Origin of the sequence: Psychrobacter sp. JB193, from assembly GCF_002285555.1 — a bacterium.
GTDB classification, from domain to species: Bacteria; Pseudomonadota; Gammaproteobacteria; order Pseudomonadales; family Moraxellaceae; genus Psychrobacter; species Psychrobacter alimentarius.
The window spans coordinates 980,417-1,038,087 of record NZ_NRGY01000002.1; the positions used below are offsets into that span (position 1 = coordinate 980,417).

At 42.0% G+C, this 57,671-nt stretch carries 46 protein-coding genes and 1 tRNA gene (2 of these 47 running past the window's edge); 20 read left to right on the forward strand and 27 right to left on the reverse strand.

All coding sequences use genetic code 11. The annotated features are described in order from the left end of the window. The 5 genes from CIK80_RS12225 to CIK80_RS12245 form a co-directional block, all read right to left on the reverse strand. On the reverse strand, positions 1 to 1,804 hold the 5' portion of the coding sequence (locus CIK80_RS12225; RefSeq protein WP_095570210.1) for a DUF2345 domain-containing protein. It extends 893 nt beyond the left edge of the window; the window shows 1,804 of its 2,697 coding nt (coding positions 1-1,804); the start codon lies at positions 1,802 to 1,804; its stop codon lies off the left edge, out of view. 96 nt (positions 1,805 to 1,900) lie between these two features. Further along, positions 1,901 to 2,737 carry an OmpA family protein gene (locus CIK80_RS12230; RefSeq protein ID WP_095570211.1) on the reverse strand — a complete coding sequence of 279 codons (837 nt, stop codon included), beginning with the start codon at positions 2,735 to 2,737 and terminating at the stop codon, positions 1,901 to 1,903. A 93-nt stretch (positions 2,738 to 2,830) separates the two neighbouring features. After that, on the reverse strand, positions 2,831 to 3,811 hold the full coding sequence (gene tagF, locus CIK80_RS12235) for a type VI secretion system-associated protein TagF (RefSeq protein WP_095570212.1): 981 nt from the start codon (positions 3,809 to 3,811) through the stop codon (positions 2,831 to 2,833). Then, on the reverse strand, positions 3,808 to 7,839 hold the full coding sequence (gene tssM / locus CIK80_RS12240; RefSeq protein WP_095570213.1) for a type VI secretion system membrane subunit TssM: 4,032 nt from the start codon (positions 7,837 to 7,839) through the stop codon (positions 3,808 to 3,810). Before tssM ends, tagF begins: the two co-directional genes overlap by 4 nt. Before the next feature lie 66 nt (positions 7,840 to 7,905). Further along, a complete protein-coding gene (locus CIK80_RS12245; protein WP_095570214.1) occupies positions 7,906 to 9,564 on the reverse strand; it encodes a hypothetical protein in 1,659 nt (552 codons plus the stop codon). Between the two features lie 550 nt (positions 9,565 to 10,114). On the opposite strand from CIK80_RS12245, the gene CIK80_RS15530 reads away from it, so the two are divergent. The 4 genes from CIK80_RS15530 (at position 10,115) to icmH (ending at position 14,084) form a co-directional block, all read left to right on the forward strand. Further along, positions 10,115 to 11,020 carry a M15 family metallopeptidase gene (locus CIK80_RS15530; protein ID WP_257011769.1) on the forward strand — a complete coding sequence of 302 codons (906 nt, stop codon included), beginning with the start codon at positions 10,115 to 10,117 and terminating at the stop codon, positions 11,018 to 11,020. Between the two features lie 187 nt (positions 11,021 to 11,207). Beyond that, positions 11,208 to 11,744 (forward strand): type VI secretion lipoprotein TssJ, encoded by a 537-nt coding sequence (locus tag CIK80_RS12255; RefSeq protein ID WP_179288384.1) that lies wholly within the window; start codon positions 11,208 to 11,210, stop codon positions 11,742 to 11,744. 9 nt (positions 11,745 to 11,753) lie between these two features. Beyond that, the gene (gene tssK, locus CIK80_RS12260; protein WP_095570216.1) at positions 11,754 to 13,100 is read left to right on the forward strand and encodes a type VI secretion system baseplate subunit TssK; all 1,347 of its coding nucleotides are present in this window, start codon (positions 11,754 to 11,756) and stop codon (positions 13,098 to 13,100) included. A gap of 171 nt (positions 13,101 to 13,271) precedes the next feature. Next, positions 13,272 to 14,084 (forward strand): type IVB secretion system protein IcmH/DotU, encoded by an 813-nt coding sequence (icmH, locus tag CIK80_RS12265; RefSeq protein ID WP_095570217.1) that lies wholly within the window; start codon positions 13,272 to 13,274, stop codon positions 14,082 to 14,084. 126 nt (positions 14,085 to 14,210) lie between these two features. On the opposite strand, the gene CIK80_RS12270 is transcribed toward icmH, so the two are convergent. Both CIK80_RS12270 and CIK80_RS12275 read right to left on the reverse strand, forming a co-directional pair. After that, a tRNA-Asn gene (locus CIK80_RS12270) sits at positions 14,211 to 14,286 on the reverse strand. A gap of 258 nt (positions 14,287 to 14,544) precedes the next feature. Further along, positions 14,545 to 15,747: a pyridoxal phosphate-dependent aminotransferase gene (locus tag CIK80_RS12275; RefSeq protein ID WP_095570218.1), complete on the reverse strand. Its 1,203-nt coding sequence runs from the start codon at positions 15,745 to 15,747 to the stop codon at positions 14,545 to 14,547. Positions 15,748 to 16,211: 464 nt separating this feature from the next. Between CIK80_RS12275 and CIK80_RS12280 the strand changes: the two genes are divergently transcribed. The 7 genes from CIK80_RS12280 (at position 16,212) to CIK80_RS12310 (ending at position 23,784) form a co-directional block, all read left to right on the forward strand. Then, positions 16,212 to 16,949 carry an SDR family NAD(P)-dependent oxidoreductase gene (locus tag CIK80_RS12280; RefSeq protein ID WP_062845033.1) on the forward strand — a complete coding sequence of 246 codons (738 nt, stop codon included), beginning with the start codon at positions 16,212 to 16,214 and terminating at the stop codon, positions 16,947 to 16,949. 70 nt (positions 16,950 to 17,019) lie between these two features. Beyond that, positions 17,020 to 18,741, forward strand: coding sequence for an FAD-dependent oxidoreductase (locus tag CIK80_RS12285; RefSeq protein WP_095570219.1), 1,722 nt, complete (start codon positions 17,020 to 17,022; stop codon positions 18,739 to 18,741). A 60-nt stretch (positions 18,742 to 18,801) separates the two neighbouring features. Then, positions 18,802 to 19,842 carry a DUF1365 family protein gene (locus CIK80_RS12290; RefSeq protein WP_095570220.1) on the forward strand — a complete coding sequence of 347 codons (1,041 nt, stop codon included), beginning with the start codon at positions 18,802 to 18,804 and terminating at the stop codon, positions 19,840 to 19,842. A gap of 99 nt (positions 19,843 to 19,941) precedes the next feature. Continuing rightward, positions 19,942 to 21,336 carry a cyclopropane-fatty-acyl-phospholipid synthase family protein gene (locus tag CIK80_RS12295; protein ID WP_095570221.1) on the forward strand — a complete coding sequence of 465 codons (1,395 nt, stop codon included), beginning with the start codon at positions 19,942 to 19,944 and terminating at the stop codon, positions 21,334 to 21,336. Positions 21,337 to 21,444: 108 nt separating this feature from the next. Continuing rightward, a complete protein-coding gene (locus CIK80_RS12300) occupies positions 21,445 to 21,855 on the forward strand; it encodes a DUF2177 family protein (RefSeq protein ID WP_062845029.1) in 411 nt (136 codons plus the stop codon). A 135-nt stretch (positions 21,856 to 21,990) separates the two neighbouring features. After that, positions 21,991 to 22,545: an acyl-CoA thioesterase gene (locus tag CIK80_RS12305; protein ID WP_062845028.1), complete on the forward strand. Its 555-nt coding sequence runs from the start codon at positions 21,991 to 21,993 to the stop codon at positions 22,543 to 22,545. A 174-nt stretch (positions 22,546 to 22,719) separates the two neighbouring features. After that, a complete protein-coding gene (locus CIK80_RS12310; RefSeq protein WP_095570222.1) occupies positions 22,720 to 23,784 on the forward strand; it encodes a cation diffusion facilitator family transporter in 1,065 nt (354 codons plus the stop codon). Positions 23,785 to 23,948: 164 nt separating this feature from the next. Here CIK80_RS12310 and dps read toward each other — a convergent pair whose 3' ends face one another. Then, complete coding sequence (gene dps, locus CIK80_RS12315; protein ID WP_062845026.1) at positions 23,949 to 24,431, reverse strand: DNA starvation/stationary phase protection protein Dps; 483 nt, start codon at positions 24,429 to 24,431, stop codon at positions 23,949 to 23,951. Positions 24,432 to 24,823: 392 nt separating this feature from the next. Here dps and uvrB point away from each other — a divergent pair, with 392 nt between their 5' ends. Both uvrB and CIK80_RS12325 read left to right on the forward strand, forming a co-directional pair. After that, on the forward strand, positions 24,824 to 26,935 hold the full coding sequence (uvrB, locus tag CIK80_RS12320) for an excinuclease ABC subunit UvrB (RefSeq protein ID WP_062845025.1): 2,112 nt from the start codon (positions 24,824 to 24,826) through the stop codon (positions 26,933 to 26,935). A 337-nt stretch (positions 26,936 to 27,272) separates the two neighbouring features. After that, entirely contained in the window at positions 27,273 to 27,641 is a 369-nt protein-coding gene (locus CIK80_RS12325; RefSeq protein WP_062845024.1) for a hypothetical protein, read from the forward strand. A 122-nt stretch (positions 27,642 to 27,763) separates the two neighbouring features. Here the strand turns inward: CIK80_RS12325 and CIK80_RS12330 are convergent, their stop codons facing one another. Beyond that, the gene (locus tag CIK80_RS12330) at positions 27,764 to 28,153 is read right to left on the reverse strand and encodes a hypothetical protein (RefSeq protein WP_095570223.1); all 390 of its coding nucleotides are present in this window, start codon (positions 28,151 to 28,153) and stop codon (positions 27,764 to 27,766) included. A 246-nt stretch (positions 28,154 to 28,399) separates the two neighbouring features. After that, a complete protein-coding gene (locus CIK80_RS12335) occupies positions 28,400 to 28,915 on the reverse strand; it encodes a DUF697 domain-containing protein (RefSeq protein ID WP_062845022.1) in 516 nt (171 codons plus the stop codon). Positions 28,916 to 29,219: 304 nt separating this feature from the next. On the opposite strand from CIK80_RS12335, the gene recJ reads away from it, so the two are divergent. Then, positions 29,220 to 31,043 (forward strand): single-stranded-DNA-specific exonuclease RecJ, encoded by a 1,824-nt coding sequence (gene recJ, locus CIK80_RS12340; protein ID WP_095570224.1) that lies wholly within the window; start codon positions 29,220 to 29,222, stop codon positions 31,041 to 31,043. 29 nt (positions 31,044 to 31,072) lie between these two features. On the opposite strand, the gene CIK80_RS12345 is transcribed toward recJ, so the two are convergent. The 6 genes from CIK80_RS12345 to CIK80_RS12370 form a co-directional block, all read right to left on the reverse strand. Continuing rightward, positions 31,073 to 31,738 (reverse strand): trimeric intracellular cation channel family protein, encoded by a 666-nt coding sequence (locus CIK80_RS12345; RefSeq protein WP_095570225.1) that lies wholly within the window; start codon positions 31,736 to 31,738, stop codon positions 31,073 to 31,075. A gap of 129 nt (positions 31,739 to 31,867) precedes the next feature. Further along, positions 31,868 to 32,503, reverse strand: coding sequence for a trimeric intracellular cation channel family protein (locus tag CIK80_RS12350; RefSeq protein WP_095570226.1), 636 nt, complete (start codon positions 32,501 to 32,503; stop codon positions 31,868 to 31,870). Between the two features lie 100 nt (positions 32,504 to 32,603). Beyond that, on the reverse strand, positions 32,604 to 33,752 hold the full coding sequence (locus tag CIK80_RS12355; protein ID WP_095570227.1) for a multidrug resistance efflux transporter family protein: 1,149 nt from the start codon (positions 33,750 to 33,752) through the stop codon (positions 32,604 to 32,606). A 54-nt stretch (positions 33,753 to 33,806) separates the two neighbouring features. Continuing rightward, positions 33,807 to 34,532: a 7-carboxy-7-deazaguanine synthase QueE gene (gene queE, locus CIK80_RS12360; RefSeq protein ID WP_095570228.1), complete on the reverse strand. Its 726-nt coding sequence runs from the start codon at positions 34,530 to 34,532 to the stop codon at positions 33,807 to 33,809. Positions 34,533 to 34,858: 326 nt separating this feature from the next. Further along, positions 34,859 to 35,680, reverse strand: a complete 822-nt coding sequence (gene dapD, locus CIK80_RS12365; protein WP_095570229.1) for a 2,3,4,5-tetrahydropyridine-2,6-dicarboxylate N-succinyltransferase — start codon at positions 35,678 to 35,680, stop codon at positions 34,859 to 34,861. A 161-nt stretch (positions 35,681 to 35,841) separates the two neighbouring features. Next, complete coding sequence (locus tag CIK80_RS12370; protein WP_095570230.1) at positions 35,842 to 36,798, reverse strand: alpha/beta fold hydrolase; 957 nt, start codon at positions 36,796 to 36,798, stop codon at positions 35,842 to 35,844. A 690-nt stretch (positions 36,799 to 37,488) separates the two neighbouring features. Here CIK80_RS12370 and CIK80_RS12375 point away from each other — a divergent pair. Genes CIK80_RS12375 through CIK80_RS12385 form a run of 3 tightly spaced genes read left to right on the forward strand, consistent with a single transcriptional unit; the run spans position 37,489 to position 41,054 of the window. Next, the gene (locus tag CIK80_RS12375; protein WP_095570231.1) at positions 37,489 to 38,502 is read left to right on the forward strand and encodes a TAXI family TRAP transporter solute-binding subunit; all 1,014 of its coding nucleotides are present in this window, start codon (positions 37,489 to 37,491) and stop codon (positions 38,500 to 38,502) included. After that, a complete protein-coding gene (locus CIK80_RS12380; RefSeq protein WP_095570232.1) occupies positions 38,480 to 39,025 on the forward strand; it encodes a DUF1850 domain-containing protein in 546 nt (181 codons plus the stop codon). The genes CIK80_RS12375 and CIK80_RS12380 overlap by 23 nt, the downstream gene beginning before the upstream one ends. Further along, on the forward strand, positions 38,997 to 41,054 hold the full coding sequence (locus CIK80_RS12385) for a TRAP transporter permease (protein ID WP_218830330.1): 2,058 nt from the start codon (positions 38,997 to 38,999) through the stop codon (positions 41,052 to 41,054). The genes CIK80_RS12380 and CIK80_RS12385 overlap by 29 nt, the downstream gene beginning before the upstream one ends. 260 nt (positions 41,055 to 41,314) lie before the next feature. Here the strand turns inward: CIK80_RS12385 and lipA are convergent, their stop codons facing one another. Together lipA and CIK80_RS12395 are read right to left on the reverse strand one after the other, a co-directional pair. Continuing rightward, on the reverse strand, positions 41,315 to 42,358 hold the full coding sequence (gene lipA, locus CIK80_RS12390) for a lipoyl synthase (protein ID WP_057760861.1): 1,044 nt from the start codon (positions 42,356 to 42,358) through the stop codon (positions 41,315 to 41,317). A 248-nt stretch (positions 42,359 to 42,606) separates the two neighbouring features. Continuing rightward, on the reverse strand, positions 42,607 to 43,038 hold the full coding sequence (locus CIK80_RS12395) for a carboxymuconolactone decarboxylase family protein (protein ID WP_095570233.1): 432 nt from the start codon (positions 43,036 to 43,038) through the stop codon (positions 42,607 to 42,609). Positions 43,039 to 43,431: 393 nt separating this feature from the next. Here CIK80_RS12395 and acnB point away from each other — a divergent pair, with 393 nt between their 5' ends. Both acnB and CIK80_RS12405 read left to right on the forward strand, forming a co-directional pair. Beyond that, complete coding sequence (gene acnB, locus CIK80_RS12400; protein WP_095570234.1) at positions 43,432 to 46,035, forward strand: bifunctional aconitate hydratase 2/2-methylisocitrate dehydratase; 2,604 nt, start codon at positions 43,432 to 43,434, stop codon at positions 46,033 to 46,035. 243 nt (positions 46,036 to 46,278) lie between these two features. Beyond that, positions 46,279 to 46,722 carry a PACE efflux transporter gene (locus CIK80_RS12405; protein WP_062845010.1) on the forward strand — a complete coding sequence of 148 codons (444 nt, stop codon included), beginning with the start codon at positions 46,279 to 46,281 and terminating at the stop codon, positions 46,720 to 46,722. Between the two features lie 97 nt (positions 46,723 to 46,819). Here the strand turns inward: CIK80_RS12405 and CIK80_RS12410 are convergent, their stop codons facing one another. From CIK80_RS12410 to CIK80_RS12435, 6 genes are all read right to left on the reverse strand, one after another. Next, the gene (locus CIK80_RS12410) at positions 46,820 to 47,617 is read right to left on the reverse strand and encodes an enoyl-CoA hydratase-related protein (RefSeq protein WP_095570235.1); all 798 of its coding nucleotides are present in this window, start codon (positions 47,615 to 47,617) and stop codon (positions 46,820 to 46,822) included. Positions 47,618 to 48,011: 394 nt separating this feature from the next. After that, positions 48,012 to 49,088: an HpcH/HpaI aldolase/citrate lyase family protein gene (locus CIK80_RS12415; protein WP_095570236.1), complete on the reverse strand. Its 1,077-nt coding sequence runs from the start codon at positions 49,086 to 49,088 to the stop codon at positions 48,012 to 48,014. A gap of 99 nt (positions 49,089 to 49,187) precedes the next feature. Then, the gene (locus CIK80_RS12420; protein ID WP_095570237.1) at positions 49,188 to 50,369 is read right to left on the reverse strand and encodes a cysteine protease StiP domain-containing protein; all 1,182 of its coding nucleotides are present in this window, start codon (positions 50,367 to 50,369) and stop codon (positions 49,188 to 49,190) included. 61 nt (positions 50,370 to 50,430) lie between these two features. Next, the gene (locus CIK80_RS12425; RefSeq protein WP_095570238.1) at positions 50,431 to 51,261 is read right to left on the reverse strand and encodes an HAD hydrolase family protein; all 831 of its coding nucleotides are present in this window, start codon (positions 51,259 to 51,261) and stop codon (positions 50,431 to 50,433) included. 88 nt (positions 51,262 to 51,349) lie between these two features. Further along, on the reverse strand, positions 51,350 to 52,666 hold the full coding sequence (locus tag CIK80_RS12430; protein ID WP_095570239.1) for a phosphoribosyltransferase domain-containing protein: 1,317 nt from the start codon (positions 52,664 to 52,666) through the stop codon (positions 51,350 to 51,352). Between the two features lie 83 nt (positions 52,667 to 52,749). Continuing rightward, entirely contained in the window at positions 52,750 to 53,892 is a 1,143-nt protein-coding gene (locus CIK80_RS12435; RefSeq protein WP_095570240.1) for an ATP-grasp domain-containing protein, read from the reverse strand. Between the two features lie 364 nt (positions 53,893 to 54,256). Here CIK80_RS12435 and CIK80_RS12440 point away from each other — a divergent pair, with 364 nt between their 5' ends. Then, complete coding sequence (locus tag CIK80_RS12440; RefSeq protein WP_095570241.1) at positions 54,257 to 55,537, forward strand: TerD family protein; 1,281 nt, start codon at positions 54,257 to 54,259, stop codon at positions 55,535 to 55,537. Between the two features lie 93 nt (positions 55,538 to 55,630). Here the strand turns inward: CIK80_RS12440 and CIK80_RS12445 are convergent, their stop codons facing one another. The 3 genes from CIK80_RS12445 to CIK80_RS12455 form a co-directional block, all read right to left on the reverse strand. Next, the gene (locus CIK80_RS12445) at positions 55,631 to 56,239 is read right to left on the reverse strand and encodes a TerD family protein (protein ID WP_095570242.1); all 609 of its coding nucleotides are present in this window, start codon (positions 56,237 to 56,239) and stop codon (positions 55,631 to 55,633) included. 98 nt (positions 56,240 to 56,337) lie between these two features. Then, positions 56,338 to 57,090 (reverse strand): TIGR00266 family protein, encoded by a 753-nt coding sequence (locus CIK80_RS12450; protein WP_062845002.1) that lies wholly within the window; start codon positions 57,088 to 57,090, stop codon positions 56,338 to 56,340. Positions 57,091 to 57,269: 179 nt separating this feature from the next. Further along, positions 57,270 to 57,671: the 3' portion of a TerD family protein gene (locus CIK80_RS12455; protein ID WP_062845001.1), read on the reverse strand. Its footprint extends 174 nt past the window's final position; only the last 402 of its 576 coding nucleotides appear in the window; its start codon lies beyond the right edge, outside the window — the gene reads right to left on this strand; it ends in the stop codon at positions 57,270 to 57,272.

Genomic DNA, 57,671 nt, shown 5'->3' on the forward strand with positions numbered 1-57,671 from the left:
GAGTTTGTGGTTGGGTTGATAGCACTAACGCTTCGCCAGATTTGATATTGATTTGGGCGTTGGTGGTGGCATTAATACCTTGAAGTTTGGCGCCTTCTTTTGCTGGATTGATGATGCCCATTTTTAGACTGGCAGATACGCCAGCATTGTCTACTTTTAGCTGTGAGTAAGCTTGTTCTGTACGGTGATCGGTGACCCATTCGGTGAGGCCATTGTCCGTGTTGCGATAGCCGCTCTCGACTGCTTGCTCGTTGTCTGTTGCAAATAGGCTAGGGCGACTTTGTGATAATAAGCTGCCTGTGTTGATTAAGTGCTCGCTATCACCAATAGATTGCATGAGGGTTTGGTCATCGGCTCTGTGCGTAAAGTGTGTACCATAGTTGGCCCCTGCTTGTGCCTCTAATCGATTGATAGGCTGGGCAGCATGGTCAAGCAAGTAGCTTTTGGTAGGTGTCATATGGTTGCGACTGTCACTATCACTTTGAGTCTCAGTGATTCCTGTCATAGGCGGTAGTGCACGTCTACTGTAGAAGCTACTGACCCACGGGGTGTCTGCGGTAATCAGACGCAATTGAGTCAAGTGACTGCCAGACTCTAACGAAGACGCATGACGTTCATGATGGCGGGTACTATTGGTTAAGCCTGTTAAGTGAGCTAGACTGTTGCGAGCCAAATGAACAATGTGGGTGGCACGGTAATGTTGATTGAGCGCACTGTGATCGACCAGTGTAAAGGTGTCTGCCACGTTCAAATCTGTGGCATGAGACAATGCATGATAAACGCTGTATTGACTTTGCAGGCTGCTTGCCACAATGGACGCTTCATCAATGGTTTCCGTATCTAATACGGGGGCAAAAGCAGCAGGCGTGTCTAAAGTAAGCGTATGGGTATTTAAATGGCTTTCTTCATCAGTATGATTACTTATCGCAACGTCAGCGTACTGCGTTGGGTGAGCAACACTACTGCTATTAAAACGCTGCATCGTCACTGATCTGGGTTGGGTAATGACTTGCTTACTCACTGCTAAAACGGGCGCATGAACGCGGTCATGTAATACTTGCTGGTAACGTAGAGGACCAATATTTAAGCTGATGTCATCGCTATCGCTAGGATACGCTGAAGTGATAATAAGCTTTGGGGGCTGATGTTCTTCACTCTGCTTGTGCCGCAGGTAAGCCGTTAATCCTTGACGTGAGAGTCTCTCACAAATATGCGTCCAGTCGCTAATTTGCCATTGGGTCATACGTGCAGGTGTCCAATTAGTACTACTTTCGTCGCTACTACTGTCGTCGACTATGTCTATATCTAGCGCGGAAATTCGTTCGGTTATCATGGCTTGTACAGACAAGTTCGTATCTATGTGGCTACGCAGGTGCTGGTGTAGTCGATAAATGAGGGGCTGTGCAAGTAGACGATAATAACCATAGCTGCCATCATGATCCAATTGTTGTATAGCTGTCAGGTATAGATGACGGTAGCTTAAACCATTAGGCGTATCAAAGCTTAAGGTTAAAGGACTCCCGATTAAATGAGTAAATGGCGTAAAGGGTAGATGATGACGCTCATGAATATAGACTTGTAGCACATAAGTATCGATACCATGCTGCTGATATTGACATTCACTATTGGGATTTAATCGACTAATAATACTTTTTTCACAAGACCCTTGAATGAGTTTATGCAACCATGCTTGATGCTCACTGATGTCTTGTTGAGCACTTGGATAGGGCGCTTGAGTGTTGCCTTCACTAGCATAAAGCCTATCAGGATGCATGGGTAGAACGGTGTTGGTCAAGCGTAGCATAGTGAGGTCTCTATTCTTTACAATGGCATCATACTTGTTAAAAGATGGCAGGTAAGTATAAGTATTTATTTACCAGCATCCTGATACACATCATGATTATTCGTCGAGGGTAAATTCGATACGGCGGTTACGAGTGCGTCCTTCTTCGTTATCATTACTGGCGATAGGATTAGAATCTCCTTTACCAGTGGTGCTGAGGCGACTTGCATCAATATTACGACCTATTAGGTATTGTTTGACTGCTTCGGCACGTTCGTTTGATAGCGCCAAGTTAGAGGTAGAGTTACCGACATTGTCAGTATGACCAGTAATGAGAATCGGCTTGTCCTCAATACGACGCAACGCATCTGCCATATCATCTAGGATGCCCAGACCTAAGGGCGTTAGGTTTGCGCTACCAAATTCAAACTCAACAATTCGATTACCTAAGGTCTCATCTATAAGACGCTGTTCACCTTCTACCACAACCAACTGATTTTCTAATTGATAGAGGTCAGTCAAGCGTGTATGAATACGATTTTGAATCGCTTGCTTTTGTTCAAGGCTGTTTACCTTTCCATGTAAACTAATGGTAGTACCATGAATATCGACACGCCCTTGGCGAATATCGGAGATATCACTGTCAATAATGGCAGTTGCGATTTGCTGCCAGTTGGTTGGTATACTGATATTTGAACGTACTTCGATCTCATCTCTAATAGACTTGTCAGGGTACTGTGCTTTTAATTTTTCAAGTAATTGCTGCTTATCTGAACTAGTAGCGACTACCCCTTTGATAACCACGGGCACATTTTTTGCGCTGTTTGTCTCATTTGCATTATTACTTGCTGCAAAGACCATGGCGCTGATAGGAAGGGTGATAACCGTAGCCAACAGTAAATGTGTTGTGTAGTTTGCGAGCTTATTTTGGGTCATTTTAGTGAGGACTTTCATTAAAGTACCTTTTTCTTAATATAAGTAAGCAGTGATTGAATGCAGCATATGGCGCAATGAGTAATGGATAAACACTTATAGGATGAGATGAAACTACTGTGCCAAAAAGGTTTTTTTGAACAGTTGCCTTGTATCGTACAAATAGAGGCTGTTTTGTAATAATATTTTATTAAAACGAGTCAAGCCAATGTCATCATCTATATAGCTTTTCGTCCAATCACTATGGGCAATAACCACCCAATCTTGAGGGTATTGCGATTCATCTCTTAAGATCTTTTCAAGTATTTGTCCATCTGGTTTGGTAAAACTCAGTAGCAAACGGTAGCCGTTGGAAACTTGATACACGTAAGTATTTAGATACAGTTGATGCGGTTGGTAAAAGCCATTGATCAGGTCATGCCAAAAAGTTGCCATATATATGGAGCTTTCTCTATCAGAAGTGAGAGACCAACAAATGGCTTTATTAAGCCCATTAAAGCCTTTGGTAAAAGTAGGCAAAAACAACAAGCCTGTAGCGATAATTTGCTGTATCAGCTGTGATTTATCAATATTCATCAGTATGGCAATATTGTGCAACGTGGTGGTATTGATAAAATCGTAGTAATAAGTGCTGGCATTATTATCAATAGTCAGTTGCCTATGGTTCAGATAGTCCATAACCTGAGCGCTGTCAGTTTGTGACTTAGCCATACTCAAGGTTTCGTAGGTATCATTCCAAAGACTCGATGACTTAACGGGCAGATAGTTCATCCAGTTTTTTGGTTTATCAATGTGCTGCACTCCAAAACCGATCAGCGGATAGTTTCTGTTGCCGCTATCATGGCTAGGAACAAGAACACCTGTGATAATTTCATTAGATCTGGTATCTACATGACTAAAATTCAGATGAGTAATTTTTTTGTCATTTTTTTGATCGAATAGATTTTCACTAGATACTTTCTCTGAAACAGCCAAAGCTTGACTGACCCATTCGTCAATGGTGTTGATCTCAGATATATGAGAACGCGCACGTACAAAGTCCCCACGGGCAGGCAGCTTACCGAAATAGACAAGAGGTAAAAATTCAGGGGTCATGGCGTTTGCTCCTGCGGTTCAGGGTTGGCTGCGCCAGTGTTAGCAACAGGCATGTCGGCTTGTGTCTGGCTGCTATCAGTCGCATTAGCAGTCACGTTCAATTCATCTGTTGGCTGTACACGAGTGGTACTGCTTTGTTCATTACCCTGAGCGACCGATTTGACTATTGAGCTACTACTAGTAGTAGTAGGGGCGTTATTACTGATGTTGCTATCAGTGATGGGTTTTGCTGTACGCGTGACACCAAGTGCGATCACCTCATCTGGCAATTTCATACCTGTAAATGGATTGGTAGAGCGACCTTGGTTTGCAGTATTGCTACTGCCACTGATAATCCTAAAGCGTACAGAGATCGTCACACCGTCACCTGACCATGCCATCTCAAATATGTTGTCACCCAGTTCAGTTCGACGGGCGCTATTAATCAGACGTTCTACGCCAAAGCTACCTGCTTCCTCAAAGACAGTAAAATCTTTGCCGTCATAATCCTTGGCTCTGATACTGGCACCAGGTTGGCTGCTCGGGTTTGGCCATACAAACGTGGTCCACGCTTGTGTACCCATGCGATAACGTAGCTGCTGACCATCAACCACAATGGTATATTCCGTCAAACCACTGACTGGTAACGGCATAATCTGAAACGTCGTTTGATTGGAGGCACTAGCGCTACTACCCGAACCAGTGGCGCTAGCATTATTACTGCCAGTGTAGTTAACAAAGTAGCGACCAAAATCCGCGACAAACTGTGGGTTCAGGCCCAAGCCGGCACCATTCCAAATCTTACTTGAGATCTGATCGCCACGGCGGATAATAAATGGCGATAAGGTTTCATTAACGAATCGTGCCACATAACCATCTTCACCAAAAAACTGACCAATCTCTGCTGGCGTTGCTTCCAAATTGGCATTGGCAGTGAACGGGTATTTTTTCTCTAAATTATCAAGGAAAGGTTTACGTACTTGCGCTTTCCAGACCTTATTGATCTCCGCTTTAGTGGGGGTTAGTAACATATTGAACGAGCGAGTTAAGGGTTCACTTAATAAGGGGCGCACGAGTTGCTTTATATCAGAGTTGGCTTGACTCAATATTTGCTCATCTAATATCTGTAGAGATTTTGTTAGCTCTGAGCCTTCAGGGCTAAGTGTCTGCGATGCAAACAATAAAGCATCAGGACCAATGTCATTACTGCGAGCAATATTGTTAAAGCGTGTTCTAATATTTCCTAAGCTTGAAATATAATTGTCTAATAGTGACAGGTCTTGATTGTCCTCTCTTGGCGTCACTAAAGCATGTATAGAGGAGAACTCTTGAGCGATTAGGCCCGAAGTAGTAGGCACAGTAGAGGTAGAGTGACTAGAACCGCTGCTATTATTCAATGCTGCTTCAGCTTGTCTTAATTCAGCAGGACTTTGACGCAATATGGTTTGTTTGAACCAATCGATAAATGAGCGGCGAGACTGACTGCTGGGATTTGATGTCTGATTGGCCGTTTTATTGTCCCATTGAGTTTGACGATCCACTGTTTCAAATAGAGTCTTTAGGGGTGACTCTGTGGTACTAGATAACTGATTTAGTAAGACAGCATGGTCAGCAAAGCTTTTACTATCGCGAACATAAACCTGCGACAAAAAGCGTTTCCATTCGCTGATATATTCTTGTTTATAACGGTTGACCAGATACTGCCGGATTTGTTCAGGACTACCAGTCAACGTTAGATCGTCTTGGCTACTGGTCGCTAGTACCCAGTCGTCTGCTACCACTCGTGTGGTGGCGGCTTTATCAATCTCATCGCTGACAAAAGACTCCCACGCTTGTTTGGTAAACGTACCTGAAATGACGTAGCTGCCTAATAATGCTTCATTGGTAGTATTTTGAGTGATTTGAGCTACTGTGACTGACGGGAATCGAGCAGAAGAACGCATCTTAATTTCGGAATAAACACGCTCACGAGCAGGCTGACCTTTACTAACTTTGGACAAATTCTGGCGAGTTGTATCTATCAGTCCTAAGTCGTTTTGGATAAGAGGAAAACTGGGATCATCGATGTGCGCCAATGTAAAACTTAAGATGCGCTCGGCTTGGCGAATCATTTTGTCACGGGGCATATCAGCACGATTGGCTTCAAGCCAATTACGCCAAAACCTGGTCATCTGATCGCTTAAGTGACTGGTTTCCAAGTGATCATGGTTACCAAGCATGAGATAGGCTTTAAGCGCATTGTAAGCATCTTCAACGTCAGTAGGGTCAGACTGAATGTAAGCGTTATTCGTGGCAGTTTCAGAATTCTCATCAGGACTGGATTTTTCTGTGCGCACTTCTAACTGCGTGGCATTGGTGTTGACCTCTGTCAAAAACCTTTCTATGTTTTGGGTGGTAGGTGCTAAGACAATGATATTGACACCGTTATAATATTCTGTCAGCAGTTTTTGTTTAAGTTTATCGCCTTGATAGAGACCAAAGCTTAACGATAAGGGTTTGTCTGTTTCATGGCCTTCAAGCTGCTCGATACGGCTTTGTAAGATACTCAGTGATTCAAGCTGAGACTTTAGGTCGCCATTGGCATTTTTTTGTTGCTCAGCCACTTGCTGTAGGTCCGCTGTGACGCGTTCAGTCAGTTGTTTATTGTTAGTATATGACCATGTCCATAAACCAACTGCCATGCATAAAACAATCACCGCCCCTAGCGTTGCAAATGCACGATAACTGCGCTTGTTACGGTTTTTGTGCTGCTTAACCAAATGCTTATCTTTTAAGATAACTTTTGAAAACAAGTCTTGTAAAAAATAAGCCTTATCATTGGCCTCTTGCTGAGTGTTGATTGGTACTGCTGGCGGGTGTAAATCATAGTTTTGTACCATTTGCTGCGTCATCTGGCTGCTAACTTGGCCATCTTGTAAGGCACTAGTAAAATAAAATCCACGCAGGATGGGCTTAAATTGAAAAGGGTTGTCTTCAAATAAAGCATGCATAAGCGTGCGTATCATCGGACGCAAAGATTGGAACTCGATAGGAAACGTCATTAGACTTGGTGATACGGTCCGCTGATGACGTAAAGACAGCTTCGTTGTACTCAAATCCTTTAAGCCGTTGACCAATACCCCAAAATGCTCTTCAAATACATCGGTAATATTGATGTTTTCAGGGTCTTCAGGGTAGGGAATGGTTGCGCCCCATACTTGACTACGCTCTTCTTGTTCATAATCATTAAAGAAATCACGGAAGCCTGAAATCAAATCCATCTTGGTAAATACTACGTAAACAGGGGCATAAACCTCTAGTTGTTCGGTCAAGTCTTGGACTCGGCTGCGTAAGTTTTTGGCCAGATTTAATGCATAGCTTGGGTCATTCTTAGTAAGTTCAGCGATACTAACAGCGATAATAATGCCGTTAATTGGCGCTTTAGGTCGGTTTTTTTTGAGTAAATTCAAAAAAGACAGCCACTCTGAACGATCTTCTTCATAAACAGAGTATCGTCCTGCCGTATCGAGCAAAATGCCTTCGGTTGAAAAAAACCAGTCACAGTTGCGTGTACCGCCAACTCCCTTCACTGAGAGCTTATTGGTTTTTTCCATAAACGGAAATTTCAAACCAGAATGTAAGACAGCTGAGCTTTTACCAGCGGCTGGATTACCAATGACCATATACCATGGCAGCTCATATAATGCAGCCTTACCCGTCTGATCACCAATCTTTGACTTACGAATGGTTTTGATGGCGTCTTGCATTTGTTGACGTAATGCTTGTACTTCTTGAGCGTTTTCATCTTTTGCTAAGTGATGGTTATCAACTTGGCTGTCATTATTTTTTTCAACCAATACCAGATCACTGAGTTCATTTGAATCGGCTTTGCGCTTTTTCCATACATGATAAGCAAGTGCCCCTAATACCGTACAGGTAATGAGCATACTGACAATGATGAAAAATGTCTTAAGAGAGACGTAGTCATATAGCAACACTAGAGCGACGATAATGCCCAACACGACCAATACTCTTGGGTTATAAATAAGATGAAAAAACCTTGAAAACATGCGTGCTACCTAGTGTGGTCTTAAAATAATGAAGTGAGTATTTCCAACGATAGATCTCAGTAAAAATTATGAATCAGAAACATCAGCTAACCAGAGTAGAGTGCTTTTCTTATGTTGAGTAATCAAAAATGATTTTTCTAACTCTTGTTTGCTATTATTAGCTAAATCAACAAATAGTGATACACTGATAAAAGATTTCAACCAGCTGTTCAGTGGCATATAATGCCCTAAATGTTGTTCTTTTACTAGAGCTTCCTGTGCTATAAATGATTCAAGAAAATTCAAATATACTGATACATCATAGGATTGTATTAGCGGATTAATGTCTGAAATGGCAGTAATACTCATATCTTTAATAGAAACATTAGTCTTGTTTTTTGTATTAGTTTGCTTAGTGAAAGGTTTTTTAATAGCCTCTTTTTTTGCGGAGTTGATTGAGGAGAGTGACATAACATTTCTTATTAACAGATTTTTAATGGCTGTTAAGTGCCTAAGGTAGTGACGATTGTTGCTCTCTTCATTTTGATCATTGGATGTACCAAATTCGGTCAACAATACGCTGGCTTTGTCATCAATATCGATGACATTCTGTGCAGCTTTATTATAAAAGATCAGTAGCGTACCAGCCTCAGTAGGAACAGCAGTCGTATCGTGGCTGGTAGTCAGGTGGTCATCTAACCATTCATTATTAATTTGTGAGTCTGCAATCAAAACCAAACACAGCTCAGGATCATCTGACTGCGACAATGTCATTACATGTTCATTGATAAACTCAGTGATATTGCAAGTTAGCGTGCTATCTACTGCATTGCTGTCATTATCAGTGACGATAGACGTAATCGAGAAGGCTGTTCCTGGGATGAGATATTCCGTTAGCTGGTTTTTGACAGCCGTGGTCAGAAAGGTTGAATCGGCGCTGCTAGGTAGACACAAATAAATAGAGAGTTTTGGCGGTAATGAGTGAGTAGCAGGTAAGGTCTCATCAGCACTTTCTTCACTAGCACCAACCAAGTAATGTTGTTGCCATTCAGGATGAACATTGATGGCTGAATTAGACTGCTCCTTGTCTTCAGAATGGTATTGGTAAAAATGCTGAGCAAGGTTGGATAATATGTCGTCACTCAAACTAAGCAGTTCATGAACCAGTGAATATAAGCGTAAGGTTGTACTATTTGGCGATACTAGATGTTTTATATGGGTAGCTTCTTCGTATGTCTCATTATCATAGTCCTTATAGAGATGGCTATCATCCCAATCTGAGATTGAACCATACACTTCTGGTAAAAAGTCGGCTTCGGTGAGCCTCGTAATCGGTTTGATCAATAATGGTAGCCCATAGGCGTCTGTTAGCTCTTCACTCAACACGGTCAAATCTTCGTTATTGTCAATTACTTCAGACCAGCAATTTCCTTCAGGTAAGCAAACGCGACTGTAAACAAATAGCGAATGGATCTCAGGCATAGCGGTTTCGTTGTCTTCATTGGATGTGTTCACATCGCTATCTGACCGATTGTTTTCGTTTTTCTCTTGTTTTTTTTGCCACCATAGAAGCGTCAGAATAGAGCCAAGCAGCAGTAAAGGAATAATGACGAACCACAGTAGTAATCCAGCTGGAGTAAGTTGCTGCGCATTGTCTTCAAAATACAGCCATACCAATATGAGATACAACGCTAAGCAAAGCGTCAAAGCAAAGCGTCCATATGACAGTACTTTTTTTACGCTCACTTATGGAAACTCCTTATTTGTTTGGTTTTTTTATAGCTAAAGCTATATGATCAGGTTTTATAGGAAGTATTTTAGGATATTCACTTAGCTCTTGCCAACACAAAAGAAAACTTTATTCCACTATTATTAATCTTACCTCTAAAGAAAACGTTGATTTCAGATTGTCGTATTGAAAGAAATTTATGTAAATGATAGGTTTTTAAAAATATTAGGGGTAATTTTTGGGTTTTAGTTCGTTAAAGAGTGATTTTTAGGTATTTGGGTTAAAAAGTTATCGGTAAATTAGTAAAATTAAGTCAAATATTTTTAAAAGTATGATATTTATCTATATAATACTCGCTGAATAAAATAATGAACGTATGTCCTAAAATTTAATACTTATGACTGTGGCTGCTAACTCTTACTTATGATTTATGTGCTGGTATCTATCTTTATACTTGTTTCTATCATCATAGTGATCTTGCTTTTTGATAGGCAGCTATATACACGCTCATATCATAAAACCGTTCTCTTCTTGCAAGGATTACAGGTTTTTAAAACCAAGCGTCAATTGAAACGACCAACAACCAAATCGTTCCGTTCTTATATCAGACGATTAAAAAATTTTCTGTCGCGTCCGAGTATCGCACGAATTCCATTGGTATCAGTATTGTCACTACTGATAATTGTGACAACTGCTGGACTATGTTATGCCTTAATCACGAATAACTCTCTAGAGGTGTATCACGCACAAGACACGACGCATAGCACCGTCAACTCACAGATTAGCCAGTTGTTAATAGGCGAGCGTCTACGACCGCCGCCGCCGCCGCCAGAAGAATTGTTCGCTGAACTTGACGCTGAGATTGCCAGTTACCAAGCCAGCAAAACAGAAGAAGGATATTGGCCAGAAACCCAAACGAATGTACCTCAAGATAATAGGCCGCTCATATTATCTGAACCTGATTTGTCTGACCTAAATACTCAAGATCATACTAATGGCTATTCGGGTGATATGCTGGCTTCACACCTACATAGCGGTCATATCAACATCAAGAATGCTGACCGTAACTGGAAAAAGATGAATTCAGATTTTGTACAACGGTTGTTGACTGTATATAAAGTTATGAGTGATCAGTATGGATATGACATGGTGCTTTTAGAAGGCTATCGAAGTCCTGCAAGACAGGCAAGGCTGCTTAAAAAAGGCTCTCATGTAACCAAAGCGGGATCATATAAAAGTTATCATCAGTTTGGTCTTGCAGCCGACAGTGCTTTTATTAGGAATGGCAAGATTGTCATTAGTGAAAAGGATCCTTGGGCAATGCAGGGTTATAAATTATATGGTAAAGTAGCCAAATCTGCTGGACTTGTGTGGGGTGGGGACTGGCGTATGATGGATTTGGGGCATGTTGAGCTGCGTAAAAAAGGTGTGCTCGGTCGTCCAGAAATGGCAGAAATATTAACCAGTCAATAATAACAATAATATTTTAAGGCAAATATAAAAAATGAACATATGTAAGAATTTACCCATGACTTTGGTCGCCATAAGTTGTTTATTCAGCAGTGTCTTAATGGGATGTAGTACCGACCAAGCGAGTCAAGTAAATAGTAAAAAATCAGCCAAGGTGGGCGATTCTCTGATAAATAACGATGTTAAAACTATGACTGACAGTAGCGCAGGCAGGGTCGATGGCGATTTAGAGAATCTAAGGGCGCACGTCGAGCGTCAGCAGCAGCAACTTGAAATGATGAGAGATGAGCAGCAAGCATTACAAGAGCGACTAAAGCGCCAACAGTTTGCTTTGACTATCAAACCTACCGCCAATGCCAACGCTGGACGTACAAAGCAAGGGACAGCAAGTACTGCATATGTTGCGTTTTTGGAAGAGGAAAGTCAGTTTACCGAAACTGAGACGCTGGCTGCAAAGGAGATCAGTATTATTCCCAATCGTGATGTCAGTCTGACATTGACCATGCCACCTGATACACGATTTATCGCAGTGAAAGTAGGATTAAGACATACCAAAAAACGCTCTCAGTTTCTTATCCCAATAGCCAGTTTGACTACGGATACACCACTGACACTTAGTGTGGGTGCGTGCGATGTGACTATCATAGATGGTATTGATACAAAGCTGGTGCCAGCATTTACAACCAAACTTAAATATTATCAGCAGCCATTAGTCAGCTGTTTGTAGGAGACGGTCTTGAGTAAACACAGAGTACTATGGGGTGAGGGTTTGTTTTTGCGTCCTCAACATTTTCAACTTCAAGACACCTACCATAATGCACAGCGGGCATTAAGTATGACGCTAATGCATCCGTACGCTTACGGCGTATCCGAGGTTCAAATTGATAAACAACTCTTAGAGAGTAATCTATTAAGTTTTCAGAGTATCTATGCTGTGTTGCCAGATGGCACAATCTATCAAGCACCTCGTACAGACGCCTTACCAACAGCCATCACATTAAACCATCAAGATAATAGTGATGAGATTTTTGTATTTCTAAGTTTGGAGATAGTTCATAGTGGTGGTAGTAATATACAGACTGAGCACAGCGACAATCCAGCGCGCTACGTGAAAAGTACGGTCGAGGCTCAAGACTTATTTAGTCAAGCAGCTGAAGCGGTTATCGATGTCATTAAATTGTCGCCAAGTTTGCAGTTGAGTCATTCATCACAAGCTCCCAGTCAAGACACCGTATCTTTATTGGTCACAAAGCTTGTGCGTACAACTCAAGGTCTATATCAGGTAGATGACGATTATATTGTACCGAGTGTTCATATCAAAAGTAATCTTGCGCTCGTGGGTCAAGTCTATCGTTTGATGACCATGATTAATACCAAGTCAACTTCACTGTATGACCATCATCGACAGTCTAATAATGATTTACTAGAATTTCGCTCATCAGATATTGCCTCTTTTTGGCTTCTACATACGATCAATACAGCATACTCGCAGTTGAGCCATTTATATAATAACGCCAGCTTACACCCAGAACGTCTTTATGAGGCGTTATTAAATGTTGCGAGTCAATTAGCCACTTTTAGCTCATTGTACAAAGTAGGGGATTTGCCTTCTTATCATCATGATAATGCACATGAAGCATTTAGCAGTATTGTTCTAATCATTCGTGAGTTACTTAATACCGTGATCGCCAGTAATTTTATATCGATTCCATTGCGGCAGAACAAACCGTCTTACTATATAGGGGATCTGAGTAGTGATAAAGTCACACATGGGTCACAGTTGTATCTGTCTGTCAGCTCCTCATTACCAATGCATGAATTAATCGATATCGTACCGCGGCGTTTTAAGGTGGCAACGCCTAACTCTGTCGAGAAACGCGTGTTGTCAGCGTTACCAGGTTCGCCTGTCTCACATGTGACTCAGGTACCTAGTGCCATACCTGTAAGGCCAGGATTTAGCTACTTTACGATTGAGCCGGTAGGTGAGCTGTATGATGAGATGATAAAATCAGAATCTCTCTGTATCTATGTACCGAATGGCTTTGATGATCTAAAAATCGAGCTAATGGCCATCGTACAATAGGTTTTCAAAACTTTGTGACGATGGGTGTATAGAAAGTCGCTTATATAGGTGAATTGGTCTTCGCAATCTCTGCTTGTAGATACCTTTTGCTAATAGGCAGTCTTTGATCATTTTATATTCATTAGCTTTTCAAATAATTATCATTTAAAACAATTTGCATTAGGAACAGTCATGTCAGGGAATAACTCAATGGGTGCTGCACCTTCATTACTAGACTCAGGTGAAGTCGCCTCGAAAGTTTCAGCAACTGGTCTTGATAAACGTATTAGTAGCCAGTCGCTGATTGATATCATGTATGACGGCTTTTACTTGGTGTTCTTATTACGCAATCACTACTTTAGTACCAAGCCACATGAGTTTCGCCAAAAAATATATGAGTTTTTAGATAAATTTGAGAATGATGCTCGTAAAAAAGGCTTCTTGTCAGAAGACATTCATGAAGCAAAATACGTTTATTGTGCTTTGGTTGATGAGACAATTATGACGTCGCAAGAGGCTGAATTTCAGGCACTTAAAGATGCATGGGAGCTTAACCCTTTACAGCTTGATTTGTTTGGCTCACAAATTGCTGGTAATGAGTTTTTTGAGCGTTTAGATAGGTTGCGTGAGCAAGGTGAGAAACGTCTCCCTGCGCTAGAGATTTATCACTATGCTATGTTACTTGGTTTTCAAGGCAAGTATCGCCTAGAAGCACCCGAAAAAATTCGCTATCTTATCTCGCGTTTGGGTGATGAAATTGAGCACTTGCGGGGCAATAAGAACGAGTTTTCACCATTTTGGGCAATACCTGATCAAATCAAACATACGCTTACGAGTGAAACACCACTATGGGTTATTCTTGCGGTGATTGCCGTGTTGTTGAGTGCAATATTTGCCACCATGTGGCAGCTTACTAATAGCTTCTCTGACAATCAACTTTCAGCATACGATCACGTGATTCAAGAGAACAAAGAGCAGGCGCATATTTCGATTTTCTTACCCTAATTGCTACTAAAAATAGTTTCAAAGGTAAGATGCTTAAGGCATAAAAAAACCCTCAACAAAGTGATGAGGGTCTTGGCAAATGCCATAATCGAATCAAAGATGACTCAAAAATTTACTACTAGAATGTGGCTCTCCAACCTGGGCTCGAACCAGGGACACACGGATTAACAGTCCGTTGCTCTACCAACTGAGCTATTGGAGAATAGGCTATAGACATTTAATGTCTTACAACGAGCCTTAGAAGTCTCTAACGAGTTCTTGCTAAGTGGGGCGTATTCTAGCAAAGATAAAAAATACGTCAAGCGTTTTTTTGCATAATTGATTAAAATTGTCATTTTAATGACGTCATATTAGATTTTTATCCAAAAATCTTAAAACGCTTATAAAAAAGACGCCACATAGAGAGCATATGGCGTCTTTACTTATCAAAATATTCTTGAGATCAGTGACTGTCTAAGATTTATTCAGCAACGTCTAAATCGGCAACCGCTTTTTCGATACGAGATAAAGCATCCTTTAACGTTGCCTCATCGGTTGCATAAGAAATACGCATGTAGCCGCCAAGACCAAAAGCATCACCAGGTACGACTGCTACACCCACTTTCTCCAACAACCATGCTGAAAACTCAGTACATGATGATAAACCAGCAGCTTTTATCAGAGGTTTGATTTCTGGATAGACGTAGAATGCGCCGTCAGGACGTAGGCAAGTAATACCTTTGATAGCATTTAAACCATCTACCACCAAATCACAACGCTTCTCAAACGCTGCAACCATTGGCTCTAATACACTCTGATCACCACTGATAGCAGCTTCTGCAGCTACTTGGCTGATAGATGTTGGGCATGAGGTTGATTGTGATTGTACTTTTTTCATTGCACCAATCAGCTTGGCAGGGCCACCAGCATAACCAATACGCCAGCCTGTCATTGCATATGCTTTCGAAACACCATTTAATATAATGGCGCGATCTTTAAGCTCAGGGGCTGCATTCAAGATGTTGTAAAACTTATCACCCGTCCAGCGAATGTGCTCATACATATCATCTGAAGCCACATAAACGTGTGGATGTTTTTTCAGTACTTCAGCAATGGCTTTTAGCTCATCCAACGTATATATCATACCAGTCGGGTTAGATGGGCTGTTTAATACCAGCATCTTGGTTTTGTCAGTGATCGCTTCTTCTAATTGCTCAGCGGTAATTTTAAAGTCTTGTTCAGCAGGACATTTGACAATGACGGGCACGCCTTCTGCGATGATAACCATATCAGGATAGCTGACCCAGTACGGTGCTGGGATGATAACTTCATCGCCTGGATTGATGAAAGCTTGTGCAAGGTTAAAAAATGATTGCTTACCACCAACTGACACAAGAATTTCGTTAGGTTCGTAGCTGATGTCATTGTCGCGCTTGAACTTCTCAATGATGGCTTTTTTGAGCTCTGGCGTTCCATCGACAGCAGTGTATTTGGTAAAACCATCGTTGATTGCATCAATTGCTGCTTTTTTGATATGTTCTGGTGTATCAAAATCTGGTTCACCAGCGCCTAAACCAATAATATCTTTACCAGCCGCTTTTAGTTCTTTGGCTTTATTCGTAATCGCTAGAGTCGGTGATGGTTTGATGCTATTAACGCGGTCAGACAGTTGTAACTCGCTCATGAGAGATCCTTTTTATATTGGAGTAGGTAAATCTATTACTAGGGATAGCGCTTTTTAAATTATTGTGCAGGTACTACGTGTTTAGTGACCATCGACAACGATAGGCGCTTTGAGTGTAGCAGTGGAGATTGTAGCATGCTGTTATTGCACTGTCTTATATTGGCGGTAACAGAAGATGACGACTATATGAGCGCAAACATATAAGTTAGAGGAATACTATGATGATAGATAGCGTACATAAGATTTGACATGACTATACGACACGATTTCGAAACCACAACAATAAATACGTCTCCTTACGCTATCATTATTTAGATATATTAAATAAGATGAATAAAACCTTAAAAATATTTGACCAATATCTTGAATATTGCAATCAATCATAAGTAGGTGAAAAATAACTACTCAACGATTGAGAGAATGGCAAATATCTGACTAAAATTATAATTAAAAGGACGCTTACTATGACAGCATCTACTGAAAAACAGTACATTCTCATCACCGGAGCAACCTCTGGTATCGGTAATCAACTGGCTAAAGATTATTTATCAGAAAACCATCATGTTTATGCGGTTGGTCGTGATGATAATGCACTGGCTGAGCTTAAGTCATTGGGCGCCGAAACCATTGAGTTGGATTTGATGAATCAAGAAGAGGTGATTGAAGCTTTTAGTAAAATTGGCAGGGTTGATTTGGCAATTTGCGGGGCAGGTATGTGCGAATATCTGGATATGCCAAACTTTGATAGTGCTAAGTTTATGAAAGTCATGTCAGTAAACCTAGGTACGTTATCGCATGCCATTGAAGGCGTCTTACCTAAGCTGATTGAGTCAAAAGGTCGCTTGGTTGGTATTGGTTCAGCCTCAGCCTATGTACCTTTTGCCCGTGCAGAAGCCTATGGAAGCTCAAAGGCAGCTGTTCATTATTTAATGAAAACTTTACAAATCAGTCTGGCACCGCATGATGTTGCGGTTAGCCTTGTGGTGCCAGGGTTTGTTGAAACCCCAATGACCAAACAAAACGATTTCCCAATGCCATTTATTCAAACCACGAAGCAGGCGAGTCAAGCCATTCGTGATGGTATTGATAGCGGTCATGAAGTGATCGAATTTCCCAAAAAGCTGACGTTACCACTAAAAGCGCTAGGAACATTACCAGATTTGGTCTGGCAGCAAGTCAGTGAAAAGATCAATAAAAAATAACGCATGATGACTGCCAAATAGGTAGTTTAATAAGTAAAAATAAGTCAACCATACGGATAGGAACGCCTCTATGTTGTTTCATCGCTTAAAGCAAGCACGTAACTTAAAGACAGCGAAGCAAAATACTAAAACGATAAAAAGCGATGATCAGCCTCAATCTAGAAAACGTATAGCCATCATTGGCTCAGGCGTGTCGGGACTGACCTGTGCGCATTATTTGATCAGCGAACACGATGTGACTGTGTTTGAAGCCAATGACTACATCGGTGGGCATGTAAATACCATTGATGTGGCGTTACAAGATGGTAAAAAGTCAAAAACCAGTAACACAGAAAGTAGTGCAATAGACACAGGGTTTATTGTCTTTAATGAGCGTACCTATCCGAATTTTTTTCGTCTGTTGTATGATTTAAAAGTGCCCTTTCAAGCGACGGATATGAGCTTTTCAGTAAAAAATACAGCGCGTCATTTTGAGTACAATGGCCATACGCTAAATACCTTATTGTCGCAGCGTAAGAATGTATTGAATCCAAAGTTTTGGCAGTTCATCAAAGATGTTTTACAGTTCAATAAGCACATCAAACAGCTTCGTCAAGACTATGAAGCAGCGCGTGTACAAGGACAAGACGTTAGTACCTTTACCGAGCAAACGCTTGGCGGTTATCTTGCTCAAAAACGCTACGGTAAGCTGTTTTTAGATAACTATCTATTGCCGATGGTTTCTGCCATTTGGTCAACCAGTCTGGATGAAGTGCAAGATTTCCCATTAGTGTTCTTTGCACAGTTCTTTGATAATCATGGTTTGCTAGATGTGGTCAATCGTCCGCAATGGTTTACGATCAAGGGTGGCTCAAAGCAATACATCAATAAACTGATTCCACGTTTTATCAAAGCAGGCGGGAAGGTGCGAGTAAACAGCCCAGTACAGTCTGTGTTACGTGAGCATGATCAAGTAATATTGACAGTCCAGACCACGAATAACTCAAAGAACCGCAGCGAAAATCTGGTATTCGATGAAGTCATCTTCGCTTGTCATGCTGATACTGCGCTCAAAATTCTCAAAGATGCCAGCATGGATGAAACGGACGTTCTGAGTCATTTTCGTTTTACTGGCAATACGGCAGTACTTCATACTGATACCAGCGTCTTGCCTAAAAAACCGTTAGCTTGGGCAAGTTGGAATTACCTGATAGACGAGAACGACTTGAGTACAGGAGTAAGTGCCAACGCTAACAAAGATACGAGCGACAGTAAAATACCAGTCAAACCTGTGCTCACGTACCACATGAATATTTTGCAGCGTCTTACCAAAAAGCATAATTATTTGGTGACTCTCAATTATGATATCGATGACAAGCAAGTGATTAAGCGTATCGATTACAGTCACCCTGTATTTGATAAAGCAGCTATTGCTGCTCAAAACAAATGGTCAAGTATCTCTGGCAATGGCTTGCATACGCATTTTTGCGGGGCTTATTGGTTCAATGGATTTCACGAAGATGGCGTACGCAGTGGTTTACAAGTATGCCAATCACTTGGCTATGATATCGACATAAGAGAGGAAGTTGATCCGACGCACCTGCCTGATGCAGATAGTGCAAATACGCCATTTCGTTATAAAGACTTACCGATAAAAGCGGATACAAGATTGCGTAAATTAAATAAGCGAGAAGTCGCTACGGCAACGACCAATCAAGAATTGGTTGAATATATAGATCGCTTACAGAACTCAACTACTGATACCCATGCAACTAAGAAACGATGGTTATTTGGACGCCGTAAATTTAAATGATGACAAAAATGACTGATAAGAAGCACTCGTAAAAATTGTCTGTGACAAAAGAGAATGTATATGACCATACCCTTTCAGTATTCTGATGTTCCAAAAAGCCACAAAGCTTTTGAGGGTACTACTGCCTTGTCACATCAGTTGTTTGAAGGGACGACTTGGCACAGTCGACTATTGCCAAGCGCGCATAAGTTTACCTATCCTTATCGCTATTGGGGTGTGAATATTAGTGCATTGGTTAGAGGAGAGGAGTTGCCTGAGATAGGTGTGCCCGTTTTTAACCAGAGTCAAGCTTTAAGAAAACAGCAGCCATCGGGTAAACCCTCTTTGAAGCAGCCATTGCTAAAGAATTTGCTATCAAAAAAGCTGCCATTGTTCTCAGCGCGCAAAAAAGCATTGCAGCAGTTTTATCCTAACGACTACTTAAAAGGGTTCAATAGCCTAAGCAATAATAGTACTAATGATGATTTGAATCACGTACAAGCATTACATCAGCGTCTAAGCCACGCATTTACTATTCATGCTGGTAGCGCGCCAGTAGGTGATATGCTTGGACTTGTAGTTTGCCGTAATGCTGGTTTTTACTTTAGTCCCGTCAATTTTTATTTGGGTTTTGATGAGCAGCAAACGCCTACTCACTTATTGGCTGAGGTTTCTAATACACCATGGGACAAACGCCATTGTTATGGATTTTTATTGGAAGGTGAAGACACTGAGTTTTGTCATGATAAAGACTTTCACGTGTCACCATTTAACCCTATCGATCAGCTATATCGCTGGCAGGTTACGGTGAAGCAAGTTAAAAACGAGAGGGCACATTCACAATCGGATTTAGGTTTGCAGGTTCGCATTGCTATTGATATCAGTGACGAGCGCGGTGAGGTACTAAAAACGGGCATCAAAGTATTAGGTGTACCAATGACAGATGACACTGTCCGCACAAGCTTAAAAAAAAATCCGCTGATGAATATCACGTCTTTAATGCGTATTTACTGGCATGCGTTCAAACTTTATGCAATCAAAAAAGTGCCCTATATCAACTATGATGAAAAACTGGCAGATAGTAAACAAAGTAAGGCAAATGCTAAAAAACCGCACTCTTAATGAGTGATATTAAAAAAAATAACTAATGTCTGAATATTTAGAAAATATTTTAAACATAATACTCATACATAAAATACCTTAAATAAGGATCCGCATACGATGCCAGCACGACCGACCGACCGCGCACCTATCTCAGCAGTAGAAAAGTTATCTGAACGGTTGAATAAAGTAGTAAAACAAAGTGTTATCTTGCAACCCGTCAATGATGGGGTCAATCAATTAGCAAGAAAGCTTATATTTCGAGCATTAACACATATTCAGTTCGGTAGTCTGACTTTAATCGAAGCCTTTGGTAAGAAAGCCCCTACCAAAAGTAGCTTTGGTAATGTAGCAACCAGTGTAGCAAGCAGTTCGGATGTCGGCCGTCATTCACTACACGTCACGCTAACGATTCACGACAGTGCTGTCTATCGTCAATTATTATTCGGTGGTTCTATCGCACTAGCAGATAGCTATATCAACGCTGAGTGGGATACGGATGATTTGACCGGTCTGATTCGATTAGCGGCTCGTAACTTAGCAGTGCTAAATAAGCTAGAAAATCGCTTTGCTGGTGTGAGTAAGGCATTTGAAAAAGCCAAGCATCAGCTACGCAGCAACGATCAATCTGGTGCTAAATCAAACATTCTTGCACATTATGACTTAGGCAACGATATGTATCAGCGTTTTTTAGATGAAACGATGATGTATTCATCGGCTGTATATCGTACGCCTGAGGTATCACTTGCTGATGCTCAGCAGCATAAATTGGCACTTATCTGCCAACGATTACAACTGACCGCTGATGACCATGTGATAGAAATTGGCACAGGGTGGGGTGGTTTTGCCATTTATGCAGCCAAACATTACGGCTGTCAAATCACGACCACTACTATTTCTGATGCACAGTATGATGAGGCGCAGCGCCGAGTAAAAGCGGCAGGACTATCAGATAAAATCACCTTACTTAAGCAAGATTATCGTGAGTTGACAGGGCAGTACGACAAGTTGGTTAGTATTGAGATGATCGAAGCCGTTGGACATGAGTACCTGCCAACTTTTTTTGCCAAGTGCAACAGTTTGCTTAAGCCGACAGGATTGATGGTATTGCAAGCGATTACTTTTAATGACCAAAATTACCAAGAGTATCTAGAGTCAGTGGATTTTATACAGACTCATATTTTCCCAGGGGGGTGTTTACTCTCAAACCAAGAGCTCAACAATCAGTTTGCTGAGCAGACGGACATGGTCATCAAACAGCTGCACGACTACGGATTTGATTATGCATATACGCTACGCGATTGGCGCGCTGCTTTTATGGCTCAGCGTAAAGAAATCGAAGCACTGGGTTATGATGATGCCTTTATACGCTTGTGGAATTTTTATTTCTGTTATTGCGAAGGCGGGTTTTTAGAGCGCACAATTGGCGTGGTACAATTGACAGCAGTCAAGCCGAATAACATCGATACGATGCACTTTGTTGATTTGCCCGTCCTTGATAGCTCTAATAGTTAATAAGGTAGTTGTCATTATGGCCAATGATAATAACGACGGTGCATTTAAATAAGACGCTGGTTGCCTTGTGAGCAGCGATTAACATACTCTAAATAAAAGGACGTTGATATGGCTTATGTATTTATCTATCTTGCCGCTGTCGTCATATTCTTGGGCGTTGATGCAGTTTGGTTGACGACCATGAAAGGGGCTTTTTATGAGTCACGTATTGGTCATTTATTGGCTGATGAACCAAATATGATCGCCGCTGGCGTGTTTTATATGTTCTACATACTGGCACTTTGTATATTGATTTTATACCCACAAATCAAGGCAGGTGCTTCGATTGGTCATATTTTCTTACTTGGTGGATTGATTGGTCTTATGGCCTATGGGACATATGATTTCACCAATCTGGCACTGTATAAAGGTTTTACATTAGATACGGCAGTGGTTGATTTTATCTGGGGTGGTTTTTTGACAGGTTCGGTCAGTGCGATCGTTGCTTGGCTTGCCTACCGCTTTCACTGGTTAAGCTAATTGAAATTATTATAAAAATATGTGTTTATGTAGTTCAGACCTTTGGCCGATAGGTACCTATTTGCGCTAAGCTGTTTGCTACAGTACAAGTAATGTTTGAAATAAAATAAGTCTTAGACAATCGCAAGGAAAGTTATGCCGCAATATAATACCAGCTCGACTGCTAAAAAAGCGCCATTGAACCATGAACTATATATGTCAATACTTATGACACCTGATATGGCAAATTTTATTGGAAACGTACATGGTGGTGATTTGCTCAAAATGCTTGATCAAGTCGCCTATGCGTGTGCCAGCCGTTATAGTGGTAGTTACGTCGTGACATTGTCTGTTGACCAAGTCATGTTCCGTGAGCCTATCTATGTGGGTGAGCTTGTGACTTTTGCTGCCAGTGTCAATCATGTGGGCAATACCTCAATGGAGATTGGTATCCGTGTCGAAGCGGAAGATGTGCGCGCTCGTACGGTGCGCCATACGAATAGCTGCTATTTTACGATGGTTGCGATCGACGATAAAGGTAAGCCTACGACTGTACCTCCGCTTATCATTAAAGATAAGATGCAGCAGTGTCGCGCTGATGCAGCATTGGAGCGTAAAAGTTTGCGTATGGAAAGCTCGCATCGTCCAAGCTGTGACTTAGAGAATATGATAGGAGAGTTAACTTACGATAATGAGGAGCACTCAAAGTAACGCGTTAGCTCATCGTTTTTCATACAAGTTTAATCATGAGCCACCAACACTAAAAAACCACTGATACTATATGTGGGAATAGGTTATCCTCAACTTGGATTTTTCTAGGCATTACTAAAATAAAGATATTGTACAAAACCATGGTAAGCCATTGGTTACCTTATTGAGACTGCTATGAGTGTAAGATCATCAAAAAACAATTCACGCCGTTCTGCGTCCGTTCAACCAATATCGCGCGGTGTACGCGGTCCTAATAAAATTAGCAACCACTCTAGTGACAATGAAGACACGCAACATTCTAGCTCGTTGATTACTGTATTAATTGCCGTCGGGGCAAACGTTATTATTGCGATTGCAAAAACAATAGCCGCATTTATGACAGGTTCTGCTTCTATGATTGCAGAATCTGCGCATTCTTGGGCAGATGCAGGCAATGGTACATTATTGATTGTTGCCGAAAAAAAGGCAGTAAAACCTGCTGATGTGAGTCATCCCTTGGGTTATGGTAAGGAGTCATATGTCTGGTCGATGATTGCAGCTTTCGGTGTATTTATGGCAGGCTCTATCGTCTCCATTTATACGGGTATCACCGAGTGGAACGCAGCGGAGAGTGAGACTAACTATACTATCGGATTTATTGTATTGGCGGTCGCCTTTCTACTGGAAGGGTTTTCGCTTGTCCAAGCGTACCTACAAAGCAAGAAACATGGTCAAGCTATGAATATTAGCGCTATTGGTTACGTAGTTAGTACTTCAAACCCAACATTGCGTGGGGTGTTTTTTGAGGATTTGGCCGCAGTGACAGGTTTGGTCATTGCAGCAGCAGCAATGGGTATGCATGCTTATACAGGTGAGCCATTTTGGGATGCATTAGGCTCTATCATCGTCGGACTACTATTGGGTGCAGTGGCTATCTTTTTAATCAGCCGCAATAGAGATTTTTTGGTCGGGTATAAGGTGTCTAAAAAAATACATGATTATGCCTTGAATGAGTTACTTACTCATCCAGACATAGACAGTGTGTCGTATCTACATTTAGAATGGGTAGGGCCTAAAAAAATATTTATGGTGGCAGCAGTAGATATCGCTGGTAATCAAAAAGAAAAAGAGCTTGCACAAAAATTTGAAGACATAGAAAACCAGTTTCGTGCTAACCCCCTGTTTCAAGAGGCGATCTTAACGCTATCAGTGCCCAATGCAGACGTACTGGTTCTAGAAGAAGATCTGGTGACTCAATAGCTTATGGTTATTGATAGCTCAGTAGTAGCCATAAGAAGTGATGTTAAACAAGTTATATCTGTACTCTATAGTTATTATAAAAGTTCAATATAAAAAAAGGGTCGCTATAGTAAGCGACCCTTTCCTTTCTAGTTATATTGGTCATCAACCAACATTACCAAGTATTATTTCTTTGGAGCATTCGCACCAATGAACCATGCGTCTTTATCAATAATACGACTGGCTTCTGTTAATAGGTCAGCGGTATCTTCGTCACCTGCATCGCCTGCAGTGTCGATAGCTTTACGTAGAGTCTCAGCTACTTTTTTATAGCGGCTAGTGATTTCACGAACATGCTGATCCACTTCAGTGATATCAGTTGGATAATCGTCTAAGATAGAATCTTTAGCTACTCGACTGGCTAGACCGTTTGGCTGACCACCCAAAATAACAATACGCTCAGCAATCATGTCTGATACTTCACGAATACGATCTGCTGTGTCGTCTAACAATTGATGCACACCGATAAATCCAGTGCCCTGTAGGTTCCAATGACATTGCTTACCATCTAAGGTTAAATCAATAACATTGGCCAAGTTTGCATTCAATAGATCAATCATTTTTTTGGCGGTATCGTCTGAAATTCCACTTGCGAAACGTTCTCTCATAATTTTCTCCGTTCTCTTAGTTTTATTAAATTTAAATTTTCTAATTAATATTTTGTTATTAATATAGTACTTAACGACTGCTTGTTAATTCATTGTCGATAATAGCAGCTTCTACAAAAGATAAAACCCTCAAGCGTTATGCTTTGTTAGGTGGTCGTGTAATGGGTTTGTTAATCGTGAAATTCTTTGTAAATTTAGCCCATGCTATGTGCGTTTTTTACAACGGTGAAAGGTTTATTTCTCAATAAATAGTATCTTTATACACTTATATTTTGAGTGGGGAAATAAGCGTATGCTTATAAGATAAGGCTCATGACTATCCTCTACAAAGCCTTTAAAAACCGCTTCTCAGACCCCATATTGTTATAAACTTTAATAAGAAGAAAGCTATTATGAGAATGCCTGAACCTCGCTCATCGCGTCAGTTAAACCAATTGGCCACTCAGCTACAAGGCGAAGCTGAAATTAGTGGTGTCAATGCGTCAGGGACGCAAATATCAAGTCGTGCCTTTGAGATGGTGACAGATTTTGAGCCAGCAGGCGATCAGCCACAAGCGATTGAGAAGCTTGTGAATGGTATCAATTCTGGCATGGATGAGCAGTTGCTGCTTGGTGTGACTGGCTCTGGTAAAACCTATACGATGGCCAAGGTCATCTCTGAATGTCAGCGTCCAACCATTATCATGGCACACAACAAAACCCTTGCGGCGCAGTTGTATGGCGAGTTTAAATCGTTCTTTCCTAACAATGCAGTTGAGTATTTCGTCAGTTATTATGATTATTATCAACCTGAAGCGTATGTTGCGGCCAGTGATACTTTTATCGAAAAAGACAGTGCCATCAACGATCATATTGATCAGATGCGTCTGTCTGCCACGCGTGCGTTATTAGAGCGTCGCGATGCGATTATTGTCGCGTCAGTATCTTGTATTTATGGCTTGGGTGATCCGGAGAGCTATTTAAAAATGCTATTGCATGTTGTGGTTGGCGATCAGATAGATCGTACCGCGACGATTAAGCGTTTGGTTGAGATGCAATACACACGCAACGAGCTGGATTTTGGTCGTGGTACGTATCGTTTGCGTGGGGAGCTGTTAGATATTTATCCCGCCGAATCTGAGCAGCTAGCAGTGCGCGTGCATTTATTTGACAATGAAGTCGAGAAAATCACTTGGTTTGATCCTTTAACAGGCAAGACGGTACGCAGTGTACCGCGTATTACGATTTATCCCAAATCGCATTATGTGACGCCGCGCAATAAACTAGAAGCTGCTAGCCATACCATTCGTGAAGAATTAGAGCCACGATTAGAATATTTCCGCGATAACAATAAACTGATTGAAGCGCAGCGTCTCAAAGAACGTACACAATATGATCTTGAGATGATTCAGCAGCTTGGTTACTGTAACGGTATCGAAAACTACTCGCAGCACCTCTCTGGTCGTCCATCAGGAGAAGCGCCGCCCACCTTGTTTGACTATATTCCCGAAGATGCCTTATTGTTCCTTGATGAATCGCATGTCACTGTCTCACAGATTGGTGCGATGTATAAAGGGGATAGATCGCGTAAAGAGAACTTGGTCAATTATGGCTTTCGTTTGCCAAGTGCGATGAACAACCGCCCGATGAAGTTTGAAGAGTGGGAGCGTATCAAGCCCAAAACCATCTATGTGAGTGCGACACCAGCATTGTATGAGCTAGAACATAGCGAACAGGTGGTCGAGCAGGTAGTACGTCCAACCGGTTTGATTGACCCTGAGATTGAAATTCGTCCTGTTTTGACGCAAGTGGATGATGTACTGTCAGAGATTACCAAGCGCCGCGAAAAAGATGAGCGTGTATTGATTACGACACTCACCAAGCGTATGTCAGAGGATTTGACCAGTTATCTTAAAGAATACGATGTCAAAGTGGCTTATTTGCATTCGGACATTGATACGGTTGAGCGTATGCAGATTATCCACGAGCTACGTACGGGTGTGCACGATGTCTTGGTTGGTATCAACCTTTTACGTGAAGGTTTGGATATGCCTGAAGTGTCACTGGTTGCTATATTTGATGCTGATAAAGAAGGCTTTTTGCGCTCTGAGCGCTCACTTATTCAGACGATTGGTCGTGCAGCGCGTCACTTGAATGGTAAAGCCATTTTGTACGCCGATCGCATTACTCCAAGTATGCAAAAGGCGATAGACGAAACCGATCGTCGCCGTGATAAGCAGATTGCTTTCAACCTTGAGCATAACATCACGCCAAAAGGCGCACGCCGTAGTATTACGGATAAGATTGATACGGGCGAGAGCTTGGATGCTAATGATAATCAGGCCATTCCGGTTAAGAGTAATTTACCTGATGTGGATATCAGTATTTTACGTAGCCCAGATTTGCTTGCCAAAGAGATTAAACGTTTAGAGAAGCAAATGCAGCAAATGTCTCGTGACTTGAAGTTTGAGGAAGCGGCAAAAACTCGTGATAGAGTGCTTGAGCTTAAAGCGCATTTGATTTAACGGCTTAGTTTGGTTTGAGTACTATTAAGTTTTAAAAGTGAGTTGCATAGTCTGTGGCTCACTTTTTTATCAATCAAACAATGAAAGAGCTATCATTGTACTTGAGCGAGATGTATTTAAGCCAGATTTTGGTAAGTCTAAATACTGGTAATATGAATATTTTATTTTTACTAACATCAAACGCAGTTTTACATACCGCACCTTAAAATATATTCATATATCTTATATGATGTGTAGATAAGGCATGACCTAAAAAGCAGATGGATAAATGCTGGACGACGATAACAAAGTCAGGCGTGCTCACATATTCTATAAATTTAAAGTGAAGGAAAGCTCTATGTTTGATATCAAATCATTTTTTAAAAGAGAAGTAGAAAAGAAGCTCATTGATGTAGATGATTATATTTTTATGCCTGAGCGTATACAGATGGAATTGTCAGATGGTTTGTTAAATTGTGTCCTCAACAGCGATGGTCGAGTGGATATTTTTTATACCAAACATGGGATTACTGAGGTAGGTTCAGCATCACGTAAGCACCCGTTTACTGCCTTTGAAACCGAGCTATATCACGGTGTTTATGATGATGTGATTGCAGATTTAATAAAAGAAGTAGACAAAGTGATTGAGGGTTCTTCTAAATACTTCCGTCGCAATAAAGTACTGCCTTCCCCTGCATCTCTGCCGTCTAAGCCTTCTAACATTTAAGACTTTCAATATAAGCTCGTTTATTTTAAATATAAAATGTTGTCTGTATAACAGACTTGGAAATAAAAAGGAGCCCCTATATTAGGCTCCTTTTTATGGACTTATGTATTTATTCGATACGCTTATTTGGTGAAACTTGCATAACAGCTTTGTAGAGATTTTGCGACGACTTTTGCCACCAGTTGTGTGCGATATTGTGAATCTATGGCAGCGTTGCCGAGTTCAACCAGTGTGACTTGCTGCGGTGCCTGTTCGCTCACGCAGCCACAAACATTGCTTTTCACTGCTTCTTGTTGCGTATCAGTCATAGCAACGCTGGCAATACGCCAAGCGCTTTGTTTTTCAATTTGGCTACGGCATTGATTATCAATTGCTGATTTAAAAACGTTCATACCAATGTCGTTTGCTGTACCGATAGCATTGCCTGCACTGTTATTGGTGCCATCTGTCGTCGTACATCCAGCTAAAGCGAGGGTAGCAAGCAAAATGGTTGAAGCAAAGCGTTTTTTCATGGATAAATCCTCTAAAGTTTTGATTGATATGACAGCGAAAATACGTATATCTAACTATAAATAGCTGGGCTTAGCTTATAATTATTGCATATTTTTAAAATGGTTATTCAAAACTTATAAGATAAGAGATCTTACTGTCTGTAAATTTGCGTTTAACACCTGACATGACTATTGATCAGAATCTAAAAAACCAGCTAAGACAACACATCTTAGCTGGTTAAGTTTTATTCGAACAAACGCTATATTTTAGACATTTTTGCTATGTTGTTTTTGTTGAATGTCTTTGGCCAGTTTATAGCACTCATTGATATGATCGTTTGCGATTTTCTTGAAGATAGTATAACCCATTGTTGCTGCAACTAACTGTCCACCAAGAGGAACAAATTTGGTAACTTGCTTGGCTGCGATACGACCACCAAAGCCTTGAATGGTTTTCTTAACAATACCGCGAGTTGCCATCAATCCAGCAAAATCTACCGTGCGGTCTTTTAATGCACTCCAATGTACAGCTCTAGATTGCAAATCGATTGCTGATTGGCGGCCTTCAATCAAACCAAAACGCTCACTGATTTCAGGCACCAACTGCGTAAGCATACCAGCATCAACTGCAACGTCAAAAAACGGAACAGGGACGATAGCTACACCAGCAGATATCTTAGCGCGCTTCTTTACCAGCTTCTGACATTCTTTTTTTACTTGTTCAAGATCTAAGTTTGGGTCAATAGTATCTGGTAGTTTTTCAGCAAGTGGTGTGGTTTTCATGGGATATCCTTATAAATATAAAATTAAAAAATGAATAACAAGTTGTGCAGATGGCTACCATTCTATGGATTTATAAACCGTATACAATCATTGCTTTGTAGCAAAATGCAGAAAAATACAGCAACTATGCACCGTTTTTGTAAATAGTTAGATTTTTAAGTAGGATAATAATGAGTTTTTTGACATATTCACCGAAATAAGCGCTTTATCATAGCTCTTATCTTCGTATTTTGAGGTAAAAAAATGAACAAGTATGACAAAAATTGTGATTGTGAGCCTCTGCTAAAGGCAGTAGAATAGGCAAATGCTAAATTTAACCCCTCGTTATACCCATACTCGCATCGACGAGTTACCGCTCGCATTGCAACCCCTTGCTGCTCAATCATCAACGCTTGCTCGCTTATATGCAGGTCGCGGTATCACCGATCCTTCAGAACTTGATACTGGACTATCTGGATTGTTACCTGCTGAGAATTTGCACGGTGTTATAGAAGCAGTCCGTCTGTTAGATGAAGCAATTGATGAAGGTCAACGCATCTTAATCGTTGGCGACTTTGATTGTGACGGCGCAACCAGTACCGCGCTTATGATGCGCGCACTCACCAAAATGGGTGCTGTGGTTGATTTTTTAGTGCCCGATCGTTTCAAGTATGGTTATGGTCTAACGTCAGAAATTGTTGAGCTGGGTATCAAGACCTATCAGCCAGATATAATAGTGACGGTAGATAACGGTATCTCCAGCCATGAAGGTGTAGCGCGCGCACAAGAGGATGGCATCACCGTTATTATTACTGATCATCATCTGACTACTAAAGAAACACCGCCAGCCCAAGCTGTGGTCAATCCAAATCAGCTTGGTTGTGGTTTTGCTAGTAAAGCACTGGTAGGGGTGGGCGTGGCTTTTTATGTACTTGGACGTCTGGCCAAGTTACGCCGTGCAGAGGGTAAATCTACTGTGCAAGTTAGCCAATATCTAGACTTAGTGGCGCTCGGCACGATCGCCGATGTTGGCGTGCTCGATAAAAATAATCGCATCTTAGTACATCACGGTCTGGCTGCTATTCGCCAAGGTCGCTGTTGCTTAGGTATCTTAGCTCTATTAGAACAAGCAGGTCGCGACCCTAAGAAATTACAGGCACAAGACTTCGGTTTTGTCTTAGGTCCGCGTATCAATGCTGCTGGACGTATGGATAATATGCGTATCGGTATCGAATGCTTATTAACCGAAGATTGGCGTACTGCGCAGCGTTTGGCGCAAGAGCTTGAGGAGTTAAATCGTACTCGTCGTCAGGTAGAAGGGGAGATGCGAGCACAAGCAGATAGTATTGTGCAGGCATTAACTGAAACTGATAGTAATGACGCTGCTATAGAAAGTAACGAAGTCGATGATGTGATTGTGCAGCCTGAGCCTAAAACAGAAACTATCAACAATCACAAGCGAAGTATTGTTTTATATCAGGACGACTGGCATCAAGGCGTGATTGGTATCGTGGCTGGACGATTAAAAGAAAGTCATTATTTGCCTAGTATTGTCTTTGCTCCAGCGGATACGCAGCGGACGGGCGAAGATGATGCCATCAAAGGCTCAGCACGTTCTATCGCTGGTGTACATATTCGTGATGCGATTGAGCAGGTCGCTGAGCGTCATCCTGATCTTATCAGTCACTTCGGTGGACATGCAATGGCCGCAGGATTGACGCTTAAACGTCGTAACTTCGAAGCATTTGAGACAGCTTTTAATGATGTTATGGCACAGATAGATGATGAGATTTTTGCAGAACAGAAATTCAGTGATGGGCCGTTGCAGGCAACTGATTTTAGCCTATGGTTTGCTGAGCATTTGGCCGATGCCAGCATTTGGGGTCATGGTTTTGCGCCACCAATATTTGACAGCGTTTTTGAGGTATTGAGTTTTAAGATATTAAAAGATAAGCATCTTAAATTATCACTGCGATATCCTGATGTACAGTATCCGATTGAAGCTATCTATTTTAATTTTGATAGTAGCATTTGGGATTATCGTACCGAACGTGTCCATTTGTTGTTTCAATTGGACATCAATGAATGGAACGGCAAACAAAGCTTACAATTGATGGTCAAAGACTTGGCAGTAGTAAAAACGACTTAAGAGACTAATTGTCTGAGAGGTAAAGTATTTTAATATTTCCATTCAAGTGTTGGAAACTGCCAGTCATAGCGTATCGCCAGCATACGTAAAGTAAAAATCGTACTCATTGTGGCGATATCTGTGACCCAATCTATTACACCAAGATTATGCAGGGCAAAGTAGAGAATACCGCCAGTTAATGCTGCAGTGATATAAATCTCTTGCTGAAGCACGAGTGGAATCTCATTACAGATCATGTCACGAATGATGCCACCCACGATGATAGTAATCACACCCAGCAGCAAGGCGACAGGCACATTTGTTCCCATGCTGTCAGCGACCTTGATACCAATGAGTGTAAAAGCAGATAACCCGATGGTATCTGATAGTCTAAGGAATTTATTGACACGTTTGGAATTGGGATGAAAAAATATTTGCATGACCAATGAAGAAATAGTGATGACCGTCAGATAACTCATGTCTACCATCCAAAATAATGGATGACGGTTTAAAATGACATCGCGGACAGTCCCACCACCGATAGCAGTCACAATGGAGACAAGTAGACAGCCAAATACATCGAATTTCTTATGCTTGGCCAATATTGTGCCTGAAATACTACAAGCCACAATGCCTATCATGTCAAAGAGATATATCAAAGAACCGGGGTCAAAAGTGGTGATTAGCGTTGCAGGATTCAATGCGATAGCCAGCATAAACAAGTCTCATTAAATTTAGAGGATAATCAATCGATACTGGATATGCTAAACCAAAACTAAGGTGCCAATACTACTATATTTGCATCAAATCACTCACATTAAAGATTTATACTAAGCACTAAGTACCTAGGCAACGAGGCGAATAGACGGTAAATGCCAATCGAACTTCAGTGCCAACATACGTATAGCAAAGATGACAAACAGCATAATAAATTCATTGATACCAGAGTCGATACCTAAACGTTGTAAAAGTAAATACGTCACAGACCCAGCAATACTGGCAGTAATGTAGATTTCACGCTGTAGCACGAGTGGAATCTCGTTACAGATGATATCACGTAGTAATCCGCCAATAATGGCCGTCCAAACACCCATCATAATAGCAATGAGAGGAGCCATATCCTGCGTCAAAGCGATCTTAAAACCAATCACACTGAAGGCAGCCAGCCCAATCGCATCAAAAAGCTTAAGCGCGTTATCAATCTTATGATACAGATGAAAGAACATTTGTAAAATAAGAGAGGTCGCGGTAATTACAATCACATAATTGAGATCTGTCATCCAAAATAAGGGGTGACGGTCCAGCGCCATATCGCGTAGCGTACCGCCGCCAATGGCATTTACCATTGATACCAATACACAGCCAGAAATGTCTAAGCCTTTATGCTGTGCCAGCAATGTCCCTGCGATGGCGCAAGCGACCACACCAACCATATCTAATAAATATAATAAAATATCTGGAAAAATTAAAGCATTGCCCATGGTTGTAGTACCAAGTAGTGACCATAAAAATAGCTTAAGGACAGTTGCCTTAAGCCGAATTTAAACCAAAATTTTAAAAATGTTTTGTATTAGATGGCCATTAACCATCTTTGGCAAACAGGATTAGTCCAACGATAATCAATCCAATACCCAGTAAACCCATTGCTGGTGGTATAGAATTATTCAGCAACAACATCCCGCCAATCAAAGCAAATATGACTTCACTGGCTTGTGTCGCATCCACGCCAGCTACCTCACTAGACGTTTCTGCTTTTTCACGTGCATACAAGAAGATACTAGTAGCGCCAACACCTGCTAACAAAGCGACAAGCAACGTATTGAATAACTGCGAAGTGTCTGGCGTATCAGGACGAATGATAAGACCTAAGAGTAGCCAAAATGGCAAACTTCCGAGTGTCATTAGCCATACTTTGTTAAAAGCATTCTGTAGTAAGTTGGTTTCGATAGCAGGTATGCGGGCAATAAGGGTTTGCAAAAATGAAGCAGAAGCGGGCGGGCTGGTATGATTGACGTTTAAACTATCGTCTGCCGTATAATTCGTATCCATTGATAAGACAGGCGCTTCTGTAATCAAAGCGTTTGTGTCCTCATGCATGTCATTTTGTGAAGTATGACCGTCTTGGCTCGATAATAAGTCAGCACGCTGCTTACGATTGTTATAAGACACCTGCCAAACCAGCTGATTACCAATAGGGTAACTAAAGGCGGCAATCAGCGCCGGTAAGGCACCATAAAGAAGCATATCTTTCATAGATGCGGCATTCGCATCTAAAGCAGAAGCAGCATGCATGCCTTCACTAACATTGACCATGGCCACACCAACGAATACCAGTAGCGCATACGCAATGAACTTTTTATCAAAGCGCTGTCCAAATGCTACTAATACTAGCAAACTCGTTACGACAGTAAACATAAAGGTAGCGGCAACGACCCACCCTGCAACATGATCAGCTGCATAGCAAATACCTGTATAAAAGACCCCAAAGCCAATACTGCCCGTAATACACCAAAATACCCAGTGCTGACAAAAAATAGTCATGAGTTCTTTGATACGGTCAAAACCGTGCTGCATAGCAATGATGGCAGTGACAATCAGCAACATAAACACATAGCGCATACTGGCTGACCAAAACCAATGCCCACCAGCCGCGCTCATTAGCTCGTTTAAAATAAATGTCGAGCTAAAAAATGCGCCCGCTAATAAGCCCAATAAAATTAGTTTGACCATGCCGATACCTTCATCCTTGACGTACTATGTACTAAGATCGTTTATATAGATTATTTATTTGCCCTTGGCGTCTGCCCAAATGATTTTGTGTAGTTGCAACTGAAAGCGTACGGGCAGAGCGTCAACCAATATCCATTCTGCTAGTTCGCGTGCCAATACGGGTACATCAGGACCGATGTCCTCATCAACATCCTCTCCAACATTGAACATGGGCGAAAACCAAACCGTACCAACCCGTTCATTGAGTTTATGTTCAGCCAGTTTTGCTTTTGCCCACTTATAGTCTTCGCGGTTCATAATGACGAATTTAATTTGGTCATGCTGAGTCAAATAGTCGAGATTTGACCATAAGTTTTTATCAACTTCACCTGAGCTTGGCGTTTTGAGATCCATCACTTTACTGACAGCGGGTGGAACATTTTCTACTGTCAGAGCGCCGGCTGTTTCAAGCGATATCTCATAGTCTTCGCTCAGCAAACGTTTCATCAACTCAATCGCGTTTGGTTGAGCGAGAGGTTCACCGCCAGTCAAGCAGATGCGTTTACATGGATGGCTTTTTATCATCGATATAATCGTATCCAATGATTGACGTTCACCGCCAGTAAAGGCGTATTCGGTATCACAATAGACACAGCGTAATGGACAGCCAGTCAGGCGCACAAATATCGTTGGTAAGCCTGAGGTCAGCGCTTCACCTTGTAAGGAGTAAAATATTTCTGTCAAACGTAGACCCGCTTCAGGATCTGTGACAGGGATGGTGGCATTACGTAAGATTGACATAGAGAGGCACAGTATAGGAGTAAGAATTAAAAAATTAAGGATGAAAAAATGAGGTTAGAGTCATCACTTTTGTCGCTGGTATTATACGCTGATATTGAGCAGTAAACCGTTGTTTGCGAAGAGTAACATATTTTGAATAGAGAATTCACAAATGTCTTAATTGGTATTGTGATACATCAAACAGTTTGGATTAGCATGCCTTACTAAGAGAATGTTTCTCTCATATAAAACGGTATTTTTCACTGGGTTACTGACAGTATAAAGGTGCTTAGAAAGCTCTAAGCACCTTTGACAAAAATTATTATGAAATGAATCGGTTATTAAGATTAGTCTAAACGCAATAACTCATTTACAGCGGTTTTTGCACGCGTTTGTGCATCAACTTTTTTCACGATAATCGCAGCATATAAGCTGTGTGTGCCATCTTCTGATGGCAAGCTACCTGGTACGACAACAGAACCAGCTGGTACACGACCACGATGAATTTCGCCAGTTTCGCGATCATAAATACGCGTAGATTGACCGATATACACACCCATAGAGATGACAGCGCCTTCTTCTACGATCACGCCTTCAACGATTTCAGAGCGAGCACCGATAAAGCAGTTGTCTTCGATAATAGTCGGATTGGCTTGTAATGGCTCTAATACACCACCGATACCAACGCCACCTGATAAATGAACATTTTTACCGATTTGAGCACATGAACCCACAGTTGCCCAAGTGTCTACCATGGCACCTTGATCGACGTAAGCGCCAATATTGACATACGATGGCATAAGTACAGCACCAGCTGCAATATATGAGCCTTTGCGTGCAACGGCTGGTGGTACAACACGTACGCCAGCTTCTTTAAACTGAGCTTCGGTCCAATCTGCAAACTTAGTCGGTACTTTGTCATAAAACTGTACATGTTCGCCAGCGGCTTGAACATAGTTGTCATTGAGACGGAAAGACAGTAAAACGGCCTTTTTCGCCCACTGGTTTACGACCCATTCGCCATCCTTTTTTTCTGCAACGCGTAATGTACCGTCATCTAATTGCTCAAGTACTTGCTCGACCGCTTCACGAACGTCTTGTGGCATGGTGCTTGGGCTGTATTCGTTGCGATTTTCAAAAGCTTGTTCGATGGTTTGTTGTAGTGACATATAGGTTCCTAATGTTGATGAAAGAGTAGTACAAGTGACTATTATTAAGTAACTATTATAATGAAATGAAGCTTGTGACTTAGACGAAAATTTGCTTGCCATATTGTCTCTAATTTAGCGACTTTTAGCAAACGCGTTGAGCGTAAACTTGCACATCTGCTTTAGCGATTAGGAATATTGCTCTCTAACCACTCCAAAATATCCTCATAGACACTCTGATTGTCTGTTTCATGCAATGGCTCATGACGCATGTTGGCATAGAGCTGAATATCTACGGTGCTAAAATTTTGCTTGTTTAAGCGCGTGACAATTTTACGAATGCCTTTACCCATATCACCGATTGGATCTTCTTCACCACTAATAAATAGCATTGGGAAATTTTTGGCAATCGTGGTAGACCAGCGTTTGTTTAAACCTGTCTCCATGAGTGAAAACAACGTCATAAAGCCATTATTAGTAAAGTCAAAACCGCTCATTGGATCGGCTTCATAAGCGGCAACATTGGCTGGGTTCTCGCTCAACCAAGCAAATGGCGAGGAAGACGTGTGATTATCGAGTCTGAAATTCAGCACCTTATTCATGACTGTCCCCAATACTTTATTTGGTTGTCTAGGAGCAACTCGTGCCAGTAATCGATTAATAGGTAGCAACACTTTGGTCAATGGGTTGGTATCAGCTGTTCCCATCAGAATGGCACCCGAAAAATTGTGTGCATGATGTTTGAGTACGTTGCGTACAATGAACGAGCCCATAGAATGACCCATCACAAAATGCGGTACGTTAGGGTGGCGAGACTTTAGGCTATCTGCCATAACAACGACGTCTTTTAACAACGACTGTACTGGGTGTTCTTCACCAAAAAAACCTAAGTCTTCTTCTGTTTTAACGGTCTGACCATGACCAAGCTGATCGTAAGTTGCTACAGCGATACCGTTATTTGCCAAAAACTGTGCAAAACCTGTATAGCGACCACTGTGTTCTGCCATGCCATGTACAATCAACAATGTGGCCTTTATCGCCATGTCTTGATTGCTTGGTTCAAAAAAACTGTGATGTAAGTAGTGGATGTTGTCAGAGGAAAGAATGTGATCGTTACTTGTATCAGGGTGGCTAATCATATCGAGCTCCTTAAATGATGTTACTGTTTTTTAATTTTAATCAAACGGTTTTGGATTTTATTCAATCACATAGAGAGTAATCTTAAAAAAGTGTGTCAAAAATATCGGCCTATTATACGTCGCATCTTCAATGATTGTACGTAACACTGATAATCATCTGACATTTTTTATTCTTTTTTATCACTTTAGCTGCTTTTAGCTGATGTATTCAAAATCTATGCTTATGTTACCAGATTGGTGGATGTTACCAGATTGGTAGACCACAAAACTTGATAGTGTCATTGTGTTGATAAGTTGACGGACTGATGCGCACGATTGAGCGTTATGTTTTGAGCATTGTGTTTATAGTCATTAAACTTACTGAAGAGCTTTTAAATAGGGGCCTACCTCTTTTTAAACAAGGATAAAGGTTTACAATGTTTCTTAATTTTGCTTAAATAGTTTAACAAATGAAACTTTGTTTCGCTTAGCAAAACGAATATTCATAGAGTGCTGTATAGAATATTTGGATAGATTTGTTAGGTGTCTTTGTTTTAGCGACATCAATAGCAATGATTGAGAGTAGCTGAGCATAGGGCACACGGTTTATTTATCAGAAGGATTACTATACTATTACAGCTCTGTAATGCGTTAATTGCAGTAGCAATGCAATTAGATTTATTAAACTGATTATTTTCAAGGATGAATTCAATGCTCAATTCTCTAAAATCCCCATTACTTTTATCAGCAATGCTAAGTGCCATTTTAGGTCTGACAGCGTGCTCATCTCCAAGCTCAGAGAACAGTGAAAGCGCAGCGGCAGATAGTAGTGCTACGGACGAAAATAAGCTTGATACTAAGTTTCTTACCATCGCGACAGGCGGTGCATCAGGCCCTTACAACATCATCGGTACTTCATTATCAGAAGTCTATGTAAAGACTTTTGGAGTCAACTCAAAAACGCAAACCACCGGTGCCTCAGTTGAAAACGTCAATCTATTGACTCAAGGTAAAGTTGATATGGTGCTGGCGCTCAGCGACGTGGTTACAGACGCGGTCGAAGGCAAAAACAACTTTGATAAGCCAATCACCAATATTCAACAGCTGGCTGTCTTGTATCCTAACGTGGTGCAAATTGTCACCACCAAAAAATCGGGTATCAAAAATATTGAAGACCTAAAAGGCAAGCGCATTGCAGTAGGAGATCAAGGCTCTGGGACAGAAGTCAATGCGCGAACGTTATTAGAAGGGTTCGGGATTACTTATGATGATGTGACGGTTGATTATCTTGGCTTCTCTGAAGCAGCCGATGGTATGAAAGCAGGTAAAATCGAAGCAGCGTTCTTTAGTAGTGGTCTTCCAAACTCATCGTTGATGGAATTAGAGCAGGGCTTAGACTTGCAATTGGTTACTATCGATCAAAACAAACTCAAAGAAATCATTCAGTCAAAACCTTACTTTAAAACCTTTGAGATTCCTGCTGGTACTTATGGCAATGACACGGCCATTCCAACCGCCGCCATTATGAATGCCTTATTGGTTAGCTCTGATCTGTCAGAAGCAGATGGCTATAAGTTGACCAAAGCATTATTTGATAATTTGGATGGTCTAAAAACAGCGCACCAAGCCGCTAACGATATCAGTCTAGAAACGGCTAGTGAAGGTATGGTCGCTCCAATTCATCCTGGCGCTAAAAAGTACTATGACGAACAAGCAGCCAAATAAATTATTATGGTTAGTCAGTGGCGCAGCAGGCATTGCGGCACTGATATTTTTTACTCTATGGGTGGGCTTCGCTCAACAATCTGTTGTTGAAGTACGAGTCGCAGGACTAGGGGGTGATGACGACAAGGTTTGTTATTTTACCGACCCTGATTTTGAGCTGCGCTGGATACATTCTGTAGAAAAGCAATGGTGGGAAGAGCAATACCAACGCATGGACGATGAATTGCTACTGACCACCACTTATTTTGAGGCTTTCGGGGCAGGCACGCCCTCTACCGAAAAACTCGCTCCCGTACAAAAACCTGGCTATCTGGGTTATCAAATCGATGAAAAGCTGCCTAACCTCAATTGGGTAGTATCTAGACTGACCAAAGGTGAGATTAATTACGGTGGTCATCGTTTTTTGATTCATCAATGGGTGCCAGACTATTCTGAAGTGGTGATCATGCCTAAGACGTATGGTTTAATTGATAGATTTGAAAAGGACTTGTGTCATGAACTCCCAAGTGACGGATCACAATAATGATTTGCCCATACATTCCAACACCGACTCTAAGACTAATGTCGACGCTGAACTTGAGGTGCAAGCCCACAATAAAGCCATATTAGAAAAATACGATCGAGAGTCAATCACGCGTCATATCACTCAAGGACCAGTAAAGTATTTCATCGCTGGTATTTGTATACTCTATTCACTTTTTCATTTGTATATCACCTTTAACCCGATGCCCGCATTGTTACAGCGTTCTGTGCATGTAGGCGTCGGTTTTGCGCTTATCTTCTTAATTTTTCCAGCCAGTAAAAAAAGCAGCCGCAAGCGAGTGGCTTGGTATGACTGGATTTGGTTCGCTCTTTCCTTATCGGGGATGGCTTATTTGATCTATGAATATCAAGACATTGTCACCTCACGTGGGGGCATGGCGAATATGACAGATGTCATATTTTCTTTGATTACCGTTATCTGCGTATTAGAGGGAAGTCGCCGTATCACAGGTTGGATTTTACCGATATTGGCTGCTATATTTTTGGCGTATCCGTTTGTAAGTCATTTGAATTTTATGCCAGACAGACTGCTGACTCGTCCTTATGACATGGGCGATATTTTTGGTCAATTATTTCTAAAAACTGAAGGCTTATATTCTGTTGCAATTGGTGCATCGGTTACTTTTATCTTCTTATTCATTCTCTTTGGTGCTTTCTTAGCACGCTCAGGGATGGGACAGCTTTTCAATGATCTAGCATTGGCTATTGCTGGCCATAAAAAAGGTGGCCCTGCAAAAGTCGCAGTTATTTCCAGTGGTTTTATGGGAAGTATTAATGGGTCGGCGCTGTCGAACGTGGTGAGTACAGGCGCTTTTACCATCCCTTTGATGAAAAAAGTTGGTTATCACAAAGATTTTGCTGGCGCGGTTGAGGCGAGTGCGTCTGTCGGCGGGCAGATATTGCCACCAATTATGGGTGCCAGTGCATTCATTATGGCAGAGACTACAGGCCTGCCTTATAGTACGATCGCCTTGGCAGCATTATTGCCTGCGATATTGTATTATTTGGGCGTAATTGCACAGGTGCATTTTCGGGCGGGGCGTCGTGATTTAAAAGGCATTGCAAAAGAGAGCTTGCCAGCAGTAAAAGAGGTGTTAAAAGCACGCGGTCATATGTTATTGCCAATCGTGTTCTTGATTTTCTTATTAATCAGAAATGTGCCAGTGGGTTATGCGGCCGCTTATACCATTGGGTTTACTATCTTAGTGAGTATGCTACGTGCTGAGACTCGTATGAGCTTTGCAGATATTTTGGGCGCACTAGAAGATGGTGCGCGCCAGTCGCTCGCGGTAATGGCTGCTTGTGCGGTCGTTGGTATTATCATTGGGGTGGTGAGTCTGACCAGCTTTGGTACAGTGATGACGTCCTCTATCGTCACGCTTGGTGCAGGATCGCTGTTCTTCACACTTATTTTAACGATGCTAGCATCTATGGTCTTGGGGATGGGGCTACCGTCTATTCCTGCTTATATTATCACCGCGACAATGGCTGCTCCAGCCTTGGCTGGTTTTGATATTCCGATCTTATCAGCGCACATGTTTGTATTTTACTTCGGTATCTTTGCTAATATTACACCGCCTGTGTGTTTGGCGGCCTTTGCTGGTGCTGGCATCTCGGGTGGTGATCCGATGAAAACCGGGTTCTTGTCGCTCAAGCTGGCGCTGGCAGGATTTATTGTGCCCTTCATGTTTATCTATAACCCAACGATGTTGATGATAGATCCGACAGGTCTAGCGGTAACGGCCAAGGATTTCCCGCTACCACCGATTGTAGATATCATTACGGTTGTTGTGACGTCGGTCATGGGTGTCATCGCTTTAAGCTCAGCATTGGAAGGCTATTTTAAAGGAGACATGAATCCGGTGACTCGTGTTATCTTAGCCATTGGTGCTCTATTACTGATTTATCCTGAAATTACCACAGGTATTGCAGGTGGCGTGATCGTTCTTGGTATTGCTGCATGGAATATGAAGACAAGTAAAGCACCTACACCAACGGTGAGTGTTTGATTTTGAATATGCAGTACCAATTCCAAAACTGTGAGTAGCTGTGTCAAACTCGTTTAGTCTACAATACGTAGTACTTGCACTCGTTTTCCTTGCTACTCAAAATTTTGGTAATGGTATAAATTTGAAGTATTTAGACTTTAGTTACTGATATTTTAAGATAGAAACTGTTGATCAAATCATAAAAAAGGGTGAATAGCAGATATCTGCTATTCACCCTTTTTTCGTTTGTCTATAGTTTGGTATAAATCACTAAAGCATGATTAACAGCCAAGTTTGCCTTCAGCTTCTAACGCTTTTTTGCTGCGAATAGGGGCTGGGCAATCTTCACCATAGTACTGACGATCAGCGAAATAACTTGAGCGTACCATCGGGCCTGCCCAAATGCTAAAGAAGCCAATCTTTTTGCCGTAGTCCATATAACGCTGAAATTCATCTGGATGAACGTAACGATCGACTGGTGCATGGTTTTTGCTTGGTTGTAAGTATTGACCAATCGTAATCATATCGACATCATGCGCTTTTAAATCGTCAAGCAACGCATAAATTTCTTCTTCAGTCTCACCAAGACCCACCATAAAGCCGCATTTGGTTGCGATATCAGGACGACGCTCTTTATAAATCTTGAGCAAGTCAAGCGAATGCTGATAGTCAGAACCTGGACGGAAGGCTTTGTATAGACGTGGTACCGTTTCGATATTGTGGTTAAACACATCTGGTGCGGTCTCTGTCAATAAGTCTAGAGCGATATCCATGCGGCCACGGAAATCTGGCACTAGGATTTCAATCAAACAGTTGGGGCTAAGCGCTCTTGATTCGTTTAATACTTCTACAAAATGTCCTGCACCACCATCTTTTAGATCGTCACGATCGACAGAGGTAATGACGGCATATTTAAGCTGTAGACCTTGAATGGTTTCGGCAGTATGACGTGGCTCATCCTTATCTAGCTCATTAGGGCGACCATGACCGACATCACAGAATGGACAGCGACGCGTACAGATATCACCCATGATCATAAAGGTTGCCGTACCGTCGGCAAAACACTGCGGCAGGTTAGGGCAGGCCGCTTCTTCACAAACGGTATAAAGCTTCTGCTCACGAAGAGTGGCTTTGATGCGCGCCACTTCAGCAGGCGACGACATTTTTACTCGAATCCAGTCAGGCTTCTTCTTTGCCTCAACCGTTGGGATTACTTTAATTGGGATACGCGCAACTTTATCATAGCCACGCAATTTTTCGCCTTGGATCGCCTTTTTGGGTTTGGCCTTGGCGGCAGGGACATGGGTTTGTACGGCAGTTGTCATAATAAGTTTATCTCTTAACCCTTTATAGAATAAGGGTTTATGGAATTATTAGCATGGTTTCTGAGTTGGGCCATTATAACAGAAATTTAAAGACTGATTTTTAATCAATGCGATTAAGATTATTCTATATTTCAAACTACTGTGTTTTCGAAACAACTATATTTTCAAAACTACTGGTCATTAAAGTTATTGGCTATAAGAACCATTATGCGACTAAGAGTACTAGAGCGCTATTGTTAAGCATAGTTTTAAATATCAATATCGATATTCAACTCATTCAGTGCTTCTATGGCAGCGCGAAAGGCTTCTTGAGTAGTAGGTGCACCGCAGTATGGCAAGCTATGCATTAGGATTTCTCGAATCTCAGCGACACTTGCACCATTATTAATCGCGCCTTTGATGTGTCCTTTTAATTCATTTGGACTTTTTTGCGCAATCAAAAAGGCAATCGTGATTAATGAGCGATATTTGCGCGGTAATACCGAATCATCTTGCCACGTACTACCCCAAGCATGTTCAATGATCCAATCTTGTAAAGGCTGAGTAAAACCAGTAGCAGTCTCTAATGACCGCTTTACATGATCTTCACCCATCACCTCGGTACGAACCTTTAAACCATTTTTGTAATGAGCAGTAATGCTTATACTCGTATCTTGATCGGTTTCCCTATTATCGTTCATATGGCATCCTTGCGGCTAATAAAATTGTTATGGCCGCGCTATTTTACCAAAATCATATTTTTATCAAAGCATTATGTTATAAAAAACGATACCTATCATATGGTATTCACTTTGGTATAAATCAAGCAATCGGTTATAAAAACTATCTGTCCAAAATTGAACCTCAAATAACAATTTCAGAAAGGCAGTCAATCATATTTTTGATACTACTATTTTTCTACTAAATGTCCAATATGGCCCCATTATGCGCCTTTTCAAAGCTCAGCCATTAACATTTAGAGCATTTTAAGCTATGATTGCACGACTTATTATTCCATATGGTGCATGGTCGCAGGCTGTCATGTTGACTACCCACGTCATGTACTAAATCCCCAACTGACGAGGACGATTATTGTGTTAGAAGCTTATCGTAAACATGTCGAAGAACGTGCTGAGCTAGGAACCGTACCACTACCATTGAATGAAAAACAAGTAGCAGAGTTGGTCGAACTATTAAAAAATCCGCCAGCAGGCGAAGATGCTTTTTTATTGAACTTATTAGAAAACCGTATTCCTGCTGGTGTTGACCAAGCAGCTTACGTTAAAGCAGCATTTTTAGCCGCTATCCTAAAAGGTGAAACATCTTCACCATTGATCAGCAAGCAAAAAGCAGTCCAAATCTTAGGTACAATGCAAGGTGGCTATAACGTGCAGCCATTGGTTGCGGCATTAGATGATAGCGAAGTCGCACAAGATGCTGCTGAAGCATTGAAAAAGACATTGCTCGTCTTTGATGCATTCAATGATGTCACTGAAAAAGCAGAAGCGGGCAACGATATTGCAAAAAGCGTTGTTCAGTCTTGGGCCGATGCTGAATGGTTCTTGAACCGTGACGCAGTACCAGAAAAAACCACATACACCACGTTCAAAGTGACTGGCGAAACCAATACGGATGACTTGTCACCTGCGCAAGACGCATGGAGCCGTCCTGACATTCCACTGCATTCATTAGCCATGCACAAAAACTCACGCGATGGCATCGATGCGGATCAAGAGGGCGTTGTTGGCCCAATGAAGCAGATCGAAGCGCTTAAAGAAAAAGGCCATCCGCTAGCCTACGTGGGTGATGTTGTTGGTACTGGTTCTAGCCGTAAGTCTGCTACCAACTCAGTACTGTGGCTCATGGGTGAAGACATTCCTAACGTGCCAAACAAACGCGGTGGCGGTCTTGTACTTGGTAACAATATCGCTCCTATCTTCTTTAATACCATGGAAGATTCAGGCGCATTGCCAATCGAAAAAGTCGCGGTTGATAACCTAAACATGGGTGATGTGTTTGATATCTATCCATACGAAGGCAAAATCACGAAGCATGGCTCTGACGAAGTACTTTCTACTTTCAACTTGAGTTCGCCAACATTGCTTGACGAAGTACGTGCTGGTGGCCGTATTCCATTGATCGTTGGTCGTGGTTTGACTAACCGTGCTCGTGAATATATGGGTCTTGGTCATTCAGACGTATTTGCTAAGCCAGAAGAACCAGCTGATACTGGTAAAGGCTTCACCCTTGCACAAAAAATGGTTGGTAAAGCTTGTGGTCTAGAAGGCGTACGTCCTGGTATGTACTGTGAACCAAAAATGACCACCGTCGGTTCTCAAGATACAACAGGCCCAATGACGCGTGATGAGCTAAAAGATTTGGCATGTTTGGGCTTCCAAGCGGATCTCGTGATGCAGTCATTCTGTCACACAGCCGCTTATCCAAAGCCAGTTGACGTTGAGACTCAGCATACACTACCTGACTTTATCATGAACCGTGGTGGTGTCAGCTTGCGCCCAGGTGACGGTATCATCCACTCATGGTTGAACCGTATGCTACTTCCAGATACCGTTGGTACTGGTGGTGACTCGCACACTCGTTTCCCAATGGGTATTTCGTTCCCAGCCGGTTCTGGCTTGGTAGCATTTGCTGCAGCAACTGGTGTGATGCCACTTGATATGCCTGAATCTGTCCGTGTTCGTTTCGTGGGTGAGCGTCAGCCTGGTATCACGCTACGTGACCTAGTACATGCGATTCCTTATCAAGCGATCAAAGAAGGTTACTTAACCGTTGACAAGAAAGGTAAAATCAACGAGTTCAACGGCCGCATCCTTGAGATTGAAGGTCTAGAAGACTTGACCGCTGAGCAGGCGTTTGAGCTATCTGATGCCTCAGCTGAGCGTAGTGCTGCTGGTTGTACCATCACTTTGTCTGAAGCGTCAGTGACTGAGTACCTAAACTCAAACATCACGCTACTTAAGTGGATGATCTCTGAAGGCTATGGCGATGCGCGTACCATCAGTCGCCGTGTTGAGCAAATGCAAGAGTGGTTGGCTAATCCAAGCCTCATGCGTGCTGATGACGACGCGGAATACGCCATTGACATCACCATCGATATGTCTGACATCAAAGAACCAATCCTTTGCTGCCCGAATGATCCAGATGATGCCAAAACCTTGGCTGACGTGGCTGGTGATACCATTGACGAAGTATTCATTGGCTCATGTATGACCAATATCGGTCACTTCCGTGCCGCTGGTAAACTGCTACAAGACGTACCAGCAGGAAGCCTAAAAACTCGTCTATGGATTGCACCGCCGACCAAGATGGATGCACGCCAGTTGATGGAAGAAGGGTACTACAACATCTATGCTCAAGCTGGCGCTCGTACTGAGATGCCTGGTTGTTCACTATGTATGGGTAACCAAGCACGTATCGCACCGAAGTCTACTGCAGTATCGACGTCTACGCGTAACTTCCCTAACCGTTTGGGTCAAGGCGCTAACGTATATCTGGCTTCTGCAGAGCTTGCAGCAGTTGCCGCCGTACTTGGTAAATTACCAACGAATGAAGAATATCAGCAGTATGCTGGCATGCTAAACAGCATGGGCGATGAAGTCTATCAATACATGAACTTCGATCGTATGGAAGACTATACGGAAGAAGCTGATAAGATTAACGTTGCTCAGTTGACCTAATCTTTAAGATTAAGTAAAACGTTTTAAATTCTACCTTTCTTATTTAAATAAAAACCCCGTATCATAATGATGCGGGGTTTTTGCATTGTAAATACATAGGCTGATTTTTTATGCCATCTTATGTATAATATAAGTGCAGGCGGAAACCGTGGCTCTGCACGTTATTTATCTTTTCTAACTCGGGACGGACCGATACTTTGATATGCACTTCTTTGTTTAAGTACAGGTGCTTTGGAGTCTTGGTTGATTACTTTATCCCCACTCAAACGTCGCTTCATTTATGTGACATCTTTCGAAATCATCGCTATTATTTTATCTACTCTTATATTGATGAAGCTTAGTCATAGCGATGCAGCAGAATCCTTGCCTATCGCAGTAATGATGTCGATGGCAGCCGTTATTTGGAACTTTATATACAATACCGTTTTTGAAGCGTGGGAACGTCGCAGGCAAATTGTACGTCGTACGTTATGGATACGTAGTGCCCATGCTTTTGGTTTTGAAGGCGGCCTAGTATTGATCTGCTTGCCACTCTATATGATTTGGTACGATGTTGGTCTAGTAAAAGCCTTTATGATGGAGGTAGCGCTGTTGCTATTCTTCTTAGTCTATACTTTTACGTTTACTTTAATTTTTGACAAGATATTCTCATTACCTTATCAACATGAGTCAGCTTCCGCATCATAAATAACGACTATACTGTTAAGCAGTGACAATGACATTGCGTACAAGAAAGGCTGCTAATGAGCAGCCTTTTTAACCATATCATTAAATCGCCGATCAGTTATTTACCTTGATAAACGGGTTTGCGCTTCTCCATGAAAGCAGTAATCCCTTCTTTAAAGTCCTCTGTCACGGCCATCATGTTTTGTTGTTCAACTTCCATATCTAGGGCTTCATTCAACCCGCCAAATGCATGTACATTGATCATATGTTTCATAGATGCCAATGCTTTGCCAGGTAGATTGCTCAAGCGCGTGGCTAGTGCTTGAACGCTTGCATCTATCTCATCAGCGCTGACGACAGTATTTACTACATTTAATCGTGCCATATCATCGGCTTTGAGCTTATCACCAAGCATAACCAGTTCAGTCGTCTTGGCCGCTCCAATCAATTGATTCAATAAGTAGATACCGCCTGCATCTGGAATGAGGCCAATATTGACAAACGCTTGAACAAACTTCGCATTTTCGCTGGCGATACGAAAATCACAAGTCAGTGCTAAGTTCATACCAGCACCTGCCACTGCGCCTTCTAGTTTTGCGATAATTGGTTTGTGGATATTGCGCAGCTTCAGGCTAATCTCTGCCACTTCTCTCAGCATAAAATCAAGCTTAGCAACTAGGGCTTCAGATTCCATACCATTTTCAAGCATCTCACCAATGTGACCACCACTAGAGAAGTTATTGTTTGCGCCTTGTAGTACGATGACGCGTATCTCTGCGTCCTCATCAGCCCTATTGAGTGCTTCCATCATCGCGTTTTTTAATGGGGTGCTAAACGCATTCAGGGTTTTGGGGTCGTTCATGGTGATCGTCGCGATATGATTTTCGCTTTGATACTCAACGAGAGAATGTGGCATCTGATATTTCCTTATTTTTAATGACTGTTTACAATAATTATTTGAAGTTGATATACAAAAATTGACGACAACAAGACGCTCAATGCTCATTACTATAGCAGCTTGCTATGATTATAAAAGTCGGTTTTGTGGGCGCTTAAGACACATTCAAGTCTCAGTCAAGCGCTATAAATGAGCGCAGGTATTTTGTACGAAAGGCTCAATACGTATCGTTATTAAAAATATGAGTCATACGATGATGTTGAAAGGATTAAGCAAGTCGATTGGATAGTAAAGCACTTTTAGAGAATGATATTTAAGAGGTTGAGTATTTGATATTTTATCTATAAAAAAGACCAGCATCATCAGGTGATAGTGGTCTTTTTATGTCATTAGATGGGTCAATATTTAATGTTTAGAGGCCTGAGATGTAGTCGATACTACCATCATCTACTTTGCCAAACACCTCAGCGCGATTCACGATCTCAGTGGCCCAAGCGCGATGAGTGGCAGGTTCGAGCATAGTATTGTTATATTTAAACACTGCTTTGGCTTCGCTATGAAGTATCGCTTGCGCCTCATCTAAAACGCTCGATGGTACGCGATAGGCTTGTTGTACCAAAGCAATTTGGCTCGGATGAATAACGGTCTTACCGACCAATCCCAAACTGACATCATGAGTCAGCTCTTGCATAAACAACGTTGGCTGATCTAAATACTCAAACACGGGCGCTGTCAAATAAAAACCATGCGGCACAAAGCAGCCAAGTAACTGATAGGCAAGGGTGCCAATAGGAGTATCATAAACGATGCTATTTTTTGGTCGTCGTAAGCGCAGCGTGGCAAATAAATCATTGCCACCGATGCGCAGTGCAAAAACTGGTTGGTTGAATGCTTCTTTGAACGCAATAGCCAGCTCTTGGTTATGATGCGGATTAAAAAGTGCGGCGGTTTCAAGGGTTGGCATGAGCAATTGATCGGCGCTCAGATTCTGACAAGCCATGCGCCAATTGGACAAACTGCACATATCGACTTTTGGCATGACAAAGCCGTCAATCAAGTCAATATTGGCGTAGTCAGCCAGCTGTTGTAGCATTGCCGGATTACGCGGACGAATAAATACCAGTGGGCGAGTCGGATGTTGTGCTTGTTGCTTTGTTCGGAGATCATTCTGTTTTGATGGATTGTTAATACTGTCTATATGCGTGGCCCATGTCTGGAGCAATACTTGCAAGCGTTCGAGTGCCAATTCGACATCGTTATGACTGACCGCATCTTCTAAGCAAATAATAATGCTATTGATCGTTGGCAGTTTTTCACGCGTGATGACCTGCCAGATATCTTGACGCGTTGCAGGCATATAAAGACTGGCACCAAGCTGATAAGGATGATGGGTATGCGGTCTAACCATTGCATGACGCTCAGTCACCAAATGCGCATAAGACTGGGTGTAGCTATAAGTGTGTGACTCATTGTTTAACGTATTTGGCATAATCGGCATCGTAAGTAGTAAATGGTTATAGAGATAGTATATAAGCTGACGGTCTAGCTCTGACTATCAGTTGTTTCATACACAGTTGTATAGCAGTCATTAATGATCTTTGCTACGCTGCTTAATAAGGGTGATGGCTTGATAAGGCAGTATTTTATCACCTAATACACTGACAATGATATTTCGTTGCTTGCATAAATGTCGCAGCAATGTGGTATCAGGGTGTTCGGCAGTTGCCAGTAATATACGCTCGGGGTCACGGCGCAATATCGCTCGTGTCGCCTCTGCGATCGTTGGCTTGATACGGTTGCGATTGGTAATACCATAATCAGCTGCCAGTTTATCAATTAAATTGGCCGTCTGGTAGCGTGGCTGCTTGAACGTTGGTAAATACTGCGGTGCTATAGATAAGTTGTGGCGTGCGACGTTGATACGATCAATAAAAGCTAAGCTATGATCTGCTTCAACCAAATTGCCATAAAAAACACTGCGGTGAAGCCCTGATTGAGGCTCAGTGTATAAACTGCGCGATATAAGTCCCGATACAGTACTGTTTAACAGCCCTGAGGGGATCAACCAGTCTTCCTCACTGGCACTCAGCCAAGCAACGCCCGCAGGGTCAGCCAAGGTCAATAAAGGAATCACCTCAGCACCTTGATGGAAAATATTGGCAAAGTTAGGGTGACTAGAGTCGCTAAAGGTCTCAAGGCTGCGAATGAGTTCTTGATAAATCGCTCCTTTACCTGTCCAGCCATCCACAAATACGATAGGAGAGTCTGGATAAGCGTCCAATAGCATTTGTAGAGCAAGTGGATCAAGACCACGGTCACGTATGATACTAATGCCATAATGTACACTTGGTAATGCGTAGTTACTCTGCGTATCGGCAATGGCTCTTTGCAATAGCACCCCAATCGGCAAACCCGCTCGTACTAAACTGACCAAAACCAATGGCTGCTCATCGCTGACGGTTGGCTGAAAAATACGATGTAAGGTATAAGCCAAATTCGCAATATCAGTCGCGGTTCTCGCAGTTCCTTGTTCTAGCGCCTGGATGTAGAGCTGCTCATGCATGGCACTTGGTGCGTCCTCCAGCGTCAGCATATCTGAGTAGTGCCGTTGCCCATTTTGGATAAGAGCTTCTTTTTGGCTGACGGGCACATCGGCAACGGCATCTTTAGCGACAATATCAAGCAGTACTGTCACATCGCTGGCAAGATAACTACCTGAGCCATAGTTTGCTAAATCGGCTCTTTTTGTGTTTTTATTATTTGAAATCATAAGAAGAATATTTACACTCGTGGTGATGACAATGAGGTTGCGCGGTTATGATTAAACACAATTACTGAGTAAGGCGTTGCTCATGTAGCTGACCATGATTGGGCATGCCGTACCAGTCAAGCAATTGTAGAAATGGCAAATCCGCTAGGCTGTCACCGAAGCCGAAGCTGGGACGATTTTTGTCTAAATGGTTATCTAATAGAAACTTTACGGCATGATGCTTATGAACCGCATGCGGCAATATCGCCAAATTGTTCGCATTCACATGTACATAAAAATGGGCGTCAAAATCTGGTATCAGCGCAGGCAGCTGCTGAGCCAACTCTGCTAGTACTTGGTGGTCTTTTTGCGCATGTTTAATAGCCAAATAGACAGTCAAATTCGTATCATTATTGCTGCTAGAACCATGACTGAAGCTATCAATGTGCGGTGTCAATACTAAGCTATCAAAAAGAGTATTAGAAGGATGGTCAAGCAACTCAGTAAGCTGGTACAGCTTGTCTTGTATGGGGGCAAGTGCTTTATACATCTGCTGCTGCCAATCGTTAAATAGTGCTCCATCAGAGGTTAAGATAATTGCGCCATGGGTCAATACTTGCCAGCTGTTAAAAGGCAGTTTTACACGCTTGATTTCGCTGCGGTCACGTGCCGTTACTACGATTAAATCAGTGCTCGCAAACAGCCAATTCACAAACGCAGCTTGGCGCTGACTCATGAAACTTAGCGGTTCGCCTTTTTTATTGACTGTCGCACACACCAAATGTTCAGGTTCAGCAGTAGGCACATTCCATGCGTCAATTTTACGCTGAGTTTGGAATAAAGTATCGTCCAAATCCATGAGAGCATAAGGCTTAGTAATGTTTGGATTGGCTTGAAAAAATGGGGTAGTCATGGATTATTTGTGCCTTGATTGTTTTTAAATAATTTGCTTTGATATAAAAAACTATCGATAACATCTTGCGTTCTGCGTTGCTGAAAACTCAGTCATGCCCACTATCGGCACCTACCACAAGCACGTTATCTAAGCCTTTCCACATGTCATCAACGCTATCTACTGAGGTCTCAACGCATAAGACAATCAAGTCCCAATCATTTGGCTCAACGTTATAGACAAAGTTGGTCATGCCAAGCCCATAATTATCGCTAAAGCTCAACATAGTGGTAATGGCACCGCCAAGCGCGATCGGTGAGCGTGTCAACGCACTAAAGTTAACCGTAGACTCGGTGTTAGCCTCTTGCCTTTGAGTGTGCATTTCAAGCCATTCTGCCAATAAAAAAGGCAACCAAACAAATTCATTACTTCCCAGCACCAAGATTTTTTTGGGCAATTGAGCAACTGCAAAATTGTCTTGACCGCTGAATTTGGTAAAAGAAGCCTGAAATTTCGACAGATAGTTATCAAAGCCGTCCGTGCTGTCTATCGTTGGAAAACGGCCCCAACCACCCGTATGACCTAATGCTTGACTGCCAGCCTCAGTTGTATCGACTGATGGCATAATAATTGGCTCAGGGTTAGGTGCATCTGTCCACTGCCAAGCCCCAGAGAGCAAATGATGACGATGAAAATCAACACCTGCCAAGCGTGCCGCCATTTGCTCAGGTATCGCGCTATCGCCTGTCTCGTCTGTTTTGTTCTGATCCAATGACCAATCAACCAATGTGGTGAGATGTACTTGTTCTAACTGCGTGAGTCCTGCATTACGTAAAGCTGTGACGACATTGACACACGTATTACCTGTTGAGGCTTCATCATCAACCATGATAAGGGTTTTGCTGGTGAGCAACTGATCTTGAGTGACTTTATCAGCACTTTGATAGATCAAGTGTTGACTGGCATGGCTGTGGTCTTCACTAAATGTCGTTAGCAGTGACTCAGTACTGTCAGCAGTGTGCTGCGCATGACGGGTAGAATTTAACAGTAAAGCATTTGGATAACGCGTTTGTAGCGCTTGATGCACGCCAGCTGACAAACCAACGGCTGTTTCTGCCATGCCAATGACCAATATAGGTTCAGGCAGCTGGCTAGGAACTAGATTTGCAAGCTCGGTAAAAGCATAACGCATGGTGCTGGGAGCAACTGGAATATGACGACCCAATACTTTTGAGACAAACAAAAACGCCCGTTTTGGATTGATGCGCTGGGCAAAACCAAGCAAATCTTCTAACTGGTAATGATTAAAATTGTCCGAACCTTGCTTATTTGAGCTGTGGCTACTTGTTGCAGAATTGATCTGATAAGTTAAGTCAAGCGTGCCTCGCGGCAAAATAATAGTCGTACTGTGTTGCTTATTTGACATTCATGTTCCTTGATACTTTTAATTTTATACAGCGACAAGCTTTTTAACTTTGACGCTTTGCCAGTTGTAGCGTAGCCAGTTATTTACTCAGTAGTGCTTTCTTCAATTTTTACACCTGTCATGACCGCGCGCACTTGGCAGGGTATTATTTGTTGTGCTATATCTGCAAGCTTTGGCTTTTCGGTCAAACCTAACCAATAGGCAAAACCAATTTGTGTCAAATCTACACCGCTATGTGTGGTATAACCAATACCACCAGACGGGCGGCTATTGATTTCAAGCACACGATGCTGACCATTCTCATCAGCTTTGGTTTGCACACTGACAATACCGTCACATCCGAAAGCTTGGATCAATGGAATGACAACATCCATGACCGATTGCTCGTAACCGATGTGCTGAATTTTTCCTGTTTTATAACGCGTGACCGCAGCCAAGACTTCGCCATATTCGCACACCACATCGATTGAGTACTCTTGTCCTGGCAGATACGGCATCAGTAACATAGGAATAGAACGCTCTTCTAACATTAGACTGTGTGTGTAAGCATTGAGAAACTGAGCCGTGCTGATCCTTTTTTCTTCAGTAAAATACAAGTGCTCAAAGCTATCATATTGCTTGCCTGTCTCTTGTCCTGAATCTAACTGCCAAAATCCTTGTGCAAAGATTCCAGTGACAGGTTTGATGCATAGTGGCTGATGATCATGTTCGGCAAGTAAGTCTTTAAGCTCTGCGATATTGTCAAAGCGCCAAGCGTGTGCGACAGGAATATCATGCTGATGACACTGTTGCATAAAGGCGAACTTATCATCGATTGTTTTTAATGCATCGACGCTGGTCGCGCCCGTCAATAGACGGATACCCGCTGCGTCAAATTCTTCACGGTGTTCTTCATATGCGATATTATTGCGTCCAGTAAGCAATACTTTAGTATGGTTTTGACGCGCATGTTCTAAGACAAATTTCCAACGCGGTATGACTGGTTCGGCATCAGATTTTTTGTCAGTATTGGCAGTGGTGTCAAACGGCTCATAATACACTTTATCAGCAAATTCAAAAATCTCAGGTCTGTTGTGACGGTGTGAGGCAATGATAGAAAATGGCGTAGTAGACTGATCTTTCAATGCTTGTAGGCTGTCTAACATATCGCGCTGGCTAGATTGACCTTCAGCTAACCAAGCAGCTGTTGATGGGATATGGTGGCTATCGTGAATAGGGTTATCCATAATTCTCTCTTGTCATAAGTGTTAACTGTCATTGGATAACTCAGTGTCGTCATCGCAACACTACCAGCAATGTAAGTCAAACCAATCAGGGTTTGGTAACGTTATTTAAGTCACTTTGTCTAATGAGCCTGAAATGGGATAGGTGCCATACTGCCGATAGCAGCGTATATTATATACAAATGCTAGGCGTTATAAATACTCCTGACACGATAGTAGCGAGTATTTTTTAATAGCAATTTTTTGAGTATTTTTAATATGTTATGAAATGGGGTTACTCATCAAAACAAGGATATATCCATACTACTAAAGTCGGATAGCTGGCATAATAACCACAATGCATAATAAATTATTTAAAGGACACATAATGAGCCAAATTCACTCTCATACACTGGTTGCAGGTGCCAATGCGCCTCTGCCAACTGAAAACATCAGTATTCGTATATTAAGTCAAAATGCGATTGATTGTGCTGCGTATCGCCTCACGAGTAGTGGTAAAGTGCGCGGTGATGGCGACATGATATTTTATGGACAGAAGCGTAGCGATGATGGCAGTGTTAGCTTTCGCGGTCATGAAAGTGATGGATTTTTTGATATTAATTTGCCTGCTCAACCTGCAAGCATCGAAAAAATAGCCCTTGCATTCTCTAGTGAGCAAACCTTGTCCCAAGTCGGGGACGTAGACATTCAAGTGTTGCAAGGCAATCAAGTGCTAATGACTTGCCAATTAAGCGCGGCTGGGCGTAACGAAAAAGCCATTATTTTGGCTGAATGTTATCGTAGACAGGGCAGTTGGAAGTTTCGTTTTATTGCTCAAGGGTTTGAAGGTGGTCTAAAGCCTTTGTCTGAGCATTTTGGCGTTGAGATTGCGGATGAAGTACCAGCCCAATCCCAGAATCACTCTCAAAACCAGAACCAGTCACAACCTATCAATACACAACGTCCAATTAATACACAAAAAGCAAGTAGTGCTTCTCAAGCAAGCACACCACCACCGATTCCATCCAATCCTTCAATCAATCTAAGCAAGATCACACTAACCAAAAACCAATCCAGCATCAATCTTAAAAAACGCGATGACTTTGGCAAAATTTCTGTCAATCTAAACTGGAATCAACGTCCAAACACTGATAAACAAGCACCCAAAAAAGGGTTGTTGGGCGATCTTTTCAAACAGCATAAGGCCGGCGGTATCGATCTTGATGTTGGTGCAATGATTCACCTAAAGAGCGGTGAGAAAACACTGATTCAAGCGTTAGGCAATCGCTTTGGTAGTTTGCAATCAGCGCCTTACGTTTGTCTGCGTGCCGATGATAGAACAGGTCAAATCAGTGGTGGAGAATGGCTTGATATTAATGGCCAGCAATGGTCGCAAATTGAAGAAGTATTTATCTTTGCCTTTATTTACGAAGGCGCACCCAACTGGGAAAAAACCGATGGGGTAGTAACCATACATGTACCTGAACAGTCGCCGATCGAAACACGTTTAACAGAAGGTGCTGGTAATCTGCCGATGTGTGCCATTGCACGTTTGGTCAATCAGCAAGGCAGTATCAATGTTGAACGTATCAATCAGTACTTTAAAGGCCATCAAGAAATGGATAAAGCCTTTAATTGGGGATTTAGCTGGAAGCGTGGCAGTAAATAAAACAGCATAGTAAAACATAAAAAATCAGCCCCTTTATTACAAATAGAGGGGCTGATGACTTTTAGCATTATAAGATGTGTTCAGGATAAACAGTTAAGCGTGCGGTGTGATGGCAGGCATGAGGTCATGGAAGGTGCGACCAGAAGCGGTCTCACCAATTGCATGCATTTTCCACTCATTGTTATGACGATACACTTTTGCCATTATCATTGCCGTATGGCTGCCTTGCGCCGATAGATTATAACGGGCAACCTCGACATTGTTGTTGGCATTGACAATACGGCAAAATGCATTCGATACTGTCTCAAAGGTCTGACCAGTAAAGCTATTAACAGTAAAAACAAGCGACACAACATTGGCAGGGATTTTTGATAGGTCAACATTGATGACTTCATCATCGCCTTCACCGTCACCCGTACGATTATCGCCAGTATGCACGATACTGCCGTCTTTTGAGGTAAGCTGACTGAACCAAATCGCATCAACGGCTTGTTTGTTCGCATCAAACATGATGCAAGAGGCGTCTAAGTCAATAGAATCACCACCGCTGCCGCCACCAAATAATTTTCCCAAAAACCCACTTTTTTTATCTTGTGGGCCTTGGGCGACATCCCAACCCAAACCCAACTTTACCTGTGTAAGGTCGCCGCCAGCTTCTTTGCTGAGAGAGATTTTTTGACCTTTTTGTAAACTAATCGCCATGAGATAATCCTTATAATAATTATGAATGAATCGTTAAATGACATCTGTTTTTAAGCAGTTTCGTCTTAGAGAGCGTTATTGTTCTATAGGATACATCGCTATAAGATATTGTTTAAAAACCCGCTATTACCACCGCGTCCACCCGAGCTTGTGCCCAAGATGCTTTGTAGCCAGCCTTGATAACTGTCTCGATTGCGCGAGCAGATAATGACTTTACCCGTACCAGAGAAGTTCAATACCATGCCTTCGCCGCTGGTGACAGAATTGATAATATTGCTCATGATGCCTTTTTTCTTACTAGTGGACACAGACAGCTTATAATCCAGGTTTGAGTCCCAACACACCACGTGTCCATTATCGATAATGACGTCTTTATCTGGTGTCACATCAATCTCAAACAACGAACCAAAACCCGATACGACCACTTGGCCTTGACCCTGTGTTTGCATGACCATAAAGCCGCCAGTATCACCAAACACGGCACCACCCAAGTTACGCTGAATATTGGCTCTGATATCAACGCCTGTCTGGGCGGCAACAAAAGCACCATCACTCAAGGTATACTGCTGCGCACCGACATCAATAATCTGCATGTCGCCGTCGAGCGTTGGCGCAAGTAAACAATCCCCTTCGCCATTAACCGCTTCGATCTGCTGCTGAAATAAGGACTCATCGTTTGCAAACCGGCGCATCAATGATTGCATAAACCCGCCTTGCAACTTACCTTTAAGCTCAAGATTTGATTCCATCATTACCATTGCATTGGCTTCACAATAGATCGAGTCGCCTTTTTTGAGATTGCAATGCAAAAAAGGTTCAATGGTTCCAATTAAGCTGAATGTTGCGGCCATGATTTACAAGTCCTTATTCTAATACTTTGAAAATGTATGCTTATGACACATGATTTTATATGTCGATATTCTAAAAAAGCCATCAAATGTATAAACGATTACACTTGATGGCCTATGTTTGATCCAATCAAAATTTGATTGTACCAATTAAATGAGCAAATAATGATGCTGGTAAAACGTTACACGTTCACACCGTAAGAAGCCGCTAATGGGCCAAGACCACCGCTAAAGCCTTGACCAACGGCACGGAACTTCCAATCGCCGTTATGACGATATAATTCACCAAATATCATCGCAGTTTCAGTGCTACCATCTTCTGACAAGTCGTAACGGGCAATTTCAGCATTGCCATTGTCATTTAAGACACGGATATAGGCATCGCCAACTTGACCAAAGTTCTGGTTACGGCCTTGACCTTCATAGATGATGGCACAGATTGCAACTTTGCTGACATCAGATGGGATACTAGCAAGATTGATTTTGATTTTTTCGTCATCACCATCACCTTCACCAGTACGGTTGTCGCCAGTATGCTCAACAGCGCCATTATCTGATTTTAGGTTATTAAAGAAAATGAAATC

What these genes read in the sequence shown, in the direction of transcription:
- CIK80_RS12290 (WP_095570220.1), top strand. Translation starts at nt 18,802, where the DNA reads ATGACCATACCCTTTCAGTATTCTGATGTTCCAAAAAGCCACAAAGCT.
- CIK80_RS12375 (WP_095570231.1), top strand. Translation starts at nt 37,489, where the DNA reads ATGCTCAATTCTCTAAAATCCCCATTACTTTTATCAGCAATGCTAAGT.
- lipA (WP_057760861.1), bottom strand. Translation starts at nt 42,358, where the DNA reads ATGACAACTGCCGTACAAACCCATGTCCCTGCCGCCAAGGCCAAACCC.
- CIK80_RS12345 (WP_095570225.1), bottom strand. Translation starts at nt 31,738, where the DNA reads ATGCTGGCTATCGCATTGAATCCTGCAACGCTAATCACCACTTTTGAC.
- CIK80_RS12310 (WP_095570222.1), top strand. Translation starts at nt 22,720, where the DNA reads ATGAGTGTAAGATCATCAAAAAACAATTCACGCCGTTCTGCGTCCGTT.
- dps (WP_062845026.1), bottom strand. Translation starts at nt 24,431, where the DNA reads ATGAGAGAACGTTTCGCAAGTGGAATTTCAGACGATACCGCCAAAAAA.
- CIK80_RS12335 (WP_062845022.1), bottom strand. Translation starts at nt 28,915, where the DNA reads ATGAAAACCACACCACTTGCTGAAAAACTACCAGATACTATTGACCCA.
- CIK80_RS12420 (WP_095570237.1), bottom strand. Translation starts at nt 50,369, where the DNA reads ATGATTTCAAATAATAAAAACACAAAAAGAGCCGATTTAGCAAACTAT.
- recJ (WP_095570224.1), top strand. Translation starts at nt 29,220, where the DNA reads ATGCTAAATTTAACCCCTCGTTATACCCATACTCGCATCGACGAGTTA.
- CIK80_RS12440 (WP_095570241.1), top strand. Translation starts at nt 54,257, where the DNA reads ATGAGCCAAATTCACTCTCATACACTGGTTGCAGGTGCCAATGCGCCT.
- CIK80_RS12355 (WP_095570227.1), bottom strand. Translation starts at nt 33,752, where the DNA reads ATGGTCAAACTAATTTTATTGGGCTTATTAGCGGGCGCATTTTTTAGC.
- CIK80_RS12395 (WP_095570233.1), bottom strand. Translation starts at nt 43,038, where the DNA reads ATGAACGATAATAGGGAAACCGATCAAGATACGAGTATAAGCATTACT.
- CIK80_RS12435 (WP_095570240.1), bottom strand. Translation starts at nt 53,892, where the DNA reads ATGGATAACCCTATTCACGATAGCCACCATATCCCATCAACAGCTGCT.
- CIK80_RS12415 (WP_095570236.1), bottom strand. Translation starts at nt 49,088, where the DNA reads ATGCCAAATACGTTAAACAATGAGTCACACACTTATAGCTACACCCAG.
- CIK80_RS12380 (WP_095570232.1), top strand. Translation starts at nt 38,480, where the DNA reads ATGACGAACAAGCAGCCAAATAAATTATTATGGTTAGTCAGTGGCGCA.
- CIK80_RS12350 (WP_095570226.1), bottom strand. Translation starts at nt 32,503, where the DNA reads ATGGGCAATGCTTTAATTTTTCCAGATATTTTATTATATTTATTAGAT.
- tagF (WP_095570212.1), bottom strand. Translation starts at nt 3,811, where the DNA reads ATGACCCCTGAATTTTTACCTCTTGTCTATTTCGGTAAGCTGCCTGCC.
- CIK80_RS12445 (WP_095570242.1), bottom strand. Translation starts at nt 56,239, where the DNA reads ATGGCGATTAGTTTACAAAAAGGTCAAAAAATCTCTCTCAGCAAAGAA.
- uvrB (WP_062845025.1), top strand. Translation starts at nt 24,824, where the DNA reads ATGAGAATGCCTGAACCTCGCTCATCGCGTCAGTTAAACCAATTGGCC.
- CIK80_RS12300 (WP_062845029.1), top strand. Translation starts at nt 21,445, where the DNA reads ATGGCTTATGTATTTATCTATCTTGCCGCTGTCGTCATATTCTTGGGC.
- queE (WP_095570228.1), bottom strand. Translation starts at nt 34,532, where the DNA reads ATGTCAATCTTACGTAATGCCACCATCCCTGTCACAGATCCTGAAGCG.
- CIK80_RS12275 (WP_095570218.1), bottom strand. Translation starts at nt 15,747, where the DNA reads ATGAGCGAGTTACAACTGTCTGACCGCGTTAATAGCATCAAACCATCA.
- CIK80_RS12295 (WP_095570221.1), top strand. Translation starts at nt 19,942, where the DNA reads ATGCCAGCACGACCGACCGACCGCGCACCTATCTCAGCAGTAGAAAAG.
- CIK80_RS12325 (WP_062845024.1), top strand. Translation starts at nt 27,273, where the DNA reads ATGTTTGATATCAAATCATTTTTTAAAAGAGAAGTAGAAAAGAAGCTC.
- icmH (WP_095570217.1), top strand. Translation starts at nt 13,272, where the DNA reads ATGTCAGGGAATAACTCAATGGGTGCTGCACCTTCATTACTAGACTCA.
- CIK80_RS12285 (WP_095570219.1), top strand. Translation starts at nt 17,020, where the DNA reads ATGTTGTTTCATCGCTTAAAGCAAGCACGTAACTTAAAGACAGCGAAG.
- CIK80_RS12280 (WP_062845033.1), top strand. Translation starts at nt 16,212, where the DNA reads ATGACAGCATCTACTGAAAAACAGTACATTCTCATCACCGGAGCAACC.
- CIK80_RS12385 (WP_218830330.1), top strand. Translation starts at nt 38,997, where the DNA reads ATGAACTCCCAAGTGACGGATCACAATAATGATTTGCCCATACATTCC.
- tssM (WP_095570213.1), bottom strand. Translation starts at nt 7,839, where the DNA reads ATGTTTTCAAGGTTTTTTCATCTTATTTATAACCCAAGAGTATTGGTC.
- CIK80_RS12230 (WP_095570211.1), bottom strand. Translation starts at nt 2,737, where the DNA reads ATGAAAGTCCTCACTAAAATGACCCAAAATAAGCTCGCAAACTACACA.
- CIK80_RS12330 (WP_095570223.1), bottom strand. Translation starts at nt 28,153, where the DNA reads ATGAAAAAACGCTTTGCTTCAACCATTTTGCTTGCTACCCTCGCTTTA.
- CIK80_RS12450 (WP_062845002.1), bottom strand. Translation starts at nt 57,090, where the DNA reads ATGGCCGCAACATTCAGCTTAATTGGAACCATTGAACCTTTTTTGCAT.
- dapD (WP_095570229.1), bottom strand. Translation starts at nt 35,680, where the DNA reads ATGTCACTACAACAAACCATCGAACAAGCTTTTGAAAATCGCAACGAA.
- CIK80_RS12410 (WP_095570235.1), bottom strand. Translation starts at nt 47,617, where the DNA reads ATGCCACATTCTCTCGTTGAGTATCAAAGCGAAAATCATATCGCGACG.
- CIK80_RS12370 (WP_095570230.1), bottom strand. Translation starts at nt 36,798, where the DNA reads ATGATTAGCCACCCTGATACAAGTAACGATCACATTCTTTCCTCTGAC.
- CIK80_RS12305 (WP_062845028.1), top strand. Translation starts at nt 21,991, where the DNA reads ATGCCGCAATATAATACCAGCTCGACTGCTAAAAAAGCGCCATTGAAC.
- CIK80_RS12425 (WP_095570238.1), bottom strand. Translation starts at nt 51,261, where the DNA reads ATGACTACCCCATTTTTTCAAGCCAATCCAAACATTACTAAGCCTTAT.
- CIK80_RS12255 (WP_179288384.1), top strand. Translation starts at nt 11,208, where the DNA reads ATGACTGACAGTAGCGCAGGCAGGGTCGATGGCGATTTAGAGAATCTA.
- CIK80_RS12430 (WP_095570239.1), bottom strand. Translation starts at nt 52,666, where the DNA reads ATGTCAAATAAGCAACACAGTACGACTATTATTTTGCCGCGAGGCACG.